Genomic DNA, 55,982 nt, shown 5'->3' with positions numbered 1-55,982 from the left:
GCTGTCGGTCGCCCTGCACGACCACGCCGACCGGCAGGTCCGCCTGCTCGGCGCCGACCTCGTCTACCAGATCCCCCTGCTCGGGCACCTGTCCCGCAAGGCCGGCCACACGCTCGCCTGCCAGGCCGACGCCGCCCGCCTGCTCGGCAAGGGCGAGCTGGTCGGCGTCTTCCCCGAGGGCTTCAAGGGCGTCGGCAAGCCCTTCTCCGAGCGCTACAAGCTCCAGCGGTTCGGCCGCGGCGGCTTCGTCGGCACCGCGCTGCGCGCCGGCGTCCCGATCGTGCCGTGCGCCATCGTCGGCGCCGAGGAGATCTACCCCAAGATCGCCGAGCTGCGCCCGCTGGCCCGCCTCCTCGGCCTCCCCTACTTCCCGGTCACGCCGACCTTCCCGCTGCTCGGCCCCGCCGGGCTCGTCCCGCTCCCGTCCAAGTGGGTGATCCGGTTCGGCGAGCCGATGACGCTGGACGGCTACGACGCGGACGCCGCCGACGACCCCATGACGGTCTTCGAGATCACCGACCACGTGCGCGAGAACGTCCAGCACATGCTCTACGAGACGCTGCTGCGCCGGGGTCCCGCCTTTCTCTGACCGCCCGCGCGCGGCCCTAGAGTGAGCGCCATGCCGCCGCTGCGAAGCCGCATGGTCGCTCGCGACCTGGGCGAACCCCACCGCGTCTCCAGCCCCCTGGAGCTGCTGTTCGACCTGACGTTCGTCGCCGCGGTGTCCCAGGTCGCCGGGCGGCTCGCCCACGCCACCGAGAGCGGCCACGTGGGGGACTCGCTCGCGCCGTTCCTCATGACGTTCTTCGCGATCTGGTGGGCGTGGATGAACTTCACGTGGTTCGCCTCCGCCTACGACACCGACGACGTCCCGTACCGGCTCATGACGTTCGTGCAGATGGCGGGCGTCCTCGTCCTCGCGGCCGGGGTGCCCGACGCGTTCGACGGCGACTTCACCACCGTGACGATCGGCTACCTCGTCATGCGCGCCGGCCTGGTCGCCCTCTGGCTGCGCGCGGCCGCCGCGCATCCCGAGGGCCGCGCCACGGCCCTGCGGTACGCGATCGGCCTGTCGGTCGTCCAGGTGTTCTGGCTGGCGCGGCTCGCCCTGCCGGACCAGGGCCCGATGTGGGTGTTCTTCGTCTGCGCGGCGCTCGACCTGTCCGTGCCGCCGATCGCCGAGCGGCCCCGCATGACGACCTGGCACCCGCACCACATCGCCGAACGGTACGGGCTGTTCACGATCATCCTGCTGGGGGAGAGCGTGCTCGCCTCCACGAACGCGGCGCAGGACGCCGTGGAGCACGGGGGCGGCGGCGCGCTGGTCACGATCGCCCTCGCCGGGCTCGCCATCCTGTTCGCGCTCTGGTGGACCTACTTCTCCGAGCCCGCGGGCGAGGGCCTGGAACGGCGCCGCGACCGGTCCTTCCTGTGGGGGTACGGCCACTACTTCGTCTTCGCCGCGCTCGCCGCCATCGGCGCCGGACTGGAGACGGCGGTGGCCTCCTCGGGCCATCACATCGAGGCGGACGCGCGGCTGGTGGCCGCCTCCGTCACCGTGCCCGTCGCCGTCGTCCTGGTCATGCTGTGGGTGCTGCACGCCCCGATGCGGCGCATGAACGCGCATCCGGGGGTCCTGTTCGCCACGGCCGTCCTGGTCCTCCTCGCGACCTTGGCCGCCCCCGCGATCGGCATCCCGGGAACCCTCCTCCTGATAGCCGCGCTCCTGGCCCTCTTCCTCGCCACCACCCTCATCCGTCCGGCGCCGCGGGACCGGACCGCCGACATGAGATCATCGAGTTGAGCTACTACCCGGGGGCCGAGCACGCGTTCTTCCTCCCCGACCGCGGGCCCTACGACAAGTCGGCCGCGGAAGACTCCTGGTCCCGCGTCCGCGCCCTCCTCGCCTCCGAACTGCCCCCCGCCTGAGGGCGGGCCGTTCCGGCCGACTCGTGTCATCCTGGCCAACGGAACACACCCTCTGCGGGGAGGCCGCGGTGCAGGACGGGACGGAACGCAGCGAGTCAGCCGGCCCGCAGGTGGGCTTCGATCCGTTCGCCGGACCGCGGCCCGCCGGGACGGCCCATGCGCGGATGGACGAGCTGCGCGAGGCGCATCCGGCTTTCCGCAGTACCGCGGGGCCCGGTTTCTGGGTGCTGACGCGGTACGACGACATCCTCGCCGCCTTCCAGGACCCGGGGACGTTCTCCAGCCGCGCGATCGCCGTCATCGACCCCGACCCGGCGCACCAGTGGATCCCGGTCATGCTGGACCCGCCGCTGCACACCACGTGGCGGCGGTTACTCCGGCCGTTCTTCACCCCCGTGGCCGCCGCCGTGCTCCGGGACCGGATCACCCGGCACTGCGCCGCCCTGATCGACGGTCTCGCGTCCCGCGGCTCGTGCGACTTCGTCGCCGACTTCGCCCGCCTCTACCCCACCGCCATCTTCCTGGAACTGGTCGGCCTGCCCACCGGGAGGCTGGAGGAGTTCCTGGGGTGGGAGCGCGCCATCCTGCACTCGCGGCCCTCCACCGGCGGACGGGCCGAGGCCATGGCGGCGCTGACGGCCTGCCTCACCGAGCTCATCCGGGACCGCCGCGCACGCCCGCGCGAAGACCTGGTCAGCGCCGCGACCAGGTTCGCCGTCGACGGGCGGCCCGTCACCGACGACGAACTGCTCCAGCTGTGCATCCTGCTCTTCCTCGCCGGCCTCGACACCGTCGCCGCCCAGCTGTCCTACACGTTCTGGCACCTGGCGAGGGAGGGCGCCGACCGCGCCCGCCTCGTCCGCGACCCCGACGCCGTCCCGGACGCGATCGAGGAGTTCCTCCGCGTCTACGCGCCCGTCCTGCCCGCGCGCCGGCTCACCCGCGACGTCGAGCTGCGCGGCTGCCCGATGAAGGCGGGGGAGATGGTCATGCTCCCGACCGCCATGGCGACCCGCGACCCCCGGGCCGTGCCCGCCGCCTCCACCGTCGACATCGACCGCCCGCCGGCCCGCCACCTGGCCTTCGGCGCGGGACCGCACCGCTGCCTCGGCGCGCACCTGGCCCGGCTCGAACTCCAGATCGCGCTGCGCGAATGGCACGCCCGCATACCGGACTACCGCATCGCCCCCGGCACCGCGCCCCTGGAGCACGCGAGCCTCGTTCTGGGACTGGACACACTGCCCCTGACCTGGTGACCTTCAGGCGGCCAGGCGGGCTGAAGCCGGGGTGAAAGCGGCCTGAAGGCGGGGGCGCGCACGCTTCGGGGCATGAACATCGAGGCACGGCAGACGGCCATCCAGGTGTCCGGGCTGCGGAAGGCGTTCGGGGACAAGACGGTCCTCGACGGGATCGACTTCGAGGTGCCGCGCGGGACCGTCTTCTCGCTGCTCGGGCCCAACGGGGCGGGGAAGACGACGGCGGTGCGCATCCTGTCCACGCTGATCCGCGCGGACGGCGGCGAGGTCAGCGTCGCGGGGCGGGACCTGCGCAGGGACCCCGACGGGGTGCGCCGGGCGATCGGGGTGACCGGTCAGTACTCGGCGGTGGACGGGCTGCTGACGGGACGGGAGAACCTGATCCTGATGGCGGACCTGCACCGGCTCGGCAAGGCCGCCGGGCGGAGGGCCGCCGACGCGATGCTGGAGCGGTTCGACCTGGTGGAGGCGGCGGGCAGGAAGGCGGCCGCCTACTCGGGCGGGATGCGGCGGCGGCTCGACATCGCGATGACGCTGATCGGCGGCCCGCAGATCATCTTTCTGGACGAGCCGACGACCGGGCTCGACCCGCGCGGCCGCCGGACCATGTGGGAGATCATCCGCGGGCTGGTCAGGGGCGGTGTGACGATCTTCCTGACGACGCAGTACCTGGAGGAGGCCGACCATCTCGCCGACCGGATCGCGGTGCTGGACGGCGGCCGGCTGGTCGCCGAGGGGACCTCGGACGAGCTGAAGCGGCTCGTCCCGGGCGGGCACGTCCGGCTGCGGTTCGCCGACCTGGCGTCGCTCGACGCGGCGGCGCGCACCCTCGGCTCGGTGACGCGGGACGACGACGCGCTCGCCCTCCAGGTGCCCGGGGACGGCGGCGTCGCCTCCCTGCGGGCGCTGCTCGGACGGCTGGAGGCGGCGTCGGTCGAGGTCGGCGAGCTGTCCGTGCACACCCCCGATCTGGACGACGTCTTCCTCGCCCTCACCGGCACGACTCCCGAGAAGGTGACCTCGCGATGACCGCGCTTCCGCACGCGGCGGCCGACTCCGCGACGATGCTGCGCCGCAACCTGCGGCACGCGCTGCGCTACCCGTCCCTGACGATGGCCGGGATGATGACGCCGATCCTGATCATGCTGCTGTTCGTCGGCGTGTTCGGCAACGCGCTCGGCGACGGCGTCGGCGGCGCGGCCAAGGGCGACTACATCCAGTACGTGGCGCCGGGGATCATCCTGATGGCCGTCGCGTCCGGCTGCATGGCGACGTCGGTCTCGGTCTGCGTGGACATGACCGAGGGCATCGTCGACCGGTTCCGGACGATGGCGATCTCCCGGTCGTCGCTGCTCACCGGGCACGTCGCGGGCAGCATGATCCAGACGCTGCTGAGCACGGCCGCCGTCGTCGCCGTCGCGGTCGCGATGGGCTTCCGGCCGAGCGGCGGCGCGGCGGACTGGCTCGCGGCCGCCGGCCTGCTGGTGCTGCTCACGTTCGCACTGACCTGGCTCGCCGTCATGCTCGGGCTGCTGGCCAAGAACCCGGAGGGTGCGAGCAACACGCCGATGATCATTCAGTTCCTGCCGTTCGTCGGCAGCACGATCGTCCCGCCGGAGCAGATGCCGGCCGGGGTCCGGTGGTTCGCCGAGTACCAGCCGTTCACCCCGATGATCGAGACGCTGCGGGGGCTGCTGACCGGCACGCCGAGCGGGCGGGACGCGGCGCTGTCCGTCGCCTGGTGCGTCGGCCTCGCCGTCGCCGGCTACGTGTACTCCAAGGTGCTGTTCAACCGGAAGGCGCCCCGCTAGCCCCGCCCGAACTCGCGCGCGAGCCCGCGGGCGGCGGCCCGCAGCTCCGCGCGGCCCAGGCCGGCGTACTCCGACACCGCGTCGGCGTACGCCGGCCCGTCGGCGTCCTCGGCGGCGCGGCTGATCGCCGCCGTGGACATGGTCGCCTTGAACGAGCGGATGTGGTGGAGGCGCTGCGCCAGTGCGATCGCCCGGGCCGCCCGCGTCCGGACGTTCGGCGGGGTGCCGGGACGGGCGAGGTCGACCATGGCGAGCGCGAGCAGCAGCCCGCCGGTGACCGGCAGGTCCATGTAGAAGGCGGGCATCGGGAACGGCGGGTCTTCGACCAGCGCCGCCAGCTTGGCGGGGAGGCCGGCGACGATGTCCTCGACGAGGGCGGCGCGCCCGTGCCGGGCGTGCGCGACGGCGGTGACGCAGTGGGCCTCCAGCGTCCACGGGTCGAGGCCGGTGAGCGGCATCGGGCCGTCCTCGGCGGCGAGCCGCCGCACCGCCTCCCGCCAGAGGCGCAGACCGGTGTCGGCGTCACCGCGGACGAGGGCGATCTCCGCGCGCGCCCCGAGGTGGAAGGCGGCCGTGCCGAAGGACTCGTCGGGCCCGTGGACCAGCGAACGGTCGAGCCACCGCTCGGCCTCGTCGTACTCGCCGAGCGCCAGATGGCCTGACGCGAGCGCCCACATCAGCCCGAACATGTCGGGCCACTCGTACCGCTCCAGCAGGCCGAGCGATATCCGCAGATGGTGCAGGGCCCGGTCGGCCTGGTCGAGTTGCATCAGCAGTTCGCTGAGGCGCGAGTGGACGAGCAGCCGGCACCACGGGATGTCCGGCGCACCGGTCAACCCGATCATCGACTCGGTCGCCGCGAGCGCCCCCGGCAGGTCGCCGTCGCGTTCGCGCAGGTATCCGGCGGCGCAGTTGGCGACGGCGGCGGTGAGCGGCTCGTCCCGGGCGCACATCTCGTCCAGGGCGGAGCCGCCGGGGGCGAGGATCTCGGGCAGGGCCGCCAGCACCGTCGCCATCGAGGGCACGAGCCCGGCCGCGGGCGCGGGCGGGAGACGGCGCAGCGCGACGAGCGCGCGGGTCGCCTGCGGCCCCTGGAACAGGACCGTCGCGAGCACGCTGAGGGCCAGTGCCGCCCGCGTGATCTCGACGTCCCCGGGACCGGGGCGGTAGCGGCTCAGGAGCCCGGCGGTCTCCTCCGCGAGGACGAGCAGCCGGCTGTAGCCCGCCTCCAGCGCCCACACCCCGCCGAGGACGGCGGTCACCGCCGCGACGGCCGGGCCGTCGCCGCGGGCGAGGCCGTGGCGGAGCGCCTGCTGGAGGTTGTCCTGCTCGATCCGCACGCGCTCCACGGGTGCGAACGGCTCGGCGCCGAACAGCGCCTCGTGGTGCGCCGCGCCGAACTCCCGCGCCCACGCGAGCAGGCCGCCCACCGCGCGGTCCGTCTCGCCTTCGGCCTCCCGGTGGGCCGCGCTGAACTCGCGGACGCTCTCCAGCATCCGGAAGCGGGTCCCGGGGCCGCCCTCCGCGGGTTCCAGGAGGGACTGGCCGACGAGGTCCTCCAAAGTCTCCAGCGCGTCGCCGCCGGGAACGTCGCCGCCCAGGACGTGGCGTGCCGAGTCCGCGGTGAAACCCGCCGGGAAGACCGACAGCGACCGCATCGCCGCCCGGCCGGACGGGGAGAGCAGGTTCCAGCTCCAGTCCACGACCGCGCGCATGGTCCGGTGCCGGGACGGCGCGTCGCGCGCGTTCCCCCGCAGCAGGGCGAACCGGTCGTCCAGGCCGCGGGCGATCTCGGGCACGGACATGACGCGGACGCGCGCAGCCGCCAGCTCGATCGCGAGCGGCAGCCCGTCCAGGTGGCGGCACAGCTCCGCCACCGCGTCGGAGGGCACGCCGGCGCCGGGACGCGCCGCGTGCGCCCGCTGGCGGAACAGCTCGGCCGACGTCGGCGGGTCCAGCGCGGGCAGCGGGTACACCGACTCCGACGACAGCCCGAGCGGCGCGCGGCTCGTGGTGAGGATCCGCAGGTCCCGGGTCATCGACACCAGCGCGCCGGCGAGTGCGGCGGCGCCCTCGACGACGTGCTCGCAGTTGTCCAGGACGAGCAGGACGGAGCCGGTCCCGAGCACCTCGGCGATCGCCGAGACGAGGTCGGCGGGCCCGGCGGCGCGTCCGCGGCCCCGCGGCGACTCGCCGACCCCGAGGACGGACGCGACCTCGCCCGCCACGTCCTCGTCCCGCGCGATGCCGGCGAGGGGGACGTAGTGCACCGCCCGCTGCGGCGCCTCCCGCGCGGCGGCGTTCGCCAGCCGCGTCTTGCCCAGCCCGCCCGCCCCGACGATCGAGGTGACGCGGGACGCGCGCACGAGGTCGAGGACGGCGGCGAGGTCCCCGGCCCGGCCGACCAGCGGGTTCGGCTCGTGCGCCACGCCGCGCCGGACGGCGGGCGCCTCGTCCTGGAGCAGCTGCCGCTGGACGCGCTGGAGCGCGCCTCCCGGGTCGGTGCCCAGCTCGTCGCGCAGCGATCGCCGGTAGGACTCGTACCGGGCCAGCGCCGCCGACGGCCCGGCCGTCGCGGCCTCGCACCGCAGGAGTTCCGCGAGCACCTCCTCGTCGCGCCGGTACTCCCGGGCGGCGCGGGCGAGCGCCTCGAAGCCCTCCGTGTGCCGACCGAGCCGCGCGAGGGCCAGGGCGCGGGCTCGCGCCAGCGTCCAGTAGGTCGAGATCCGGTCCGCGCGCAGGACGGCCACCGGATCGTCCGCACCGTCCGGTTCGGGTGGCCCGTCCCAGAGCGCCATTCCCGCCTCGGCGTGCGAGAGCGCGCCCGCGTGGTCGCCGTCGCGGGAGCGGCGCGCGCTCGCGGAGGCGGCGAGCAGCACCGCGGAGGCGTCCACCGCGGACTCGTCCAGGCCGATGCGGTACCCGGTCGGCGTGCTGGCGACGACGTCCGCGCCCAGCTGCGACCTCGCCCGGGACACGACGACCTGGAGCGCCTTGGCCGGGTTCTCCGGGCGCTCCTGCGGCCAGAGCCCCTCCACCAGCCGGACGACGGACAGGCCCGCCCGCGGCTCGCCCGCGAGGAGCGCGAGCAGCCCGCGCAGGCGCGGACTCGTCACGTCCCGCCCACGGCAGGTGACCCCGGACAGCACCCTCAGCTCCACGCTCACGGGGACAGGGTAGGACGTGTTCGGCAAGACGCGATAGGTCGCGTTTTCCGGTCGGCGGTCCGGAGCGGCGGCGGTCAGTTCGTGCGGTAGTGGCGGCGGAGGGCGATGCCCGCCGCGACGCTGCCCGCGATGGCCCCGGCGCCCGCGGCGGCGGGCAGCGCGACCATCGTGACCTTGCGGCCCGTGCGGAAGTCGTGGATCGGCCAGCCGTGGTCCCGGGCGTGGGCGCGCAGCTCGGCGTCCGGGTTCACGGCGTGCGGGTGGCCGACGACCGTCAGCATCGGCAGGTCGTTGATCGAGTCGCTGTAGGCCGAGCAGCGCGCGAGGTCGAGCCCCTCGCGCTGGGCCAGGGCCCGCACGGCCTCGGCCTTCGCCGGCCCGTGCAGCAGGTTCCCGACGAGCCGGCCGGTGTAGACGCCCTCGCGGGTCTCGGCGACCGTGCCGAGCGCGCCGGTGAGGCCGAGCCGGTGCGCGATCGTCCGGGCGACCTCGACGGGCGTGGCGGTGACGAGCCACACCTGCTGCCCGGAGTCGAGGTGCTGGAGGGCGAGGGTGCGGGTGCCGTGCCAGATGCGGTCGGCCATCACCTCGTCGTAGATCTCCTCGCTCAGCTTGACGATCGCGTTGACCCGCTGCCCGGCGACGAACGCGAGCGCGGCCTCCTTGGCGCTGCCGATGTGCTCGGAGTTCTCGCTGCCGCGCAGCCGGAACGCGGCCTGCCCCCAGGCGAACATGGCGAGGTCGCGCATGGTGAACAGCTTGCGGGCGGCGAGGCCGCGCGCGAAGTAGTAGATGGACGCGCCGCGCATCATCGTGTTGTCGACGTCGAAGAACGCCGCCGCGGCGGGGTCGGGGGTCGGGAGCGGGGCGAACTCCGCCGCCGCGGCGGCGGCCACCTGACCCGCGCTCTTGTGGTCCTCGTCCCTGCCGCGGCCCCAGAACTCGGGCTGCCAGAATCGCCGCATGAGGCGAAGCCTAGTCAACCGCCTCCCCGCGGCCGTCCCCGCGGCCGTGATTGCGACAGTCCTCACTCCGGTCGCTCGCGGCCGCCATCAGCCGCTCGCGCAGGTCGGCGCGGAAGCGCGGGTCCGGCCCCGCGGCGCTCTCCCGCAGCCGGGCCAGCGCGTTCCCCCGCTCTGCGATCTTCTCTCGCCTCGTCAACACCGGGTTCTCACTGGCCGCTCCCTTGCGGACTCGTGGCGCCAACGTGCTCCTGCCCGCTTGAACGATCGGAAGGTGGGCCGGGTTACGGCCCGAAAGTTCATCAATAAACTATCCGGAGGCCTCGCGGTTCCGCGGGCCGGCGCGGTGACCCGGTCAGCCGCGCAGGTCGTCGGGGAGCATACGGGCCAGCGAGCGGACCGCGCGATACTGCAGCGCCTTGATCGCGCCCGGCTTCTTGTCCATGACCAGCGCGGTCTCGGCGACCGACAGCCCGTGCAGGAAGCGCAGCACGACGCATTCCTGCTGCTCGGAGTTCAGCCGCCGGACGGCCCGCAGCAGGGTCCGGTTGGTCATCGCGTCCAGGACGGCCCGCTCCGGCCCCTCCTGCGGGCGGTCCGGCTCGATCAGCTCGGCGGTGCAGACCTCCAGCCGGTAGCGGCCGGACTTGAAGTGGTCGGTGACCAGGTTGCGGGCGATCGTCACCAGCCAGGCCCCGAAGTCCTTGCCCTGCCAGTGGAAGTCGCACATGCGGCGGAGCGCCCGCAGGAACGTCTCGCTGGTGAGGTCCTCGGCGAGCGGGTGCGTCCCGACCCGGTAGTAGACGTACCGGTAGACGAGCTCGACGTAGTGGTCGTAGAGGGATCCGAACGCCTCGGCGTCACCGTCCCGCGCCCGCAGCACCAGCGCCTTGAGCATCTCGGCCCGCTCGGACGCCTGGTCGGCGGTGCGGTCGGCCGGACGCGCGAGAGGACCTCGGGAATGGCGAGGAAGCGGGATTACCCCGGCATCGAGGGTCAAGCTGCTCATGCAGTTCTCCTCGGGGCGTACGCGACCTCCGGCGTGAAGTGCCACCTTAGATACCGAAAGGTACGCGAGGCAATGGTGCGTTTCCTGACCGCGGTTACCCGTCGACCCCCCGGATCGGGCACCATGGGTGCGCGATGGTCGATGCTCTTCTCGCGTTGCTGGCGACCCTTGGTGCCTTGGCGGCCACCGGGTTGCTGGTTCAGCGCGCCTACAAGGACCGGCTGCTCTACCTGATCGCCTGGTCGTTCACGCAGGTCGGACTCACGCTCGCGCTGCTGTGCATGAGCCTCGGCTTCATGATGGGCTTCAACGGCGCGTTCTTTCGCGTCATGGAACTCGGTGCCGCGCTGGTCGGGCCGGTGTGGCTCGCGCTCGGCATGATCGAACTGATCGCGCGGTACGTGCAGGTCCGGTTCGCCGCCTGGCTGTTCACGATCTCCTACACGGTCGTCGCGATCGTGATCCTGATCCTGGACCCGCTGAAGGGCTCGCTCGGCAAGAGCCTGCCGAAGCCGAGCGCCACCTACGACGCGCTGCCGCTGCTGCTGGTCGACGGCGCGCACGTCGTCGCCGTGCTCGCGCTGGCGGGGTGCACCGGTGTGACCGCGTGGCTGTCCAGCAAGCGCGACCAGGAGGCCGCCGAGCTGCTCATCCCGGTGGCGCTGGTCGCCCTCGCGGGCGTCCTGGTGGTGAGCGGGACCCGCGGGTTCCTGCCCGCCCCGCTCGCGGTGATCGCGCTCGGCGCCGCCGCCGGCCTCGTCTGGTACGGCTCGATGCGCACGATCCCCGTGTACGACGAGGACGGCGAGGGCTACGACGAGTACGGGGACGAGCCCGCGACGGGGTACGAGGAGCAGGGCTACGCGCAGGCCGCCAAGGCCGAGCCCGTCCCGGCCCCGACCCCGCCCCCGGACTCCCGGCGCGGCGAGCTGCGCTTCCCGGAGCCGGCCTCCGAGGAACTGCGCTACCCCGAGAACACCAGCATTCCGGAGCGGCCCGCCTACCACGCGCCGGCCGACCCGGCCGGGCCCACGACGGTGGACGGCCCGCTCGGCGGACCGCTCGACCGGTCTCCGCTCGATCGTTCCCCGCTCGATCGTGCCCCGCTCGACCGTGCCCCGCTCGAACGGTCCCCGCTCGCGGGCCTCGCCAAGCCGGGCGCGCTCGGCGGCGAACTGGCGAACGCGTGCGGCCAGATCACCGTCTACACGCTGCTGGACGGCCGTGAGGACGCCTTCGACCGGCTCGTCGCCGACCTGGTGAAGGCCGCGCTGGTGACCGAGCCCGAGACGCTGGTCTTCGCCTGCCACGAGGTGGTCGGCGGCCCCACGCAGCGGATCTTCTACCAGCTGTTCCGGGACGAGGCCGCGTTCGCCGCGCACCGCCGCCAGCCGCACCTGCAGCGCTTCCTGGCCGAGTCGCGCACCCACGTGATCGCCACGAACGTGATCGAGCTGAAGCTCGGGCCCGCCAAGGTGCCGCTCCCGGCGCCGGAGTTCCCCGGGAGGTGACATGGCGCCCGACATCATGATCACGCTGCTCGGCAAGCCCGGCTGCCACCTGTGCGAGGACGCCCGCGCGGTGATCGAGCGCGTCGCCCGCGACCTCGACGTGCCGTGGGAGGAGCGCGACATCACGCGGTCCGAGCAGGACACCGAGCAGTACTGGGAGCAGATCCCCGTCACACTGATCAACGGCGTCCAGCACGACTTCTGGCGCGTCGACGAGGACCGCCTGCGCGCGGCCATCGCGGACCTGCGCTAGCCGCCCGCACCGGACCGTCCCTCCGCCACCGGCCATGCCGCCTGCCAGGGCATGTCCGGTTGGTCACACCCGGCTGCTTCCCAGCGCTTCGCCCGTATGCTGAAAAGCCCCTGATGGACGCCTTTCCGGGGCATCATCCGGAGCGCGGGCGGTCCGCCGAACCGGGGGGCGACTTTGTGCGCGTATTCACAAGGGCTTAGCCTGGGGGACACACCGTCGAGCCGAAGAGCAGGCCGTGACACCTCGACAGAACCGCCACCGCGACCGCGCGGGCCGCGGCATCCCCGAAGCCACCGTGGCGCGGCTCCCGGTCTACCTGCGGGCCCTCACCGGGCTCCAGGAGCGCGGCGTCGCGACCGTCTCCTCCGAGGAGCTCGCGGCCGCGGCCGGCGTCAACTCGGCCAAGCTCCGCAAGGACCTGTCCCACCTCGGCTCCTACGGGACCCGAGGCGTCGGCTACGAGGTGGAGTACCTCGTCTACCAGATCTCCCGCGAGCTCGGCCTCACCCAGGACTGGGTCGTCGCCATCATCGGCGTCGGCAACCTCGGCCGGGCCCTGGCCGGGTACGGCGGTTTCGCGTCCCGCGGCTTCCGCGTGGCGGGCCTGCTCGACGCCGACGAGTCCATCGTCGGCCAGGAGATCTCCGGCATGACGGTGGAGCACACCGACCGCCTGGAGGACATGATCGCCGGGCACGGGGTGTCCATCGCCGTGATCGCGACCCCGGCCGGCGCCGCCCAGGGGGTGTGCGACCGCGTGGTGGCCGCCGGCGTGACGAGCGTTCTGAACTTCGCCCCCGTGGTGCTGTCGGTGCCCGACGGAGTGGACGTGCGCAAGGTCGATCTGTCCATCGAGCTGCAGATTCTCGCGTTCCACGAGCAGCGCAAGGCGGGCGGGCCGGACGGCTCGGCCCCGCTGGCGTCCGCCGAGGCGCCGGCCGGCGCTGCGCAGTACGTGGAAACGGTGGAAGCATGAGGGGGACAAACCGGAGGGCGTGGAGGATCGCCCCCTTTCGAACGACGGCCATGAGTGGAGCGGACCAGGGGGCAGTGGACGGCCCCTTCTCGGCAGGAGCTCGCACGGCGCGGGTGGGCGGAGACTCGGAAGATGCTGGAGACGGCAAATGAGCATTCTGGTCGTAGGCCTCAGCCACCGGAGCGCGCCCGTGGCGGTGCTGGAGCGGGCCGCGGTCGCCGGTGACGATCTCGTCAAGTTGCTGCACGCCGTGCACGCCTCCCCGAACGTCGCCGAGGCGGCCATCGTCTCGACCTGCAACCGGGTCGAGATCTACGCGGTCGTCGGCAAGTTCCACGGCGGCGTCTCGGCGATCTCGGAGCTGCTGGCCCTGCACTCCGGCGTCCCGATGGACGACCTGTCGCGGCACCTGTACGTCCACTACGAGGAGCGGGCCGTCCAGCACGTGTTCGCGGTGGCGTGCGGGCTGGAGTCGATGGTCGTCGGCGAGGGGCAGATCCTCGGGCAGATCCGGCAGGCGTTCCGGCTGGCCCAGGAGGAGGGCACGCTCGGCCGCGACCTGCACGACGTCCTGCAGCAGTCGCTGCGGGTCGGCAAGCGCGCCCACCACGAGACGGGGATCGACAAGGCCGGCGCGTCGCTGGTCAGCGTGGGCCTGGACGTCGCCGCCCGGCACCTCGGCCCCCTCCGGGACGCCCGCGCGCTGGTGGTCGGCGCCGGTTCGATGAGCTCGCTGGCCGCCGCGACGCTGAGCCGCGCCGGGGCGCGCGAGATCGTGGTCGCCAACCGGACCCCCGCGCGGGCCGTACGCCTCGCCGAGTCGCTGGACGTCCCGTCCCGCGCGATCGAGCTGGCCGAGCTGGACGCGGCCCTCGCCGAGGCGGACCTCGTGGTGTCGTGCACCGGCGCCAGCGGGCTGGTGATCACTGCCGAGCAGCTGGCGGCCCAGGGGATCGGGGCGGACGGCCGGCGACGCTTCCTCCTCGACCTGGCGCTCCCGCACGACGTGGACCGCGAGGTCCGGACCCTGCCGGACGTCGAGCTGGCCGGCCTGGACGACCTGCGGACCGCGCAGGAGGCCGCGCGGGCCATCGGCCCGGAGGCGGTCGAGGCCGCGCGGCGGATCGTGTGCACGGAGGTCGAGGCGTTCCTCGGCGCCGCCCGCGCCGCCGCCGTCGCGCCCACCGTCGTCGCGCTGCGCAGCAAGGCGGCCGGGGTGGTGGAGGCCGAGCTGACCCGGCTGAGCGGGCGGCTGCCGGAGATGGACGTCCGGGCCCGCTATGAGATCGAGCAGACCGTGCGGCGCGTGGTGGACAAGCTCCTGCACGCGCCGACCGTCAAGGTCAAGGAGCTGGCGGCGGCGCCGGGCGGCGACTCCTACGCCGACGCGCTGCGCGAGCTGTTCGACCTGGACCCGAAGGCCCCCGAGGCGGTGGCCCGCGCGGACATGGGAGACGCCGACGTCCGCGACGGCGCCGCCTGGGATCCGAGCCCGGAGTGCGTGGAGGCCGACTGCGTCAGCCCCGCGTCCGGGCCGGGGCAGGACGCGTTGTCCGGCACCGCTTCCGCGGCGATGTCCGACGCCGTGTCCGAGGCGATGTCCGACGCCGTGTCCGAGGCGATGTCCGACGCCGTGTCCGCGGCGATGTCCGGCGCCGCCTCCGCGGCGATGTCCGGCGCCGCCTCCGCGGCGATGTCCGGCACCGCCTCCGCGGCGATGTCCGAGCCGCCGTCGGACGGCGTGAACGTCGAGACGGTGAACGCGCGGGCCGCGAGCGTGCGGGCGGTCAGCGCCCGCCACGCCGTCCCGGCGCACGAAGGAGACGAAGCGTGAGTACCGGGAGCAGGGGCCCGCTCCGGCTGGGCACCCGCAAGAGCCTGATGGCGACGACCCAGTCGCAGGGCGTCGCCGACGCGTTGTCGCGGCTCACGGGGCATGCGGTGGAGCTTGTCGGGGTAACGACGCAAGGTGATGTCTCCAAGGCCCTGCTCGCCCAGATCGGCGGGACGGGTGTGTTCGTCAACGCGCTCCGCGACAGGGTGCTGTCCGGCGAGGTGGACTTCGCGGTGCACTCGCTGAAGGACCTGCCGACGTCCGAGACGCCCGGGATCGTCCTCGCGGCCACCCCGGCCCGCGACGACGCGCGCGACGCCCTGTGCGGCCCCGCGAAGCTCGCCGACCTGCCGCGCGGCGCCCGGATCGGCACCGGCTCGCCGCGCCGCGTCGCGCAGCTGCGCGCGCTCCGCCCGGATCTGGAGATCATCCCCATCCGCGGCAACGCCGACACCCGGCTGCGCAAGGTCACCGACGGCGAGCTGGACGCCGTGGTCCTGGCGCACGCGGGCCTGAAGAGGATCGGCCGGCTGGACGCGGTGAGCGAGGTCTTCGACCCCGACCAGATGCTGCCCGCCCCGGGGCAGGGTTCGCTCGCGCTCGAATGTCGCGCCGACCGCGACGATCTGCGCGCCCTGCTCGGGACGATCGACGACGCCCCGACCAGGCGCGCCGTCACCGCCGAGCGGACGGTGCTGGCGGTGCTGGAGGCGGGCTGCTCCGCGCCCGTGGGAACATACGCTGCCGAAGTAGATGAAAAGCTGCATCTGACGGCGACCGTCGCGGCGTACGACGGCAGCCGGCAGGTGCGGCTGTCCGCAAGCGGCCACCCGGACGCCGCGGAGCAGCTCGGACGCGATCTCGCGGACCGGCTGCTCGCGCAGGGGGCCGACCAGTTGATGGGGGAACGCGAGTGAGCCCCGCCGCGAAGAGCGCCACGCCGAAGACGACCGCCGACCAGACTTCCGCCGACCAGACCACCGCCGACGAGACCACCGCCGACGAGACCACCGCCGAGACGACCACCGCCGACACGACAGTCCCGCCCGCGAAGACCGGCGGGCCCGCGAAGAGCGCGGCTCCGGCCGCGCCGCGCCGGACGGCCGGGCCGGGGACGGTCGCGATCGTCGGGATGGGGCCGGGCGACCCCGGCCTGCTGACCCTGCGCGCCGCCGCCGAGCTGGAGCGCGCCGACACCGTCGTCGTGAGCCGCGCCCACTGCCCGGCCGAGATCCTGACCCACTGCCGCCCGGACGCCGAGATCCTCGACACGGCGGACGGCGACCCGGTGAAGCTCGCCGCGCGGGCCGCCAAGGCGGGGCGCCGGGTCGTCCGGCTGTTCCGCGGCGACCCGGGGGTGGCCTGCAACTACGCCGCCGAGGGCGGTGCGCTGGCCAAGGCGGGCGTCCCGTTCGAGGTGGTGCCGGGCGTGTCCTCGGTGACCGCCGTGCCCGGGTACGCGGGGATCCCGCTGACCGACGCCGCGAACCGCGAGATCCGCGTCGTCGACGCCTCCGAGGGCGGCGTCGACTGGGAGCGGTTCGCCGCCCCCGACGCCACCCTGGTCGTCCTCGGCGCCGAGGGCGCGGTCGCCGAGGTCGCCAAGGGCCTGGTCGCGGCGGGACGGCCGGACTCCACCCCGGCCGCGATGACGAGCCTCGGCACCACCACCGAGCAGGAGACCGTCGTCTCCACGCTGAGCAGGCTGGCGTCCGACACCAAGGGCATGGAGGCGCCCGCCCTGATCATCGTCGGGGACGTGGTGAACTGGCGCGACAGGCTGTCCTGGTTCGAGACCAAGCCGCTGTTCGGCTGGCGGGTCCTCGTGCCGCGCACCAAGGAGCAGGCCGCCTCCCTGTCGGACCAGCTCCGCGGGTACGGGGCCGTCCCGGACGAGGTCCCGACGATCTCCGTCGAGCCGCCGCGCACGCCCCAGCAGATGGAGCGGGCCGTGAAGGGCCTGGTCACCGGCCGGTACGAGTGGGTGGTGTTCACCTCCACGAACGCGGTGAAGGCGATCCGGGAGAAGTTCACCGACTACGGCCTGGACGCCCGCGCGTTCGCCGGGCTGAAGGTCGCCGCCGTCGGCGAGCAGACCGCCGCCGCGCTGGTGGAGTTCGGCGTCCACCCGGACCTGACCCCGTCCGGCGAGCAGTCCGGCGAGGGCCTGGCCGAGGAGTGGCCGCCCTACGACGAGGACCTCGACCCCATCAACCGGGTCCTGCTGCCGCGCGCCGACATCGCCACCGACGTGCTCATCGCCCGGCTCACCGAGCTCGGCTGGGAGTGCGAGGACGTGACCGCCTACCGGACGGTCCGGGCCGCGCCGCCGCCCGCGCCGATCCGCGAGGCGATCAAGGGCGGCGGGTTCGACGCCGTGCTGTTCACCTCGTCCTCCACGGTGAAGAACCTGATCGGGATCGCGGGCAAGCCCCACAACGTGACCGTGATCGCCGTGATCGGGCCGCAGACCGCCAAGACGGCCGAGGAGTACGGGCTGCGCGTCGACGTCATGGCGGAGAAGCCGTCGGTATCGGCTCTCGCGGAGGCGCTCGCCGAGTACGGTGCCAAGCGGAGGGCGGCCCAGATCGAGGCGGGGGACCCCCTCCGCAAGCCCAGCCAGATGCGCCGGGGCGCCCGTCGCCGGAAGTAGGCCCCGGCAAGCCGAGACACAAGAGGGATCATGTCTGCACAGTTCCCCGCCGCACGCCCGCGGCGGTTGCGGCGCACGCCCGCCCTGCGGCGGCTCGTCGCCGAGACCCGGCTCAGCCCCGCAGAGCTGGTGCTGCCCGTGTTCGTCAAGGAGGGCATCTCCGAGGCGCAGCCGGTCGCGTCCATGCCGGGCGTGTTCCAGCACACCCGCGACAGCCTGCGCAAGGCCGCGCACGAGGCGGCCGAGGCCGGCGTCGGCGGCCTCATCCTGTTCGGCGTTCCGGCCGTGAAGGACGGAGCGGGCTCCGCCGCCGACGACCCGGACGGCATCGTCCAGCAGGCGCTGCGCGACCTGAGGTCAGACCTGGGCGACGCGATCGTGGTCATGACCGACCTGTGCCTGGACGAGTACACCGACCACGGGCACTGCGGCGTCCTCACCGCGTCCGGGGAGATCGACAACGACGCCACGCTGGAGCGGTACGCCTCCATCGCCCTCGCCCAGGCCGAGGCGGGCTCGGCGGTCCTCGGCCCGTCCGGGATGATGGACGGCCAGGTCGGTGCGATCCGCGAGGCCCTGGACGGTGCGGGCCACTCCGACATCGCGATCATGGGGTACTCGGTGAAGTACGCCTCCGCCTACTACGGCCCGTTCCGCGAGGCCGCCGAGTGCGCCCCGCGGTTCGGCGACCGGGCCACCCACCAGCAGGACCCGGCCAACGCCGACGAGTCGCTCCGCGAGGTCTTCCTCGACCTCGACGAGGGCGCCGACATGGTCATGGTCAAGCCCGCGGGCGCCTACCTCGACATCGTGCGCCGCGTCCGCGACGCCGTCGACGTCCCCGTGGTCGCCTACCAGGTGAGCGGCGAGTACGCGATGATCGAGGCCGCCGCCGAGAAGGGCTGGATCGACCGCGAGCGCACGATCATGGAGTCGCTGGTGTCGATCCGCCGCGCCGGCGCCGACATCGTCCTCACCTACTGGGCCACCGAGGTCGCCCGCCGACTGGCCTAGTTCACCCTTCGACCACCTCCCCTCTAGTCACTTAGGGTCGTATTACCGGGGTTGCCGTGTCCGGAGTTCGTCCCGGCGGGCATCATCGTCAACCAGGAACCCACGTGCGACCTTGGGTATTGGGGGGCGGAGATGCTGGCGGTCTCGGGGAGCAGGCGACAGCGGGCGGCGCGCGACCGGGTGGCCGCGGCGGCGCGGGAGTACGCCGATCTGGGGTGGCCCTGCTATCCCGGGGCCCACCCCCCGGCGGGCGGCGACCGGGCGTGTTCGTGCGACCGGCTCGGCTGTCCCGACCCGGGCGCGCATCCGGTGTCGGCCGCCTGGGCGCACCTGGCGAGCGTCGACGCGGCCGTGATCAAACGCTGGTGGGCCGAGCGGCCGCAGGCCAACATCATCCTGCCGACGGGCCGGGTGTTCGACGTGTTCGACGTACCGGCCGCGGCCGGGACCATCGCCCTCGACCGGATCGAACGGGACGACCTCCCCGTCGGTCCGGTCGCGTCTTTCGGGGGCGACCGGCACCTGTTCTTCGTCGCCACGCGCGGCGCGCCCGTCGACGAGGACGAGTGGTGGTCCTGCCAGCTGGACTGCTCGCCGGAGGACGTCGCCGAGACGCCGGGCATGCGGTGGCACTGCCGCGACAGCTACGTCGTCGCGCCGCCGTCCGTCCTGCCGAACGGGCGCGAGGCGGCCTGGCTGCGCCCGCCGTCCCGCGGCCCGTTGCCCGACCCGCTGCGCCTCCTGGAGGTGCTCTCGGACGCCTGCGAGGGCGCCTAGCCGCTCATGCGGATGCCTCCGGCGAGCAGGGCGCCCCTCAGCGGGGCGCCTTGATGGGGGCCTTGCGGCCCCAGCCGCTGTAGGAGCCGCGCTGCATCTGGTTGCGGCCCTTCTCGGGCCCGGCGCGCACCCAGAACTTCACGGGGCGGTAGCCGGCGTCGAGCTTGACGGCGAACGCGATCTGCTGCGCGCCCGTGGCCTGCGCCATCTGCGCGTACAGCGGTCCGACGCCGGGCGCCTGCGCCAGCTTCGCGGCGGGCGCCTCGCCCTCGTAGACCGCTCCAGATCTGCTGAGCTTCGTCGCCGACCGCAGCAGCGTCGTCAGGTTCGCGACCGAGCCGCCCTGGCGCACCTGGTCGCCGGCGGCCGGGTAGCCGCGGCCTCCGAGCGGCGACTGCCGCCACTTCTTGCCGGCGCGGACGTACAGCCGGTCCTGGACGATGACGGCCCGGACCGGCTTGCGCGCCGCGCCCGTGCCCGCCAGCGTCAGGGTGTAGGACGGCGCCGCGCCCTGCACCAGCCCGATCGTCCCCTGGCCGGTGACGGGGAAGCCGCAGCAGCCGGCCTGGCGGTAGCTGAACGCGGCGCCGGGCGTCCTGGCGACGGCCTGGTCGATGCGGGCGACGAGCGGCGCGGGGTCGACGCCGCCGACCGGCAGCGTCGGCTGCGGGCTGCTGCTCTGCGCGGGCGTCGGCTCGGGCGGCTGCTTGTCACCGCCGAGCGAGGTGCCGTCCTTGAGCAGGACCGCCGCGCCCGCCCCGGCGGCGACGAGCACGACGGCGACGGCGGCGACCACCCAGCGCGTCCGGGACCGCCCGCCGCTCTTCGGCCCGGCGACGACCGGCGTGCGGCCGCTGCTGCGGGACGGCTTCGCCTTCGGCGGCTCGGGCCGCTGCGCGGCCTGCGCGGCGAGCTCGGTGACGCGGCCGCGGCCCTGCGCCTCCCAGGACGGCCCGTAGGCGGAGACGGCGGCGTCCTCCAGCGCGCCGAGGAAGTCGGCGGCGGACTTCGGGCGCTTCTCCGGCTCCTTGGCCAGGCCCTGGTGGATCAGGTCGCGCAGCGGCCCCGGAACCTCCTCGGCGGGGATCGGCGCCTCGCGGTGCTGCCGCGCCATGTTGCGGCCCGCGTACGGGGGCCGCCCGGTGAGGCACTCGTAGAAGATCGCGGTGGCGGCGTACAGGTCGGCGGCGACGGTGGCGGGCGCGCCGTCCCACAGCTCGGGGGCCGCGTACGGCGGGCCGTGCTGCGCCTCGGTGCCCGGGGGCGCCGTCGCGAAGTCGGCGAGGCGGGCGTTGCCCTCGGCGTCGACCAGGATGTTCGCGGGGCGCATCGAGCCGTGGACGAGATCGTGCTCGTGCGCGGCGGCGAGGCCGAGGAGCGTTCCGCCCAGCATCGACAGCGCCGCGAGGGGACCGCTCGGGCCCTGCGCGGCGAGCATCCGCCGCAGGCTCACGCCCTCGACGTGCTGCATCACGATCGCGGCGCCGTCGGCGTTCTCCACGAAGTCGTAGAGGTCGACCACGTTCGGGTCTTCCAGTTGGGACAGGCCTCGTGCCGCCACGCGGTAGCGCGCGAGAAACGCCTCGTCGGCGCCGAGCGCCGTGTCGAGGTATTTGATCGCGACCCGCGTGCCGGTCATGTCGTCGACCGCCAGCACTACCCGGCCCGAGGCTCCGCCGCCCAGTTCGCGTTCGTGGGTGAACCCCGGGACCGTCCAGCCGTTGACCACGGTGAAAGCCATCCCTCCGATGTCGTACTTGGTGGAATATCGGCCCATACGCCACCGGGTCAAGGCAAGTCGCCGAACTGCAACTGAGAGACTGCAACCGTGACTGACTTCGATCGCTCCCGGCAGTTGTTCGACCGTTCCGCCGCCGTTGTTCCCGGCGGCGTCAACTCCCCGGTCCGGGCCTTCGGCGCCGTAGGCGGGACGCCCCGTTTCATGGCGTCCGGGCGTGGTCCGTACCTTACCGACGTCGACGGGACCACATACGTCGACCTCGTATGCTCGTGGGGCCCAATGATCCTCGGGCACGCGCATCCGGCCGTGGTGGAGGCGGTCCGGGACGCGGCCGGGCGCGGCACGTCCTACGGCGCGCCGACCGAGGGCGAGGTGGAGCTCGCCGAGGAGATCGTGTCCCGCACGGCGGCGGCCAAGGTCCGGCTGGTCAACTCGGGGACCGAGGCGACGATGTCGGCGATCCGGCTGGCCCGCGGGTTCACCGGCCGCACCAAGATCATGAAGTTCGCGGGCTGCTACCACGGCCACGTCGACTCGCTGCTCGCCGCGGCGGGCTCCGGCGTCGCCACGTTCGGGCTCCCCGACACGCCGGGCGTGACCGGCGCGACCACGGCCGACACGCTGATCCTCCCCTACAACGACGTCACGGCCGTGGAGACGGCCTTCCACGACCACGGCAACGACGTCGCCTGCGTGATCACCGAGGCGGTGCCGTGCAACATGGGCGTGGTCCCGCCGCTGGCCGGGTTCAACGCGCTGCTCAAGCGGCTGTGCGAGCGCTACGGGGCGCTGCTGGTGATCGACGAGGTGCTCACCGGGTTCCGGGCGTCGCGGTCCGGATGGTTCGGGATCGAGGGCGTGCCGGGCGACCTGATGACCTTCGGCAAGGTGATGGGCGGCGGGCTGCCCGCCGCCGCGTTCGGCGGGCGCGCCGACGTCATGGACCACCTCGCCCCCGCCGGGCCCGTCTACCAGGCCGGGACCCTGTCGGGGAACCCGCTGGCCACCGCCGCCGGGCTCGCCACGCTGCGCGGCGCGACGGACGAGGTGTACGCCGCGATCGACCGCTCGGCGCAGATCGTGTCCAAGGCCGCGTCCGAGGCGCTGGAGCGCGAGGGCGTCCCGCACTCGCTGCAGAACGCCGGGAACCTCTTCTCGATCTTTTTCACCGACGGCGTGGTGGGCGACTTCGCCGCGGCGCAGCGCCAGGACCCCAAGGCGTACGCCGCCTTCTTCCACGCCGCCCTGGAGCGCGGGGTGTACCTGCCGCCCTCGGCGTACGAGGTGTGGTTCCTGTCGGCCGCGCACGACGACGAGGCTCTGGAACGCGTCCTGGAGGCCCTTCCGCACGCCGCACGCGCCGCCGCCCGAGCGGCGGGGTCCTGAGGGGCGGAACGGCGCCCTAGAACGGCAGGCGGCGGAGAGACTTCAAGGCGGCGACGACCGATTCGCGGCGCGGTGCGTGCAGGGGAGCGCGCACCGCGGGGTCGTCGATCAGCCCCTCGTCGGCCAGGCATGCCTTGAGGACGGCCGGGGACGGCTCGCTGAACAGCGCCTCCGCCATCGGCAGCAGGGCGTTGTGAAACGTCAGCGCGCGCGCCGCGTTCCCCTCCCGCGTGGCTCGCGCCATGGCGGTGTAGGCGGCCGGGGCGAGGCACGCGCACGCGGCGACGCCGCCCGCCGCGCCGAGCTGGAGCATGGGGTAGATGCAGGCGTCGTCCCCGGACAGGATCGCCTTGCCGGGGTTGGCCGCCAGCATGGCGAGGGTGTCCTGGTCGATGGCGCCCGCGCAGTGCTTCAGGCCGGCGACGCAGTCGAGCGAGAGGATCGCGAGGAGGGCGTCGGCGGACAGGGGCTTCGCCGTCCGGTACGGCACGTTGTACGGGATCAGCGGGACGTCCACGGCCGCGCCGACGGCGGCGAAGTGGTCGATCACGCCCTCCTCCGACGGCCGCAGGTAGTAGGGGACGACGACGAGCAGCGCGTCGGCGAGCGGGGCGCGCTCGCGGGCCTGCCGGATCGAGTCCTCGGTGCCCATCGTCCCGGCGCCCACCGTCAGCGGCGTCCCGTGCTCGATCGAGACGGCCCGGCACACCTCCAGCACCGTCCGCTGCTCGGCGGCGCTCAGCAGCGCGGCCTCGCCGGTGGTGCCGAGCGCGACCAGGCCGTCCGCGCCGTTCTCCAGGCAGTGGCGGGCGAGGCGTTCGAGGGACTTGGCGTCCACCTCGCCGGAGCCGGTGAACGGCGTGACGAGCGACGCGTGGATTCCGTGCATGGATCTCACCTCGTTCGGGCGGCCGGCGCGGAGGGCGCGGGCGGCGCGGGTGGTGCGGGTGGTGCGGGGACGCTCCGGGTGCGGGACCGCGGCCGGACGCTGCCGGCGGCGACCCCCGCGATGATCAGGGCGGCGCCGGCGAGCCGGACCGCGTCCACGTGCTCGCCCAGCAGCAGGGCCGCCGAGACGAGCCCGAACGGCGGGACGAGCAGCGAGTACATGGCGACCGTGCCGACCTCGTAGCGGCGGATCAGCCACGCCCATCCGCCGAAGCAGAACAGCGTGGCGACGTAGGCGATGAACGCCAGCGAGGCCACCCCGGCGAACGAGAGGTGGTGCGCCGCCTCCGGCAGGGCCCCCGGCCCCTCGAAGATCAGCGACAGGGCGAGCAGGGGGAGCGGCGGCACCAGCGACATCCACACCATGAAAGCGAACGCGTCGACCGGCTCCCCGGTGGACTGGTTCATCCCCCGCATGGCGACGTTCGCCAGACCCCAGGCGGCGGCGCCGCCGAGGCAGACCAGGAACGCCCCCACCGGGCTTCCGCCCTCGCCCTGCGCGACGCCGAGCAGCGTGATGCCGGCGAACGCGACGACCATCCCGGCGATCTGGCGGCTCCCGACGCGCTCGCCCAGCAGCACGCCCGCGAACAGCGCCGTGAAGACCGCCTGCACCTGGAGCACGACCGACGCCAGGCCGGCGGGCATGCCCATGTTCATGCCGAGGAACAGCAGGCCGAACTGCCCCACGCCGAGCGGGACGCCGACCAGGACGAACCAGCGCGCGGCGACCGGCGGGCGGCGGACGAGGAAGACCGCGGGCACCGCCGCGGCGGTGAACCGCAGCGCTGCCATCAGCAGCGGCGGGAAGTCGTCCAGGGCCACCTTGATGGGCACGAAGTTGAAGCCCCACAGCGCGGCGATCAGGGTGGCCAGCAGGACGTGGCGCGATCTCATGCCTCGATCGTGAGGAAACACTTGCTTTAGGACAAGCGAGAACTTCTTGACACCTCGTTTTAGTATTGCTTCATGCTTGATCTGGAACGGCTGCGGGCCCTGCACTCGGTCGCGACGTACGGCTCGGTCAGCGCCGCCGCGGACGTCCTCCACGTCACCACGTCCGCCGTGTCCCAGCAGCTGGCGAAGCTGGAGCGGGAGACCGGGCAGAAGCTCCTGGAGCGCAACGGCCGCGGCGTCCGCCTCACCGACGCCGCCGAGCTGCTCGTCGCGCACGCCGAGCGGATCCTGTCGCTCGTCGAGCAGGCGCAGGCCGACCTGGAGGCGCACCGCGGCTCCGTCGTGGGCCAGCTCACCGTCGCCTCGTTCCCGACCGCGATCCGCGGGCTGATGCCCGCCGCGCTGCGCGCCCTGCGCGCCGACCACCCCGATCTGCGCGTCCTGCTCCGCGAGGAGGACCCCATGCGCAGCATGCCGCTCGTCCAGCGCGGAGACCTCGACATGGCCGTCGTCCAGGACTGGAACAACGAGCCGCTCCCGCTCCCCGAGGGCCTGCACAAGGGCGTCATCTGCGAGGACGTCGCGGACGCGGCGCTGCCCGCGGGCCACGAGCTGGCCGGGCGCGACACGATCGACCTCAAGGAGCTCGCCGGGGACCCGTGGATCAGTTCCTCGCCCGACAGCATCTGCTGCGACTGGCTGCTGCGCACGCTGCGCGCGATCGACAGCGAACCGAGGATCGACCACATGGCCTACGAGTTCGCCACCCAGCTCTCCCTGGTCGCCGCCGGGCTCGGCAACGTCATCCTGCCCCGCCTCGGCCGCTGCGACGTCCCGCCGGGCGTCGCGATCGTCCCGCTCTCGGCCCCGCTGTCGCGCCGCGTCTACGCTGTCTGGCGCGAGGAGGCGGCCCGCCGCCCCGCGATCCGCGCCGCCGTGACCGCCCTGCGCGCCGCCGTCCCGGCCGGTGGCGGGGAGGAGGCGGCGGCGCGGGTAATCTGACGACGCCATGACTGACACGACGATCGTTCACCTCCTGCGGCACGGCGAGGTGCACAACCCCGAGCGCATCCTCTACGGGCGGCTGCCCGGTTACCGCCTCAGCGAGGACGGCGTCCTCATGGCGAAGGCCGCCTCCCGGTGGTTCGCCGACAGGGACGTCACCGCGCTGTTCTCCTCGCCCATGCAGCGGGCGCTGGAGACGGCCGCGCCGCTGGCCGACGCGCTCGGCCTGCCCGTCACGGTGGACGACCGCCTGATCGAGGCCGGCAACCACTTCGAGGGGCTCACGTTCGGGGTGGGGACCGGCTCGCTGCGCCGCCCCGAGCACTGGCGCCACCTCGTCAACCCGTTCCGGCCGTCCTGGGGCGAGCCGTACAAGCTGCTCGTCGCCCGGATGCGCGGCGCCGTCATCAGGGCCCGGGAGACGGCCCGCGGTCACGAGGCCGTCTGCGTCAGCCACCAGTTGCCGATCTGGATCCTGCGGCTGCACGCCGAGCACCGCCGGCTCTGGCACCATCCGGCCCGCCGGGAGTGCTCGCTCGCCAGCCTCACGAGCCTGACCTTCGAGGGCAGCCGGCTGGTGGAGGTCGCCTACCACGAGCCCGCCGCCGGGATCGCGACGGGCCCCGATGTCGCGGGCGCCTGACCGCACCGCTAAGTTTGTACTACATCCTGTAGTACTCCGCGTCCTGTACTGAACGCCCTGTCGCACCGAGGAGGGGCACGTGTACCCCCGCCGCATCTCACCCTCGCGCGCTCCCTTCCGCGCGGGCGCCGCCGTCGCGCTCTGCGGCCTGCTCGCGGGCTGCGCCGGCACCGGCGCAGCGGACGGCGGGCCCGACGGCGGCGACAACCGCTTCATCTCCGGCGACGGCAACGTCACCGAGTACAAGGCGGCGCAGCGCAAGAGCCTCGCGAACGTCACCGGGGAACGGCTCGACGGCGCGTCCTTCAAGCTGGCCGACCTCAGGGGCAAGGTCGTCGTCGTCAACTTCTGGGCGTCGTGGTGCGCGCCCTGCCGGGGCGAGGCGCCGTCCCTCCAGCACGTCTACGACGGGAAGAAGGCGCAGGGGGTGGAGTTCCTCGGCGTCAACTTCAAGGACTCCAAGCCCAACGCGCAGGCGTTCGAGCGCAAGTTCAAGGTCACCTACCCGAGCCTCTTCGACACCGACGGCCGCGTCACGCTGGCCTTTCGGGAGGTCCCGCCGAGCGCGATCCCGAGCACGCTCGTCCTGGACCGGCAGGGCCGCGTCGCCGCCCGCATCATCGGCGCGACGACGTTCACCAAGCTGGACCCCCTGGTCGGCAAGGTCCTCGCGGAGAAGTGAGCTCCCTGGACGAGACGGTCGTGAGCGGGTCGCTGGTGGCGGCGGCGCCGCTCGCGGCCCTCGCCGGTCTCGTCTCGTTCGCCTCGCCGTGCGTCCTGCCGCTCGTGCCGGGCTACCTGTCGTACGTGACGGGCATGACCGGCGCCGATCTCGCCGAGCAGCGGCGGGGGCGGCTCCTCGCCGGGGTCCTGCTGTTCGTCGCCGGGTTCAGCGTCGTCTTCGTCAGCTACGGCGCGGTCTTCGGCGGGCTCGGACGGTGGCTGCTGGAGTACCAGGACACCATCACCCGCGTCCTCGGCGTCATCACGATCGTGTTCGGCCTGGCGTTCATGGGCTTCGTCCCCGGGCTCCAGCGGACGGTGAGGTCCGGGCGCCTCCCGGCGGCCGGGCTCGCCGGGGCGCCGCTCCTCGGCGTCCTGTTCGGGCTGGGCTGGACGCCGTGCATCGGCCCGACGCTCGGCGCGGTGCAGGGGCTGGCGATCAGCGAGGCCAGCGCCGGGCGGGGCGCGCTGCTGTCGCTGGCGTACTGCGCGGGCCTCGGGCTGCCGTTCGTGGCCACCGCGATCGCCTACCGTAGGGCACTCGGCGCGTTCGGCGCCGTGAAGCGCCACTACCCCCTGGTCATGCGGATCGGCGGGGGGATGCTCGTCCTCATAGGGGTGCTGCTCGTGAGCGGCCTGTGGGGTGACCTGACCATCGAGCTGAGGTCGTGGATCAGCGGCTTCGAACCGGTGATGTGAGATGACTGACACCAACACCGACCACACCGGCACCGACCACACCGGCACCGACCACACCGGCACCGACCACACCGGCACCGACCACACCGGCACCGACCACACCGTGGACGACGCGGCGGAGACCGGCACCGAGGCGCCCGCCGCGCGGCAGGCGCCGCAGGAGGTGCCGCGCCCCTCCGGCATCGGCCCGCTCGGCTGGCTGCGGTGGGGCTGGCGGCAGCTCACCACCATGCGGACCGCGCTGATCCTGCTGTTCCTGGTGGCGCTCGGCGCGGTGCCGGGCTCGATCCTGCCGCAGCGGGGCCAGGCGCCCGAGAAGGTCGCCGCCTACCTGGAGAAGCACGAGACGCTCGGGCCCTGGCTCGACAGGGCCTCCATGTTCGACGTGTTCGCGGCCCCCTGGTTCGCGGCCATCTACATCCTGCTGTTCGTCTCGCTCGCCGGCTGCGTCGTCCCGCGCGCCGTCAAGCACTACAGGTCGATGCGGGCGCGCCCGCCGGCGGCCCCCCGCAACCTGGCGAGACTGCCGCAGTCGGCGACGTACGAGACCGGCGCCTCCCCGGAGGACGTCCTCGCCGAGGCCCGCACGGCGCTGCGCGCCCGCCGCTTCCGCGTGGACGTGTCCGGCGGCGCCGCCTCCGCCGAGAAGGGCTACCTGGGCGAGACGGGCAACCTGCTCTTCCACCTCGCGCTGCTGGCGCTGCTGTTCGCGCTCGGCCTCGGCAACCTGTTCGGCTACCGGGGCAACGTCCTGCTGACCGAGGGCAAGACGTTCGCCAACTCGCTCGGCCTCTACGACCAGTTCCAGCCCGGCCGCGCGTTCAGCGGCGGCGAGCTCGCCCCCTTCACGATCACGCTGGACGACTTCAGGGCCGAGTACGAGGCCAGGGGCGCCAAGCGGGGCCAGGCCACCGCGTTCAACGCCAAGATCCATTACCGGTCGAGCCCGGACGCCCCGAACAAGCCCTACGACCTGCAGATCAACCATCCGCTCAAGGTCGGCGGCGCGAAGGTGTACCTGCTCGGCCACGGGTACGCGCCGGTGTTCACCGTCCGGGACGCCAAGGGGAACGTCGCCTTCCAGGACTCGGTGCCGTTCCTGGAGATGGAGCCGCGGAACCTGACGTCCGAGGGCGTCATCAAGGCCCCCGACGCCGAACCCGACCAGCTCGCCTTCTACGCCATCCTGTGGCCGACCGCGGTGGCGAGCGAGGACGGCAAGCAGATCGTCTCGGCGTTCCCCGGGCCGCTGCGCCCGGTCGTCACGATCACCGCCTTCAAGGGCGACCTCGGCCTGGACTCCGGCAGCCCGCAGTCGGTCTACAAGCTGGAGGGCATCGGCAGGACGCTCCAGCCGGTCAAGGGCGGCCAGAAGCTGCTGGAGCCGGGGGAGTCCTTCGAACTGCCCGGCGACGCCGGCACGGTGACCTTCGACGGGCTCAAGGAGTGGACGAGCCTGTCGGTCAACCGCGACCCGGGCCGCATCCCCGCGCTGATCGCCGCCGTCCTCGCGGTGCTCGGCGTGGCGACCTCCTTCATGGTCCGCCGGCGCAGGGTGTGGGTCCGTGCGAGCGCCGCGGAGGGCGGGCGTACGGTTGTGGAGGTCGGCGGTCTCACGCTGGGGAACCCGACCTCGGAGTTCGACGACATCGTGACCGCGCTGCGCGGTCCGCAGGACGGGCCCGCTTCCGAGCCCGGCGAGACCCCCTCCGCCGACGGCCCCTCGGGTGCGGCGACCGAACCGAAGGAGTGACGAGGTGAGCAACGCCGACCTCGCGAACCTGAGCGACAAGCTCATGCTGACCACCGTGGTGATGTACATCATCGCGCTGGTCGCCTACGCCGCCGACATGGGCTTCGGCCGCCGCCGCGCGGTGGAGGCGGTCCCGGCGGAGAGCGGGGCGAAGGTGCTGGTGGGCGCCGCCGGGGCCGGCACCTCGGACACGGCCGGGGCCGGCACCTCGGACACGGCCGGTGACGACGCCTCCGCCGGGGCCGCGGGTGGGGGGGCCGAGCGCTCCCGGGTCGACTGGATCCGGCTCGCCGTCCTGCTGAACGTGCTCGGCTGGGGCGCGCAGCTCGGCGTCCTCGTGACCCGCGGGCTCGCCGCGAACCGGTGGCCGTGGGGGAACATGTACGAGTTCCTCACCGCCATCTCGTTCGCCGCGGTCACCGCGTTCCTGGTCGTGATGTTCCGCTACAAGGCGCGGTTCCTCGGCGCGTTCGTCATGGCCGCCGCGGTCGTCGCCCTCGGCGTCGCCAACATCTGGCTGTACGACTCGGTGGGCCCGGTCAGCCCGGCGCTGAACTCCTACTGGATCGCCATCCACGTGACCGCCGCGATCGTCGCGACCGGCGCGTTCACCGTCGCGGGCGCCGCGACGATCCTGTACCTGCTGAAGGAGCGGGCCGAGTCGCGCGGCGGGGTCGCGGCGGGCGGCGCGCTGTCGCGCGTCCCGTCGGTGGAGGCCCTGGACCGCCTGTCGATGCGGGTCACGATGTTCGCGTTCCCGATCTGGACGGCCGCGATCATCATGGGCGCCATCTGGGCCGACCAGGCGTGGGGCCGCTACTGGGGCTGGGACCCCAAGGAGATCTGGTCCTTCGTCACCTGGATCATCTACGCGGCCTACCTGCACGCCCGCGCCACCGCCGGCTGGAAGGGCCGCAAGGCCGCGATCCTGTCGCTCCTCGCGTTCGCCGCGCTGCTGTTCAACTTCTTCGGCGTGAACTACATGTTCTCCGGCCTGCACTCCTACGCCTGACGCGCGGCGCCGCGCCGCGGCCGCGTGACTCCACGGGATGACGGAGAGTCGGGTTCCGGCTTACCCTTCCTCAGGGACCCGGTCCAGCGGCGGTCGCCGCTCGATACCCCCGCGGGTCCGGCTGACAGAGGAGCCCGATGCGCTTCAAAGGCGTGCACCGCAAGCCCCGGGAGACGTTCCGCGGCGGACGGTTCCGCACGGACGCGGCCGGCGAAGAGGTCCCCTACGCGCCGTCCCCGCCCGACTCGGGGCAGGTGCGGCCGCGCAGCAACCAGCCGCGCGACCGGTTCGGCCGGTTCCGCAAGGCGGGCCGCGACGACGACTACGCGCTCGGGCCCGAACGCCCGGAGGCGGGCCCCGTCGACACGGCGGGCGGCCTGCGCGGGATGACCGGCCGGCTCGGGCGGCGCGGGCACGGCCGGCCGCGTTCGGGCGACTACTCCTGGAGCGACTTCGAACTGGAGGACGACCGGCCGCGCGTGGAGCCCCACCCGCCGGGCATGCCGCACGCCGCGGACGGCCGCCGCGACTGCGGCGTGCTGGAGGGGGTCCTGCACCGGCAGTGGGACGTCCTGGAGGGGCCGCCGCCGCCCGAGGTGATCGGGGCCGTGGAGAGCCTGGCGTCGCTCCCGGAGCCGCTGAAGGAGAAGCTGGCCGGCGGCCTCGACGGCATCTACGTCGGCCCCGGCGGCGTCCCCCAGCTCGACGACATGGGCCACCTGCGCGACCGGCCGCTGCCGTCGGGCCGCGCCACCTGGGACATCTGCGCCGGCGCCTACGGCGACCGCAAGATCGTCGTGGGGGACCGGCCGTCCCCGACGCCGGACGTGATGCTGCACGAGGTCGGGCACGCGCTCGACGACATCGACGGCGACGACGGCGAGTGGACCTCCGACAGCCCCGCCTTCCGGCAGCTGTACGAGGAGTGCCTGCCGTATCTGGCGAGCGAGTTCCACAAGCAGCCCGACGCGCTCGGCCGCCGCGAGTTCTTCGCCGACGCGTTCGCCGCGATCTCCTCCCGGCAGCGCCCCGCCCTGGTGGATATGCTCGCCGGCAACATCCGCACGGCCCTTGAGGTCATGCTCTTCTTCAACCGCAGGTACGGGATCTAGGACACCGAGATGACAGGCCGCGCGACGACAGACGGCGAAGGTGATCGACGATGTACGTGATCCGGCTTCCCGACGGCACGCTCCGGGTCCCCCACAGCGTTCTCGCCGACGGCGGCGAGCCCGGGCCCGAGGCGAGCGAGGGACGGATCATCGCCGACGCCTACGTCGAGATCGGCCCGGACGATCCCGACTACGACCGGTTGCTGAGCGAGTCGCTCACCGAGGAGGAACTGGCGGAACGGCGGCGCCGCTGGCGGGACGAGGACGCGGACCTGCTCCGCCGCTTCGAGGAATGGAAGGCGGGCGGCGCCGAAGAGTGAACACGGGGGAAACGAGCACCGGGGAGTGGGCGCGAATCGGTGGGCGTGGGTCCGAGCCCTGAGGGGCTGGTCTTGAAGAGTGAGCGGGGGCGGGGCGGGGAGCGCCCCGGCCGCCCGGCGAGGACTGCCTTCGGCCAAGGACTGCTTCGGCGGGCGGTCCGGGCGGCCCAGGACCGGGGTCCGGGCGATGGGCCCAGGTCAGTGGGCCGAATGCTCGGGGACGGGCTCCTCGCCGCGCAGCAGCGCGTGCACCTCGGACTCGCGGAAGCGCCGGTGGCCCCCCGGAGTGCGGATGCTGCTGATCCGGCCCGCGGCGGCCCACCGGGTGACCGTCTTCGGGTCGACCCGGAAGAGGGCGGCGACCTCTCCTGGAGTCAGCAGGCGCTCGCTCGTGCTTTCCACGTCTTCTCTCCCCCTTTGTCCCGCTCTCGGCGCGGGTGGACTGTTTAACAGTGTGGCGGGTCAAGACCGATTTCTCCCTTGTTTTCGGAAAAGATCACCGACCGTAGTCCGCCCAACAGCGGCGATGACGGACCGTGATTCCGGCATGGGTCACAGTGATCACCCTGACCCCCGCTGACCTGCCATGTCACGCCGCCGAGGCCCCGCGACCACCCGGGAGAAGTAGTCTCCGGGCATGTCCGACCTCGTATCGCCGCCGGAGATCGAACGGGCCGCCGAGCGCATCGCGGGCGTCGCCGTCCGGACGCCGCTCGTCCCGTTCTCCCGCGACCCCGCCCCGTCCGCCGCCGGCGCGCCCGCGCTGCTGGTGAAGGCCGAGTCGCTGCAGCCGATCGGCGCCTTCAAGCTGCGCGGCGCCTACTCCGCCGTCTCCTCCCTCGACCCGGCGGAGCGCGGGCGCGGCGTCGTCACGCACTCCAGCGGCAACCACGCGCAGGCCGTCGCCTACGCGGCCCGCGCGCTCGGGACCAGGGCCGTCCTGGTCATGCCGCACACCGCCCCGGGCGTGAAGGTCGACGCGTGCATCGCGCTCGGCGCCGAGGTCGTCTACGTGGAACCGACATCCCAGGCCCGCGCCGAGACCGCGGCCAAGCTCGCCGCCGCGCACGGCTTCGCCCTGGTCCCGCCCTACGACGACGCCCGGATCATCGCAGGCCAGGGCACCGCCGGGCTGGAGATCGTCCAGGACCGCCCGGACGTGGACGTCGTGCTCGTGCCGGTCGGCGGCGGCGGCCTGATCGCCGGTGTGTCCGCCGCGGTCAAGGCGCTGCGCCCGCAGGCCAAGGTCGTCGGCGTCGAGCCGGAGCTCGCCGCGGACGCCCGCGACTCGATGGCGGCGGGGCGCCCCGTCGAGTGGGCGGCGGAGGAGACCGGCCGCACCATCGCCGACGCGCTGCGCGTCCAGCGGGTCGGCGACCTGCCGTACGCGCACATGCGGGCCCACGTGGACGGCGTGGTCACGGTCACCGAGGACGAGATCCGGCAGGCGATGCGCCGCCTCGCCCGCGAGACCCGCCTCATCGCCGAGCCGGCGGGCGCCGTCGCCACCGCCGCCTACCTCTACCACCGCGCGGAGCTTCCCGAGGGACGCACGTACGTCTCGATCCTGTCCGGCGGCAACGTCGACCCGGCCCTCTTCCTGGACGTGTTGAGCCGACCCCGGGGAGAAGGCGGCCAGGACCGGGGATAACCTCGAAGGGCCATGCGTTCCGTCATCCTCTACACCCTGGCCCGGGCCGTGATCTTCGCGGTCACCGCGGGGGTGCTCGCCCTCTTCGGGGCCCGCGGTTTCCTGCTCCTGCTGCTGGCGCTGCTGATCAGCGGCGTCGTCAGCTACGTCCTGCTGTCCGCGCAGCGCGACCGCATGTCCGCCGTCGTCGTGCGGGGTGCGCGCTCGCAGCGCGAGAAGTTCGCGAGGTCGGTCGCCAAGGAGGACGCGCCCCGCGCGGAATGACGGGGAGCCCCTGCGCGGACTGACCCCCGCCCCCGCGCGCAGGGCCTCGCGCGGCCTAGGCTGGAGCCATGACCCGCGCTTCACTCGACAAGCAGCCCGCCGACGTCGCGGCGATGTTCGACGGCACCGCCGAGCGGTACGACCTGATGAACTCGCTGATGACCGGCGGCCAGGACCGGCGGTGGCGGCGGGAGGTCGTCCGGGCGCTGGAGGCGCGGCCGGGTGAGCGGGTCCTCGATCTCGCGGCGGGCACGGGGACGTCGTCGGTGCCGTTCGCCGAGGCGGGCGCCGACACGATCGCGTGCGACTTCTCGCTCGGCATGCTGCGCGTCGGGGTGCGCCGCCAGGCGGACGTCACGGGCCTGCGCTTCGTCGCGGGGGACGCGCTGCGGCTGCCCTTCGCGGACGGCTCCTTCGACGCCGTCACCATCTCCTTCGGGCTCCGCAACGTCGCCGACACCGGGCTCGCGCTGCGCGAGCTGCGCCGGGTCGCCAGACCCGGCGGACGGCTGGTGATCTGCGAGGTGAGCCACCCCCCGAACGCGCTGCTGGCGCTCGGCCACAAGGCGCACCTGCGCTGCGGGCTGCCGCTGCTGGCGCGGGTCAGCTCCAACCCCGACTCCTACCGCTACCTCGCCGAGTCGACGCTCGCCTGGCCCGACCAGGCGGGGCTGGCGCGGCTCATCCAGGACGCGGGATGGGGCGAGGTGCGCTGGCGCGACCTCACGTTCGGGGTGGTCGCCCTGCACCATGCCGTCAACCCGTCCGTCAAGCCTGCTTGACAGACGGCGGCCGGTGGTTCGGACCGGTCCAAACTTGGATCGGCCCAGAAGTACCCACCAGTCGTGATAAAGGAATAGACTCCCCACCGGATCCTTGTGAAGTACTTCACAAGCGAACGAGCGAAGAGGACCATCGTGACCGACTCCACCCGACACGCGGATGCCATCGTCGTCGGGGCGGGCCCCGCCGGATCGTCGACCGCCTATTGGCTCGCGCAGGCCGGCCTGGACGTCTTCCTGCTGGAGAAGGCCACCTTCCCGCGCGACAAGATCTGCGGCGACGGCCTCACGCCGCGGGCCGTCCGCGCCCTCATCGGCATGGGCGTCGACCTCAACGATCCCGGCTGGGGGCGCAACAAGGGCCTGCGCATCTACGGCGGCGGCGTCAAGGTCGAGCTGCCCTGGCCGGAGCTCGCGTCCTTCCCCGACTTCGGCCTCGTCCGCAAGCGCACCGACCTCGACCAGCTGCTCGCCGAGCACGCCGCCAAGGCCGGCGCGCAGCTCCTGCAGGGCTGCAACGTGACCGGCCCGATCGTCGACGAGCGCACCGACCGCATCACCGGCGTCACCGCCGAGTACGAGGGCGAGGAGATCGAGTTCCACGCGCCCCTGGTCGTCGCCGCCGACGGCAACTCGACCCGGCTGTCGCTCGCCATGGGGCTGCGGCGCCGCGAGGACCGCCCGATGGGAGTCGCGGTCCGCCGCTACTTCCAGACCCCGCGCCACGACGACGATTTCATGGAGGCGTGGCTGGAGCTGTGGGACGGCCAGCGCCTCCTTCCCGGCTACGGCTGGGTGTTCGGCGTCGGCGACGGGACGTCCAACGTCGGCCTCGGCCTGCTCAACACCAGCAAGGCGTTCCAGAACGTCGACTACCGCGGCATGCTCAAGCGCTGGTGTGCGCAGATGCCGGAGGACTGGCAGTTCGACGAGGAGCACGCGACCTCCAAGATCCGCGGCGCGGCGCTGCCGATGGGCTTCAACCGGCAGCCGCACTACACCCGCGGGATGCTGCTCGTCGGCGACGCCGGCGGCATGATCAACCCGTTCAACGGCGAGGGCATCGACTACGCCCTGGAGTCCGGCCGGCTGGCCGCCGACATCATGGTGCAGGCGCTCGCCCGCCGGACCCCCGCGCAGCGCGAGCGGACCCTGTACGAGTACCCGCGCATCCTCAAGGACGAGCACGGCGGCTACTTCACCCTCGCCCGCGTGTTCGTCCAGGCGATCGGCGACCCGCGGATCATGAAGTTCCTGACCGCGCACGGCCTGCCGCACCCGACGCTGATGCGCTTCACGCTGAAGCTCCTCGCGAACCTCACCGACCCCAAGGGCGGGGACGCGATGGACCGTGTCATCAACGCGATGCAGAAGGTGGCGCCGGCGGCATGAACGCGCGCGTGGAATTCAAGCTTCCGCAGGTGAGCGGACTAAAGTGCAGTACCCGACCCCCTGAGGGGAGCGCTATTGATCACCTTGGCTAGGGTGGCGGGTCGCAGGCGGCCCGTCCCGTACAACGTCGTACGTCCCGAGGAGAGGCTGTAGAGATATGGATCTCTATATTCCGATCATCGTGCTGGGGGTCCTCGCGTTCGCCTTCGCCGGCGGCTCGGTGGCGATGGCCGCGCTCACGGGGCCCAAGCGCTGGAACCGCGCCCGGCTGGACGCCTACGAGTGCGGCATCGAGCCGACCCCGCAACCGGTCGGCGGCGGGCGCTTCCCGATCAAGTACTACCTGACGGCGATGCTGTTCATCGTCTTCGATATTGAGATCATCTTCCTTTACCCCTGGGCGGTCGCGTTCGACCGGATGGGGCTCTTCGGCCTTGTCGAGATGGTTCTTTTCATCGTCACCGTCCTCGTGGCGTACGCCTACATCTGGCGGCGCGGCGGTCTGGAGTGGGACTGACATGGGTCTAGAGGAGAAACTCCCCAGCGGCTTCCTGCTGACCACGGTCGAGCAGGTCGCGGGGTGGGCGCGCAGCAGCTCGATGTGGCCGGCGACGTTCGGCCTGGCGTGCTGCGCGATCGAGATGATGGCGACCGGCGACCCCCGGCACGACTTCTCCCGGTGGGGGATGGAGCGCGCCTCTGCGACGCCGCGCCAGGCCGACCTGATGATCGTCGCGGGCCGGGTGAGCCAGAAGATGGCGCCGGTGCTGCGGCAGATCTACGACCAGATGACCGAGCCGAAGTGGGTCATCGCGATGGGCGTGTGCGCCTCGTCCGGCGGCATGTTCAACAACTACGCGATCGTGCAGGGCGTGGACCACATCGTCCCGGTGGACATCTACCTGCCCGGCTGCCCGCCGCGGCCGGAGATGCTGCTGGACGCGATCCTCAAGCTGCACGACAAGGTCCAGAACACCAAGCTCGGGCCGCAGCGCGCGAAGCAGATCGACGAGCTGGAAGAGGCCAAGCGCCGCAGGCTTCCGCTGCTGGGACAGGGAGCGTGACATGAGTTCCGAGAACCCTGAGCAGCGGGCCGAGCAGGGCGCCGACAAGCTCCCCGCGCAGACCGAGGAGGAGCGCCGCGAGCAGCCGGTCGTCCGCAAGGGCATGTTCGGCGCGCGGACCACCGGCGACACCTCCGGCTACGGCGGGCTCGTCATCCGGCAGAGCCCGAAGGTGTCCGCGCAGCGCCCCTACGGCGGGCCCGGCGGCGCCGCGGAGGCCGGCGAGTTCGACGAGGTCGCCGACGAGATGGAACGCGCCTACCCGCACTTCGGGGACGCCGTCGAGCGGGTCGTGGTCGACCGCGGCGAGATCACGTTCTTCGTGAAGCGCGAGCACCTCCTGGAGGTCGCGCGGACCATGCGGGACGAGCCGTCCCTGCGCTTCGAGATGTGCTCGGGCGTGTCGGGCGTGCACTACCCGAAGGACGAGGGCGCCGAGCTGCACTCGGTCGTGCACCTGCTGTCGATCACGCACAACCGGCGCGTCCGGCTGGAAGTGACCTGCCCGGACGCCGACCCGCACGTCCCGTCGCTGGTGCCGGTCTACCCGACGAGCGACTGGCACGAGCGGGAGACCTACGACTTCTTCGGGATCGTCTACGACGGCCACCCGGCGCTCACGCGCATCGAGATGCCCGACGACTGGGTCGGCCATCCGCAGCGCAAGGACTACCCCCTCGGCGGTATTCCCGTCGAGTACCGCGGAGCGGAGATCCCCCCGCCCGACGAGCGGAGGTCGTACGTATGAGTTCCACGAAGTACACCGAGTACGACGCCTACGCCGCCGAGGAGGCGGCCGAGGGCAAGGTCTTCGACGTCAACGGGCAGGACTGGGACCAGGTCGTCGCCGGCGCGGAGGACCTCGGCGACGAGCGGCTCGTCGTCAACATGGGCCCGCAGCACCCGTCCACGCACGGGGTGCTCCGGCTGATCCTGACGCTCGACGGCGAGACGGTGAACGAGGCCCGGGTGGGCATCGGCTACCTGCACACCGGCATCGAGAAGAACATGGAGTTCCGCACCTGGACGCAGGGCACCACGTTCTGCACCCGGATGGACTACCTCGCGCCGATCTTCAACGAGACGGCGTACTGCCTGAGCGTGGAGAAGCTGCTCGGCGTCACCGAGCAGGTCCCGGAGCGGGCCCAGATCATCCGCGTGATGATGATGGAGCTGAACCGGATCTCCTCGCACCTGGTCGCGATCGCCACGTTCGGCCTGGAGCTCGGCGCGACGACGGTGATGCTGAACGGCTTCGTCGAGCGCGAGTACACCCTCGACCTGTTCGAGGAGATCACCGGCCTGCGGATGAACATGGCCTACGTCCGTCCGGGCGGGGTCGCGCAGGACCTGCCGAGCGGCGCGACCAGCAAGATCCGCGACTACCTGGACCGGATGCCGAAGCGGATCCAGGCGCTGCGCAAGCTGATGGACGCCAACCCGGTCTACCTGGCGCGCACCCAGAACATCGCGTACCTGGACCTGACCGGCTGCATGGCGCTCGGCGTCACCGGCCCGGTGCTGCGCTCGACCGGCCTCCCGTGGGACCTGCGCAAGTCGCAGCCCTACTGCGGCTACGAGACCTACGACTTCGAGGTCGCGACGCAGGACACCTGCGACGTCTACGGCCGCTACCTCGTCCGGATGGACGAGATGGAGGAGTCGCTGAAGATCGTCGAGCAGTGCCTGGACCGGCTCCAGTCGGTCAAGGGCCCGGTGATGATCGAGGACAAGAAGATCGGCTGGCCGGCGCAGCTGGCGATCGGCGCGGACGGCATGGGCAACTCGCCCCGGCACATCGCGCACATCATGGGCACCTCGATGGAGGCTCTGATCCATCACTTCAAGCTGGTGACGGAGGGCTTCCGGGTGCCCGCGGGGCAGGCGTACGCGCCCATCGAGTCGCCGCGCGGCGAGCTCGGCGCCCACGTGGTCAGCGACGGCGGCACCCGGCCGTACCGCGTCCACTTCCGCGAGCCGTCCTTCGTCAACCTGCAGGCGGCCCCGGCGATGGCGGAGGGCGGCATGATCGCCGACGTCATCGCGGCGGTGGCCAGCATCGACCCGGTCATGGGGGGAGTGGACCGATGACATACGGACCTGAGGTCCGCGAACGGCTGGAGCGCGACGCCAAGGAGATCATCGGCCGGTACCCCCGGCCGCGCTCGGCGCTGCTGCCCATGCTGCACCTGGTGCAGTCGGTGGAGGGCCATGTCACCGAGGACGGGATCGAGTTCTGCGCGGAGCAGCTCGGCATCACCGCGGCCCAGGTGACGGGCGTCGCGACCTTCTACACGCAGTACAAGCACGCGCCGGTCGGCGAGTACCACGTCGGCGTCTGCATCAACACGCTGTGCGCGGTCATGGGCGGCGACCAGATCTGGAACGAGCTGAGCGAGCACGCCGGGATCGGGCACGACGAGGCCACCCCGGACGGCAAGGTCAGCCTGGAGCGGATCGAGTGCAACGCGGCCTGCGACTTCGCGCCGGTGATGATGGTCAACTGGGAGTTCTTCGACAACATGACTCCCGAGAAGGCCAAGCGGCTCGTCGACGACCTGCGCTCGGGTAAGCAAGTGCTTCCTTCGCGCGGGCCGGAGAGCCTGGCCACCTGGAAGGAGGCGTCCCGCGTGCTCGCCGGGTTCCCGGACGGGCGCGCCGGCGAGGGCGTCCAGGCCGGACCGGAGTCGCTGCGCGGGCTGAAGCTGGCGCAGGAGCGCGGCTGGGAGGCGCCCCGCACGGACGTCGACCGCGAGCGTCCCGAGGAGCCGGTGAAGGCCGAGGAGATCGCCGAGCCGCCGCAGGAGCCGGGCAAGCCCATGGGCGGCACGGCCAAGCCGGGATCGCAGGAGGGGCGGAACAAGTGACCACGCTGACCCCCATCCTCACGAAGAACTGGGACCAGGCCGACTCGTTCACCCGCGCGGGCTACGAGCGCGACGGCGGCTACGAGGCGCTGCGCGCGGCGTTCCGGATGGAGCCGGACGAGATCGTCCAGGCGGTCAAGGACTCCGGCCTGCGCGGCCGCGGCGGCGCCGGCTTCCCCACCGGGATGAAGTGGGGCTTCCTGCCCCCGACCAGCCCGAACCCGCGCTACCTCGTCGTCAACGCCGACGAGTCCGAGCCGGGCACGTGCAAGGACATCCCGCTGATGATGGCCAACCCGCACGTGCTCGTCGAGGGCGTGATCATCAGCTCGTACGCGATCAAGTCGAACCTCGCGTTCATCTACGTGCGCGGCGAGGTGCTGCACGTGATCCGCCGCCTGCACCAGGCGGTGGCGGAGGCGTACGAGGCCGGCTACCTCGGCAAGGACATCCTCGGGTCCGGCTACGACCTGGACGTGGTCGTGCACAGCGGCGCCGGGGCCTACATCTGCGGCGAGGAGACGGCGCTGCTGGACTCCCTCGAAGGGTTCCGCGGTCAGCCCAGGCTCAAGCCCCCCTTCCCTGCGGTCGCGGGCCTCTACGGCGGGCCCACCGTCATCAACAACGTCGAGTCGATCTCCTCGGTTCCCTCGATCATCGCCAACGGGCCGGAATGGTTCGCCTCGATGGGCACCGAGAAGTCCCAGGGCTTCGGGATCTTCTCGCTGTCCGGGCACGTCACGCGGCCCGGGCAGTACGAGGCGCCGCTCGGCATCACCCTGCGCGAGCTGCTCGACATGGCGGGCGGCGTCCGCGAGGGCCACCGGCTGAAGTTCTGGACGCCCGGCGGGTCGTCCACCCCGATCTTCACCGACGAGCACCTGGACGTGCCGCTGGACTTCGAGTCCGTCGGCGCCGCCGGGTCCATGCTCGGCACCCGGGCCCTGCAGATCTTCGACGAGACGACCTGCGTCGTCCGCGCCGTGCTGCGCTGGTCGGAGTTCTACGCGCACGAGTCGTGCGGCAAGTGCACGCCGTGCCGCGAGGGCACCTACTGGTACAAGCAGATGCTGAAGCGGCTGGAGGCGGGCCAGGGGTCCGAGGAGGACCTGGAGACCCTGCTGGACCTGTCCGACAACATCCTGGGCCGATCGTTCTGCGCCCTCGGCGACGGCGCCACGAGCCCGGTCGTCTCGTCCATCAAGCTGTTCCGCGACGAGTACCTCCGGCACTTCGAGCTCGGGGCCTGCCCGTTCGACCCGGCCAAGTCCACCCTCTGGGCTGATGGAGGTGCCCGATGAGTACTACTGTGAGTGGCAGCTCGGCGGCCCAGAGTGCGCCCCGCGCACGCGGGGATGTTCCGCCGGTGGAGATGGTCGCCTGCACCATCGACGGCTTCGAGATCGAGGTGCCCAAGGGCACGCTGATCATCCGGGCCGCCGAGCTGCTCGGCATCCAGATCCCCCGGTTCTGCGACCACCCGCTGCTGGACCCGGTCGGGGCCTGCCGGCAGTGCCTGGTGGAGATCCCCGACGCCGGCAACGGCCGCGGCATGCCGAAGCCGCAGGCGTCCTGCACCACCGCGGTGATGCCGGGCATGGTGGTCAAGACCCAGCTCACCTCGCCGGTGGCCGACAAGGCGCAGCACGGCGTGATGGAGCTGCTGCTGATCAACCACCCGCTGGACTGCCCGATCTGCGACAAGGGCGGCGAGTGCCCCCTGCAGAACCAGGCGATGTCCAACGGCCGCGGCGAGTCCCGGTTCGTGGAGGCCAAGCGGACCTTCCCCAAGCCGATCCCGCTGTCCAGCCAGGTGCTGCTCGACCGGGAGCGCTGCATCCAGTGCGCCCGCTGCACACGGTTCTCCGACCAGATCGCCGGCGACGCGTTCATCGACCTGTTCGAGCGCGGCGCCAAGGAGCAGGTCGGCGCGGCGGACGGCAAGCCGTTCCAGTCCTACTTCTCCGGCAACACCGTGCAGATCTGCCCGGTGGGCGCGCTGACCGGCGCCGCGTACCGGTTCCGGTCCCGCCCGTTCGACCTGGTCTCGCAGCCGAGCGTCTGCGAGCACTGCGCGTCCGGCTGCGCGCTGCGCACCGACCACCGGCGCGGGAAGATCACGCGGCGGCTGGCCGGGGACGACCCGCAGGTCAACGAGGAGTGGAACTGCGACAAGGGCCGCTGGGCGTTCACCTACGGGACGCAGCCCGAGCGGCTCGCCCAGCCGCTCGTCCGGGGCGAGGACGGCGAGCTGGAGCCGGCGTCCTGGCCCGAGGCGCTCACCATCGCGGCGCGCGGCCTCGCGGCGGCGCACGGCTCGGCCGGCGTCCTGACCGGCGGCCGCGTCACCCTTGAGGACGCCTACGCCTACGCCAAGTTCGCCCGCATCGCGCTCGGCACCAACGACGTCGACTTCCGGGCCCGGCCGCTGTCGGAGGAGGAGTCGCGGTTCCTCGCCTCGTCCGTCGCGGGCCACCCCATCGAGGTGACCTACGCCGACCTGGAGAAGGCGCCGGTCGTCCTGCTCGCCGGGTTCGAGCCCGAGGAGGAGTCGCCGATCGTCTTCCTGCGGCTCCGCAAGGCGTTCCGCAAGAACCGCCTGAAGGTGTTCGCGGCGGCCCCGTTCACGACGCGCGGGCTGGCGAAGGTCGGCGGCACGCTGCTGCCGACGCCGCCCGGCTCGGAGGCCGAGGTCCTCGGCTCCCTCATCGGGGACGACGCCGGCATCGGGGATGACGCCAGGCCAGACGTCCGCACGCTGCTGGAGACGCCCGGCGCCGTCATCCTCGTCGGCGAGCGGCTCGCCACCAGCCCGGGCGCGCTGACGTCGGCGACCCGCGTGGCGCAGGCGACCGGCGCCCGGCTGGCCTGGGTGCCGCGCCGGGCCGGGGAGCGCGGCGCGATCGAGGCCGGGGCGCTGCCCGGGCTGCTGCCGATCGGCCGCCCGGTCGCCGACCCGGGCGCGCGCGCCGAGGTCGCCCGCACGTGGGGCGTCGCCGACCTGCCCGCCGGTCCGGGTGAGGACACGGCCGGCATCATCGCGGCGGCGGCCGCGGGGCGGCGCGGCGCGCTGCTCGTCGGCGGCGTCGACCCCTACGACCTGCCCGACCCCGAGGCGATGCTGCGGGCGCTGGAGGCCACCCCGTTCGTGGTGAGCCTGGAGCAGCGGCCGAGCGCGGTCACCGACCGCGCCGACGTCGTCCTGCCGGTCGCGGCGGTCGCGGAGAAGTCCGGGACGTTCGTCGACTGGGAGGGCCGCGGCCGCCCGTTCGACATCGTGCTCAAGTCCGCCGGGCGGATGTCCGACCTGCGGGTGCTGGACGCGCTGGCCGACGAGATGGACGTCCACCTGGGCCTGCCGGGCCCGGAGGCCGCCCGCCGCGAGATGGCCGGACTCGGCGCCTACCGCGGCGAGCGCCCGGACGCGCCGAGCGTCGCGCAGGGCCTGGCGCCGCACCCCGAGCAGGGCGAGGCCCTTCTCGCCACCTGGCGGCTGCTCCTCGACCGGGGCCGCCTGCAGGACGGCGAGCCGTTCCTCGCGGGCACCGCCAAGCCCGCCGCCGCCCGGCTGTCGCCCGCGACGGCCGCGGAGATCGGCGCGACCGTCGCGGTGACGGTCTCGGCCCCGCGCGGCGAGGTCACGCTCCCGCTGGAGATCACCCCCGACCTGCCCGACCGGGTGGTGTGGCTGCCGACGAACTCGGCCGGCTGCGCCCTGCACCGGGACCTCGGCGCGGCCGCGGGAGGCGTCGTGAAGATCGCGGCCGCGGTGCCCGCGGCCGCGACCGAGAACGCTGGAGGCATCGAATGAGCTCCCTGGCCGCGGCGCCGGCGCCCGACCCGCAGCTGCAGGACTTCGGGTCGGACCCGTGGTGGCTGATCGGCGGCAAGGTCCTCGCCATCTTCGTGTTCCTCGTCGTCACCGTGCTGATGACGATGTGGATCGAGCGGCGCGTCATCGGCCGGATGCAGCTGCGCGTCGGCCCCAACCGCGCCGGGTCCTTCGGCCTGCTGCAGGGCCTCGCCGACGGCGTCAAGCTGGCGCTGAAGGAGGACATCGTCCCCCGCCAGGTCGACAAGATCGTGTTCATCCTGGCGCCGGTGATGGCGGCGGTGCCCGCGTTCATCTCCTTCATCGTCATCCCGTTCGGGCCGACGGTCTCGATCTTCGGGCACCAGACGGCGCTGCAGGGCACCGACCTTCCGGTCGCGGTGCTGCTCGTCCTCGCGATGTCCTCGATGGCGATCTACGGCATCGTGCTGGCCGGCTGGTCCTCGATGTCGCCGTACTCGCTGCTCGGCGGGCTGCGCTCGTCCGCGCAGATGATCTCTTACGAGATCGCGATGGGCCTGTCGTTCGTGGCCGTGTTCATGTTCGCGGGCTCGATGTCCACCTCGGAGATCGTCGCGGCGCAGCACGACAAGTGGTTCGTGGTGCTGCTCGCGCCGTCGTTCGTCGTGTACGTCATCACGATGATGGGCGAGTCGAACCGCATCCCGTTCGACCTCCCCGAGGGCGAGGGCGAGCTGGTCGGCGGCTTCCACACCGAGTACTCCTCGCTGAAGTTCGCGATGTTCTTCCTCGCGGAGTACATCAACCTCGCGACGCTGTCGGCCCTGGCCACCACCCTGTTCCTCGGCGGCTGGCGCGCCCCCGCTCCGATCTCCACGGTGTGGGCGGGCGCCAACTCCGGCTGGTGGCCGGTGCTGTGGTTCCTGATCAAGATCTTCCTGTTCATCTTCTTCTTCATCTGGCTGCGCGGCTCGCTGCCGCGCGTGCGCTACGACCAGCTGATGAAGCTCGGCTGGAAGGTGCTGATGCCCTTCTCGCTCGGCTGGATCCTGCTGGTCGCGACGATCCGCGCCCTGCGCAACGACGGCTACGAGATGCGGCAGCTGTTCATCGCCGCCGCCGTGGTCGCCGCGATCGTGCTGGTCGCCACGGTGATCTGGGAGATGGCCCGCGGCCGCGAGGACGACAAGGAGATCGTCCCGGGGGCGACGCCGGGGCCGCGCACCGACCCGTCGGCGGGCGGGTTCCCGGTGCCGCCGATGGACGCGCCCCACTACCACGGCCGCGCCCGCGAGCCGGTCCGGCCGGCCACGATCGAAACCCCCTCCGAGGAGGTCACCAGTGGGACTCACTGATTTCCTGAACCCGGTCAAGGGGTTCGGGGTCTCGTTCCACCAGATGTTCATGAAGAGCGAGACCGTTCAGTACCCCGAGGTGAAGAAGCCGACGGCTCCTCGCTTCCACGGGCGGCACCAGCTGAACCGGTGGCCGGACGGCCTGGAGAAGTGCGTCGGCTGCGAGCTGTGCGCGTGGGCGTGCCCCGCGGACGCGATCTTCGTCGAGGGCGCCGACAACACGGCGGAGGAGCGGTACTCGCCCGGCGAGCGCTACGGCCGCATCTACCAGATCAACTATCTGCGGTGCATCCTGTGCGGGCTGTGCATCGAGGCGTGCCCGACCCGGGCGCTCACGATGACCAACGAGTACGAGCTCGCCGACGACAGCCGCGAGAGCCTCATCTACACCAAGGAGATGCTGCTGGCGCCGCTGCGCGAGGGCATGGAGGCGCCCCCGCACGAGATGCGGCTCGGCGACACCGAGGAGGACTACTACCGCCTCGGTCTCCAGGAGAGCGAGCAGTCGCCGTCCTCAGGAACGCCTTCGGCACCGAAGATCCCTTCCGAGGGCGGCGGGCGCGCGAGCGCCGACCAGGCCGTCGAGCGCGAGAAGGACGTCGAGCGCGAGAAGGCGCGCAAGGGCGGTGAGGGCAAGTGACCGGTTCCGTCGCGGGCGCGCAGGTGCTTGCCGCCGAGGTCGCCGACAAGCAGTCCGGAGAGCCGTTCTTCTTCTGGCTGCTGGCGATCGTCTCGGTGCTCGCCGCGCTCGGCATGATCTTCATGCGGAAGGCGGTGCACTCGGCGCTGCTGCTGGCGACCGTGATGCTCTGCCTGGCCGCGCTGTACGCGATCCAGAACGCGCCCTTCCTGGCGTTCGTGCAGGTGATCGTCTACACCGGCGCGGTACTGATGCTGTTCCTGTTCGTGCTGATGCTCGTCGGGGTCAGTTCCACCGACTCGCTGGTGGAGACGATCCGGGGCCAGCGGTTCTGGGCGGTGATCGCCGCGATCGGCTTCATCGTCCTGCTGGCCGTCGGGCTCGGCAACGCCGCGCTCGGTGGCTCGGCCGGGCTGACCCAGGCCAACTCCGAGGGCAACGTCGTCGGGCTGGCCCGGCTGCTGTTCTCCAAGTACGTGTTCGCGTTCGAGGCGACCAGCGCCCTGCTGATCACCGCGGCGCTGGGCGCGATGGTGCTGGCGCACCGGGAGCGCACCGAGCCGAAGCCGACGCAGAAGGACCTGTCGCGGCAGCGGTTCCTGTCCGGCTCCCATCCGGGCCCGCTGCCGGGCCCCGGCACCTACGCCCGGCACAACGCCGTCGACATGCCGGCGCTGCTGCCCGACGGGACGCCCTCGGAGCTGTCGGTCAACCCGGTCATCGCGGCCCGTACCGATACCGCGGAGCGGCACGCCGACCTGTACGGCGGCTCCGAGGAGGAGGCCCTCGAACGGGACGTGGCCGCGGTCAAGGCGGTCACCGAGGACGTCCGCGACTCGGGCGCCGAGGGGCGCTCGGTCAAGTCGGGGACGCCGGCCGCCGGCGGCGGCGCGAGTGAAGGCGAGGCAGGAGAATGAGTCCGGGGCACTACCTGGCGCTCTCGGCGATCCTGTTCACCATCGGAGCGCTCGGCGTCCTCGTGCGCCGCAACGCCATCGTGGTGTTCATGTGCGTCGAGCTGATGCTGAACGCGACGAACCTGGCGTTCGTCTCGTTCTCCCGCATGCACGGCAACCTGGACGGCCAGATCATCGCCTTCTTCGTGATGGTGGTGGCCGCGGCGGAGGTCGTGGTGGGTCTGGCGATCATCATGACCATCTTCCGGACCCGCAGGTCCTCGTCGGTCGACGACGCGAACCTGCTGAAGTACTGAGAGGCCAGGGATGAAAGCGGAAGGCATCCAGGCCGCGTCCTGGCTCCTCGTCGCGCTCCCGCTCGCGGGCGCCGCGATCCTCCTGCTGGGAGGGCGGCGGACCGACAGGTGGGGCCACCTGCTCGGCGCCGCGATGTCGGTGGCGTCGTTCGCGGTGGGCGCCGCGATGTTCGCCCAGATGATCGGGTACGACGCCGAGGTCCGGCGCCGCACCCTGCACCTGTGGGACTTCATCGACGTCGGCACGTTCAAGGTCGGCATGGACCTGCTGGTGGACCCGCTGTCCATCACCTTCGTCCTGCTGATCACCGGGGTGGGCTCGCTCATCCACATCTACTCCATCGGCTACATGGCCGAGGACCCCGACCGGCGCCGGTTCTTCGCCTACCTGAACCTGTTCCTGGCGGCGATGCTGCTGCTGGTGCTGGGAGGCAACTTCCTGATCCTGTTCCTCGGCTGGGAGGGCGTCGGACTCGCCTCCTACCTGCTGATCGGGTTCTGGCAGCACAAGCCGACGGCCGCGACCGCCGCGAAGAAGGCGTTCGTCGTCAACCGCGTCGGCGACATGGGGCTGATCATCGCGATCGCGCTGGTCTTCGCCTCGTTCGGCAGCATCGACTTCGGCTCGGTCCTCGGCACCGGCGCCGAGCACGTGGGGCTCGCCTCCAAGCTCGGCACCGGCACCGCGACGGCCATCGGGCTGCTGCTCCTGGTCGGCGCGTGCGGCAAGTCGGCGCAGCTCCCGCTGCAGTCCTGGCTGCTGGACGCGATGGAGGGCCCGACCCCGGTCTCGGCCCTCATCCACGCCGCCACGATGGTGACCGCGGGCGTCTACCTGATCGTCCGGTCCGGCCCGATCTTCGAGATGTCCGAGACCGCGCAGCTGGTGGTGACGATCGTCGGCGCGGCCACGCTGCTCGCCGGTGCGATCATCGGTTGCGGCAAGGACGACATCAAGAAGGCCCTCGCCGGATCGACGATGTCGCAGATCGGCTACATGGTGCTGGCCGCCGGGCTCGGCCCGGCGGGCTACGTGTTCGCCATCGCGCACCTCGTCGCGCACGGCTTCTTCAAGGCGGGCCTGTTCCTCGGCGCCGGCTCCGTCATGCACGGCATGAAGGACGACGTGAACATGCGCCACTACGGCGCGCTGCGCACGGTGATGGTGATCACCTACGCGACGTTCGGGCTCGGGTACCTCGCCATCATCGGGTTCCCCGGCCTGTCCGGCTGGTTCACCAAGGACGGCATCATCGAGGCCGCCTACGACAAGGGCGGCACGTCCGGAATGATCCTCGGCTCCTGCGCGCTGCTCGGCGCCGGGATCACCGCGTACTACATGTCGCGGGTCATGTTCATGACGTTCTTCGGTGAGAAGCGCTGGGAGGACGACGTCCACCCGCACGAGTCGCCGGCCGTCATGACCTGGCCCCTGATGCTGCTCGCGGTCGGCTCCGTCTTCGCGGGCGGGTTCCTGGTCCTCGGAGGCTTCCCCGACTTCCTCGAACCGGTCGTCGGGGCGCCCGAGCACGAGCACGAGTTCAAGTGGCTCACCGCGCCGGGTGCCGCCACCTTCGTCCTGATGATCGTCGGCGCCGGGATCGCCTGGATGCAGTACGGCGCCCGCAAGGTGCCGCGCGAGGCGCCCAAGGGCTCGTTCGTCACCGTCGCGGCCCGCAAGGACCTCTACGGCGACGCGCTCAACGAGTCGCTGCTGATGCGTCCCGGCCAGTGGCTGACCCGGCTCGCGGTCTGGTTCGACGGACGCGGCGTCGACGGCGCCGTCAACGGAACGGCCGCCGGCGTCGGCGGCAGTTCCGGCCGGCTCCGGCGCGTCCAGACCGGCTTCGCCCGCTCCTACGCCCTCTCGATGCTGGGCGGTGCGGCCCTCGTGGTCGCGGCGCTCCTGGTGGTGAACGTGTCATGAGCGACTTTCCCTGGCTGAGCGTCCTCATCGCGCTGCCACTGGTGGGCGCGGTGCTGCTCAGCGCCATCCCGCGCGAGCGGGAGGCACTGGTCAAGCAGTTCTCGCTCGGCGTCTCCCTCCTCGTCGCGGTCCTCGCCGGTGTCATGGCGGCGGGCTTCGACGCGGGCGGTGCGCGGTTCCAGTTCACCGAGAAGTACTGGTGGATCAAGGAGTTCGGGGTCCACTGGGCGGTGGGCGTCGACGGCGTCGCGCTGGTGCTGATCCTGCTGTCGGTGGTCCTCGTCCCGCTGGTCATGCTCGCCTCGTGGAACGAGGCCGACCGGTCCGGCGGCGTGGACGTCCCGGCGAAGCGGTCGGTGAAGACCTACTTCGCGCTGCTGCTGACGATGGAAGCGGCCATGATCGGCGTCTTCGCCGCGACGGACGTGTTCCTGTTCTACGTCTTCTTCGAGGCGATGCTCATCCCGGTGTACTTCATCATCGGGTACTACGGCGGCGCGCAGCGCTCCTACGCCGCGGTGAAGTTCCTGCTGTACTCGCTGTTCGGCGGGCTGCTGATGCTCGTCGCCGTCATCTGGCTGTACCCGCTGTCGAGCCGGTCGGTCGACGAGGGCGGCCTCGGGCACGGCACGTTCATGTTCGACGAGCTGTCGAAGATGAACATCGACCCGACGACGGCCAAGTGGCTGTTCCTCGGCTTCTTCGTCGCGTTCGCGATCAAGGCGCCGATGGTGCCGGTGCACACCTGGCTGCCGGACGCGGCGCAGCAGTCCCCGGCGGGCGCGCTGGTGCTGATCGTCGGCGTCCTGGACAAGGTCGGCACCTACGGCATGCTCCGGTTCTGCCTGGAGCTGTTCCCCGGCGCCGCCAAGTGGGCGACCCCGGTCGTGCTGGCCTTCGCGGTGCTCAGCATCATCTACGGCGCGGTCCTCGCGATCGGCCAGGTCGACATGAAGCGCCTCATCGCCTACACGTCGGTGTCGCACTTCGGGTTCATCGTCCTCGGCATCTTCGCGATGACGTCGCAGGGGCAGTCCGGCGCCGCGCTCTACATGGTTAACCACGGGTTCTCCACCGGCGCGCTGTTCCTCGTCGTCGGCTTCATGATCGTCCGGCGGCGGTCGGCGCGGATCTCCGACTTCGGCGGGGTGCAGAAGGTCGCGCCCGTCCTCGCCGGGATGTTCCTGGTCGCCGGCCTGTCCGCGCTGTCGCTGCCCGGGCTGTCCACGTTCGTGTCGGAGTTCCTCGTCATCGTCGGGACGTTCAGCCGGTACGAGTGGGCGGGCGCGCTCGCGGTGAGCGGCGTCGTGCTCGCCGCCGTCTACGTCCTGTGGATGTACCAGCGGACCATGGGCGGCCCGAAGACGCCCGCGGTCGAGGGCATGAAGGACCTGTCCGCCCGGGAGAAGTGGGCCCTCGCCCCGATCATCGCGATCATCGTGGCGATGGGCTTCTTCCCGCAGCCGGTGCTGCACGTGATCAACCCGTCGGTGGGCCACACGCTGGCCCGGGTCGGCCAGCACGACCCGGCGCCGGACATCACCGGTAACGTCGCCGAGAACGGAGCCCGTCCATGAGCACCACCAGTCAGGTGAGCGCGGTCCTCGCGCAGGGGGGTGACATCCCCGCACCGCACATCGAGTACGGGCAGATCGGCCCGCTGCTCCTGGTCCTCGGCGTCGCCGTCGTGGGCGTGCTCGTCGAGGCGTTCGTCGGCCGGAACGCGCGCTACTGGGTGCAGGTGCCGCTCGCGTTCCTCGGCCTCGCGGGCGGGTTCGGCTGGACGATCGCGCTGGCGTGGCGCGACAACCCGCACCACGTCGCCGCCGAGGGCGCCCTGGGCGTGGACGGCCCCACCCTGTTCATCCAGGGCACCATCCTGGTGCTGGCCCTGGTCAGCCTCCTGCTCATCGCCGAGCGGGGCGACGGCAGGGCCGGCGGCCACTTCGCCGCGCAGGCGTCCGCCCTGCCCGGCAGCGAGGCCGAGCAGCGCACCGCCCAGGCGGGGTTCACCCAGACCGAGGTGTTCCCGCTGATGATGTTCGCCGTCGGCGGCATGGTGATGTTCCCGGCGGCCAACGACCTGCTCACCATGTTCGTGGCGCTGGAGGTCATGTCGCTGCCGCTGTACCTGCTGTGCGGGCTCGCCCGCCGGCGGCGCCTCCTCTCGCAGGAGGCGGCGGTCAAGTACTTCCTGCTCGGCGCGTTCTCCTCGGCGTTCTTCCTGTACGGGGCGGCGCTGCTGTACGGGTACGCCGGGTCCGTCCGGCTGTCGGACATCTCCGCACAGATCGGCAAGGACGCGGGCAGCGAGACCCTGCTCCTCGCGGGCGTCGCGCTGCTGTCGGTCGGGCTGCTGTTCAAGCTCGGCGGCGTCCCGTTCCACATGTGGAAGCCGGACGTCTACCAGGGCGCCCCCACCCCGATCACGGCGCTGATGGCGTCCTGCACCGTCGTCGCCGCGTTCGGCGGGATCCTGCGCGTCTACTACGTCGCGTTCGAGACGCTGAAGTGGGACTGGCGGCCCCTCATGTGGGGTGTGGCCATTCTCACCATGGTCGCCGGGTCGATCATCGCGATCACGCAGACCGACATCAAGCGGATGCTGGCCTACTCCTCGATCGCGCACGCGGGCTTCCTGCTCATGGGCGTGATCGCCAGCTCGGCGGACGGCCTGTCCAGCACGATGTTCTACCTGGTCGCCTACGGCTTCACCTCGATCGGCGCGTTCGCCGTCGTGACGATGGTGCGGGACGCGGGCGGCGAGGCCGGCCACCTGTCGCGGTGGGCGGGCCTCGGCAAGCGGTCCCCGGTGGTCGCGGGCGTCTTCGCCTTCTTCCTTCTGGGCTTCGCGGGCATCCCGCTGACCAGCGGATTCACCGGGAAGTTCGCGGTGTTCAAGGCGGCCGTCGAGGGCGGCGCGACGCCCCTGGTGATCGTCGCCGTGATCTCCTCCGCGGTCGCCGCGTTCTTCTACGTCCGTGTGATCGTCGTCATGTTCTTCAGCGAGCCTGAAGCCGAGGGCCCCGTCGTGGTGGCCGGCCCGGCGACCGCGGTCGCGGTCGCGGTCGGAGTGACGGCTACTGTGGTACTCGGCGTGATCCCGCAGCCCGTTCTGGACCTCGCGGGGCAGGCCACGACCCACATGTTCGTCCGGTAGGGAGTCTTGGGTGAGCAACCCATTCGCTGAGAAGTCCGGCGGGCCGGCCATCCAGGAGACCGGCCCGTTCGGGCTTCCCGTCGACGCCGCGCTCGCGTCCGACGCCAAGGAGCGCCTCGCCGCCGTCGAGTCCCTGCTGCTCGACTGCGTCCGGGGCGAGGACCCGCTGCTCACCGAGGCCTCGCAGCACCTCGTCGAGGCGGGCGGCAAGCGGTTCCGGCCGATGCTGGTGCTGCTGGCCTCCCACTTCGGCGACCCGGCGGCGCCCGGCGTCGTCCCCGCCGCCGTCGTCGTCGAGCTCACCCACCTCGGCACCCTCTACCACGACGACGTCATGGACGAGGCCACCGTCCGCCGCGGCCAGGAGTCGGCCAACTCCCGCTGGACGAACACCGTCGCCATCCTCACCGGCGACTACCTGTTCGCCCGCGCGTCCGACCTGCTCGCCGACCTTGGCCCCGAGGCCGTCCGCATCCAGGCCCGCGCGTTCGCCCGCCTGGTCCGCGGCCAGATCCAGGAGACCGTCGGCCCCGGCGAGGACGCCGACCCCCTCAAGCACTACCTCCAGGTCGTCGCCGACAAGACCGCGTCCCTGATCGCCGTCTCCGGCCAGTTCGGCGCCCTGCTCTCGGGCGCCCCCGCCCACGTCGTCGACACGGTCACCTCCGCCTGCGAGAAGATCGGCATCGCCTTCCAGCTGTCCGACGACATCCTCGACATCGCCTCCGAGACCGAGGAGTCCGGCAAGACCCCCGGCACCGACCTTCGCGAGGGCATCCGCACCCTCCCCATGCACCACGTCCTCGCCGGCATCGGCTCCGGCCCCGACGACGCCCGCCTCCGCGAACTCCTCACCCAGGACCTCACGGACGACGCCCTCCACGCCGAGACCCTCACCCTCCTGCGCGCCCACCCCGCCATGGACCGCGCCCGCACCGACCTCCGCCGCTGGGCCGAGGACGCCCGCACCGAACTCCTCACCCTCCCCGAGATCCCCGCCCGCGAGGCCCTCACCAACCTCTGCGACTACGTGATCACTCGTACTGGATAGCTTTTCTCTCCTCCTTCGGGCCTGGCGGCCCTCCATCGTCGAGAAAAGCGGGCGATCGCTGGCATCGCTTCGACTCGCCTTGCGGCTCGCTGCGCGATCAGATTCTTGCTTCGCTCGAATCTGCCTTCGGACGCGATCGCGGGCCTTCGGGTCGCTGCGTGGTTGCGGTGCGGGTGGGGGGAGTTGCAGTGGTGGGTGCGAGGGGTGCTTCGGGTTTTCAGGTTCTTGCTGCGCTTGAATCTCTTCTCGGGCGTGAGATTGAGGGGTCTGGTCGTCGAATGGTTGCGGCGGCTAGGGCTAGGGCTAGGGCGGTTAGGGTTCCGCCCAGCCACATGACGCCCGTCTCACCGGCGGTGTCGGCTACCTGGCCGCCTGACAGCGCCCCGATGGAGATGGCGATGTTGAACGTGGCGACGAACAGGGCCGACGCCGGCTCGGCGGTGTGCGGTGGCACCGCCTGTAGCAGCCAGTTCTGCAACGTGACCGATACGCCGCCGTAGGCGGCGCCCCACAGGACCAGCAGCACGACCGCCGGAAGCGCTGACCGGCCGACGACCGGGAACAGCAGGACGGCCGGCGCGAGCAGAAGGGCGATCCGCACCAGGGTGCGGCGCGGGGCGCGGGCGGCGGCCGTTCCCGCGGCGAAGTTGCCGGCGATGCCCGCCGCGCCGTACAGCAGCAGCAGGGTGCTGATCAGGGTCGGGTCCACGCCGGACACCCGCTCCAGCACCGGACGCACATAGGTGTACGCCGCGAAATGCCCGGTGACCAGGAGCAGTGTCACCAGCAGACCGGTTCGCACGCGGGGTGAGCGCAGCACCCGCGGCATGTCCTGGAAGCCCGCCGGGCCGGTTCCGGGCAGGGCCGGCAGGAGGACGGCGAGCGCGGCGCAGGCGGCCAGCGACAGCGCTCCGGCCACGGCGAACGCGGCCCGCCAGCCCGCGACGTCACCGATCAGCGTGCCGGCCGGGACTCCCGCCACCGACGCCACCGCGATCCCGCCGAAGATCACCGAAGTGGCGGTGCCGGCGGAGCGCTCCGGCACCAGCCGTGCCGCCAGCCCGCCGGCGATCGCCCACACCCCGCCGATCGCCACGCCGACCAGGACCCGCGACACCAGCAGCGCCGGCAGTCCGGGCGCCGCGGCCGAGCCGAGGTCGGCCGCGGCCAGCAGGCCCGCGAGCACGACCAGCACCGCCCGGCGGTCCAGCCGGGCGGTGGCCGCGGAGATCGCCGGCGCGGACAGCGCGGCGACGAGGCCGGGAATGGTCATCGCCAGCCCCGCCGTGCCCGCGGACACCCCGAGCTCCGGGCCGATCGAGGTCAGCAGCCCGACCGGGAGCATCTCGCTGGTGACGACGAGGAACGTGGCCGCGGCGACCGCGAGCACCGCCGGCCACCCCCGGCGCGGCGAGGGAGCAGAAGGAACCGTCATGGCTCCGACCCTTGCGCGCCGCCTCCCCAGGGAACAACGGCGAAGACCGCATCCTTGTATGAGCGAGACTCATCGATCGCGGACCCGGGGAGCGACGTGCCGGAACTGGAGGCCCGGGAGCTGGAGTGCTTCCTCGTCCTCAGCGAGGAACTGCACTTCGGGCGGACGGCGGAGCGCCTCTACCTCTCCCAGAGCCGCGTCAGCCAACTGCTGCGCGCCCTGGAGTCGCGGATCGGGGCCCGGCTGGTCGAGCGCACCAGCCGCCGCGTCCGGCTGACCCCGCTCGGCGCGACCCTGCGCGAGGAGCTGCGCCCGGCCTACGCAGCCCTCCTCGACGTCGTCGAAGGGGCCAGGGCCAGGGCACGCGGTGTCGACGGGGTGCTGCGGATCGGCTTTCTCGGTTCGCTGGACGAGACGCTGACGGGTCTCGTCCGCGCGTTCCAGCGCGACCATCCCGGCTGCGAGGTCCACTCGGTGGAGATGCGGCTGGCCGACCCGTTCGGGCCGGTCCTGGGCGGGGACGTGGACGCCGCGATCGTCCTGACCCCCGTGCGGGAGCCCGGCCTGGTCGTCGGCCCGGTCTTCTCCGAAGCGCCGCTGAGTTTGGCCGTCCCGGCGCACCATCCGCTCGCGGCCCGCCCGTCGGTCCGCGCCGAGGATCTGGCCGGGCACACGCTGGTCGGGATCGCCGGCCCGGCACCGCGGTACTGGCGCGAGGCGCAGTCGCCGCGGCTCACGCCCGGCGGCCGCGAGATCCCGCCCGGACCGGCCGTCGGCACGATCCAGGAGGGCCTCGCGATGGTCGCCGCCGGGCGCGGCGCGATGCCGCTCTGCGTCCCGACCGCCCGCCGCCACAGGCGGGACGACGTCGTCTTCGTCCCGCTCACCGGGCTGCCGGACTCGGCGCTCACGCTCGTCTGGCACCGGGACCGCGCCACGGCCGGCCTCCGCGCCTTCGCCGAGGCCGTCGCCGGCGGCACCCCCTGCTAGGCGTTCTGGGGTTCTGGTTCTTCGTTCAGGCCCCGGGTCTTCATGGCGTGCAGGACCAGGTCGATGAGGACCTCCTTGCAGGAGCCGAGGCTGCGGGCGTCGCAGAGCATGACGGGGACCTTGGGCCCCAGGTTGAGGGCCATCTGGATCTCCGTGAGGTCGTAGCGCTGGGCGCCCTCGAAGCAGTTCACGGCGACGATGAACGGGGTGCCGCGGCGCTCGAAGTAGTCGACGGACGGGAAGCAGTCCGACAGGCGGCGCGTGTCGGCGAGGACGACGGCGCCGAGCGCGCCGAGCGAGACCTCGTCCCACATGAACCAGAAGCGCTCCTGGCCGGGGGTGCCGAACAGGTAGAGGACGTACTCGTTGCGCATCGTGATGCGGCCGAAGTCCATCGCGACCGTGGTGGTCTGCTTGCGTTCCACCCCGGAGATGTCGTCGATGCCGACGCTCTCGTCGGTCAGCAACTCCTCGGTGCGCAGGGGGCGGGTCTCCGAGACCGTGCCCACCATCGTGGTCTTGCCGACCCCGAAGCCACCCGCGATCACGATCTTGACCGCCGTGGGGAGCCGGCGGGCGCGGACGTCGCGCCTAGAGGGCCCGGAGACCATCGATCACCGCCTTGTAGAGCCTGATGTCGTGCATGTCCGCTTCCGGTTCGGGTTCCTGCAGGGAGACGAACCCCTTGTCGAGCAGGTCGCCGAGCATCACCCGCACGGTCGCCACGGGAAGGTCGAGATGGCCGGTGATCTCGGCCACCGACATCACCGACTGGCAGAGCCGGATGATGGACAGGTGCTCGGGTCCGAGGCCGATCGCGCCCTCCGGCTCGGCTCCGGCCGCCACCACCAGGGTGATGAGGTCGAACTTGCCGCGGGTCGGCTCGATGCGGCCGCTGGTCATCACGTACGGCCGCACCATCGGGCCCGCGTGCTCGTCCAGGAACCGGTCGCCGGAGAGCGGGCGCGGCGCCGCGGCCTCGTCCGCCCAGGGCTCCTGGGAGGGAT

The 55,982-nt window shown here is 72.4% G+C and carries 54 protein-coding genes (2 of these 54 only partly in view); 43 read left to right on the top strand and 11 right to left on the bottom strand.

The genetic code is table 11. From position 1 onward, the window contains the following. From CHC11_RS31750 to CHC11_RS31725, 6 genes are all read left to right on the top strand, one after another. Nucleotides 1–589, top strand: partial view of a lysophospholipid acyltransferase family protein gene (locus tag CHC11_RS31750; RefSeq protein ID WP_218826327.1) — the 3' portion only. It extends 359 nt beyond the left edge of the window; the window shows 589 of its 948 coding nt (coding positions 360–948); the start codon falls outside the window, past its left edge; the stop codon is at nt 587–589. Between the two features lie 30 nt (nt 590–619). After that, nucleotides 620–1,804: a low temperature requirement protein A gene (locus CHC11_RS31745; RefSeq protein ID WP_218826326.1), complete on the top strand. Its 1,185-nt coding sequence runs from the start codon at nt 620–622 to the stop codon at nt 1,802–1,804. Then, on the top strand, nt 1,801–1,929 hold the full coding sequence (locus CHC11_RS41730; protein WP_179279102.1) for a dienelactone hydrolase family protein: 129 nt from the start codon (nt 1,801–1,803) through the stop codon (nt 1,927–1,929). Before CHC11_RS31745 ends, CHC11_RS41730 begins: the two co-directional genes overlap by 4 nt. 68 nt (nt 1,930–1,997) lie before the next feature. Beyond that, nucleotides 1,998–3,185 carry a cytochrome P450 gene (locus CHC11_RS31735; RefSeq protein ID WP_245920003.1) on the top strand — a complete coding sequence of 396 codons (1,188 nt, stop codon included), beginning with the start codon at nt 1,998–2,000 and terminating at the stop codon, nt 3,183–3,185. A 72-nt stretch (nt 3,186–3,257) separates the two neighbouring features. Then, complete coding sequence (locus CHC11_RS31730; RefSeq protein ID WP_089315535.1) at nt 3,258–4,214, top strand: ATP-binding cassette domain-containing protein; 957 nt, start codon at nt 3,258–3,260, stop codon at nt 4,212–4,214. Then, nucleotides 4,211–4,996 (top strand): ABC transporter permease, encoded by a 786-nt coding sequence (locus tag CHC11_RS31725; RefSeq protein WP_089315534.1) that lies wholly within the window; start codon nt 4,211–4,213, stop codon nt 4,994–4,996. The genes CHC11_RS31730 and CHC11_RS31725 overlap by 4 nt, the downstream gene beginning before the upstream one ends. On the opposite strand, the gene CHC11_RS31720 is transcribed toward CHC11_RS31725, so the two are convergent. The 4 genes from CHC11_RS31720 to CHC11_RS31705 all read right to left on the bottom strand — a co-directional run bounded on the left by CHC11_RS31720 (nt 4,993) and on the right by CHC11_RS31705 (nt 10,134). Then, complete coding sequence (locus CHC11_RS31720) at nt 4,993–8,163, bottom strand: ATP-binding protein (protein WP_089315533.1); 3,171 nt, start codon at nt 8,161–8,163, stop codon at nt 4,993–4,995. The genes CHC11_RS31725 and CHC11_RS31720 overlap by 4 nt on opposite strands. Before the next feature lie 74 nt (nt 8,164–8,237). Then, a complete protein-coding gene (locus CHC11_RS31715; RefSeq protein ID WP_089315532.1) occupies nt 8,238–9,128 on the bottom strand; it encodes an HAD family hydrolase in 891 nt (296 codons plus the stop codon). A gap of 10 nt (nt 9,129–9,138) precedes the next feature. Continuing rightward, the gene (locus CHC11_RS31710; RefSeq protein ID WP_089315531.1) at nt 9,139–9,327 is read right to left on the bottom strand and encodes a hypothetical protein; all 189 of its coding nucleotides are present in this window, start codon (nt 9,325–9,327) and stop codon (nt 9,139–9,141) included. Nucleotides 9,328–9,480: 153 nt separating this feature from the next. Continuing rightward, on the bottom strand, nt 9,481–10,134 hold the full coding sequence (locus tag CHC11_RS31705; RefSeq protein ID WP_089315530.1) for a sigma-70 family RNA polymerase sigma factor: 654 nt from the start codon (nt 10,132–10,134) through the stop codon (nt 9,481–9,483). Between the two features lie 134 nt (nt 10,135–10,268). On the opposite strand from CHC11_RS31705, the gene CHC11_RS31700 reads away from it, so the two are divergent. The 8 genes from CHC11_RS31700 to CHC11_RS31665 all read left to right on the top strand — a co-directional run bounded on the left by CHC11_RS31700 (nt 10,269) and on the right by CHC11_RS31665 (nt 19,152). After that, the gene (locus tag CHC11_RS31700) at nt 10,269–11,645 is read left to right on the top strand and encodes a putative quinol monooxygenase (RefSeq protein WP_089315529.1); all 1,377 of its coding nucleotides are present in this window, start codon (nt 10,269–10,271) and stop codon (nt 11,643–11,645) included. A 1-nt stretch (nt 11,646) separates the two neighbouring features. Continuing rightward, the gene (locus CHC11_RS31695; protein WP_089315528.1) at nt 11,647–11,898 is read left to right on the top strand and encodes a glutaredoxin family protein; all 252 of its coding nucleotides are present in this window, start codon (nt 11,647–11,649) and stop codon (nt 11,896–11,898) included. A 235-nt stretch (nt 11,899–12,133) separates the two neighbouring features. Then, a complete protein-coding gene (locus CHC11_RS31690; protein WP_089315527.1) occupies nt 12,134–12,874 on the top strand; it encodes a redox-sensing transcriptional repressor Rex in 741 nt (246 codons plus the stop codon). Nucleotides 12,875–13,022: 148 nt separating this feature from the next. Then, nucleotides 13,023–14,708, top strand: coding sequence for a glutamyl-tRNA reductase (locus CHC11_RS31685; protein ID WP_342750022.1), 1,686 nt, complete (start codon nt 13,023–13,025; stop codon nt 14,706–14,708). Continuing rightward, nucleotides 14,705–15,625, top strand: a complete 921-nt coding sequence (gene hemC, locus CHC11_RS31680) for a hydroxymethylbilane synthase (RefSeq protein ID WP_089315526.1) — start codon at nt 14,705–14,707, stop codon at nt 15,623–15,625. The genes CHC11_RS31685 and hemC overlap by 4 nt, the downstream gene beginning before the upstream one ends. Before the next feature lie 206 nt (nt 15,626–15,831). After that, on the top strand, nt 15,832–17,361 hold the full coding sequence (locus CHC11_RS31675; protein WP_281258396.1) for a bifunctional uroporphyrinogen-III C-methyltransferase/uroporphyrinogen-III synthase: 1,530 nt from the start codon (nt 15,832–15,834) through the stop codon (nt 17,359–17,361). Nucleotides 17,362–17,391: 30 nt separating this feature from the next. Continuing rightward, the gene (gene hemB / locus CHC11_RS31670; RefSeq protein ID WP_089315524.1) at nt 17,392–18,375 is read left to right on the top strand and encodes a porphobilinogen synthase; all 984 of its coding nucleotides are present in this window, start codon (nt 17,392–17,394) and stop codon (nt 18,373–18,375) included. Nucleotides 18,376–18,507: 132 nt separating this feature from the next. Further along, nucleotides 18,508–19,152, top strand: a complete 645-nt coding sequence (locus tag CHC11_RS31665; RefSeq protein WP_089315523.1) for a bifunctional DNA primase/polymerase — start codon at nt 18,508–18,510, stop codon at nt 19,150–19,152. Nucleotides 19,153–19,189: 37 nt separating this feature from the next. Here CHC11_RS31665 and CHC11_RS31660 read toward each other — a convergent pair whose 3' ends face one another. Continuing rightward, on the bottom strand, nt 19,190–20,893 hold the full coding sequence (locus CHC11_RS31660) for a serine/threonine-protein kinase (protein ID WP_179279101.1): 1,704 nt from the start codon (nt 20,891–20,893) through the stop codon (nt 19,190–19,192). A gap of 87 nt (nt 20,894–20,980) precedes the next feature. Between CHC11_RS31660 and hemL the strand changes: the two genes are divergently transcribed. After that, a complete protein-coding gene (hemL, locus tag CHC11_RS31655) occupies nt 20,981–22,279 on the top strand; it encodes a glutamate-1-semialdehyde 2,1-aminomutase (protein WP_089315521.1) in 1,299 nt (432 codons plus the stop codon). Nucleotides 22,280–22,295: 16 nt separating this feature from the next. Here hemL and CHC11_RS31650 read toward each other — a convergent pair whose 3' ends face one another. Continuing rightward, a complete protein-coding gene (locus CHC11_RS31650; RefSeq protein ID WP_089315520.1) occupies nt 22,296–23,168 on the bottom strand; it encodes a dihydrodipicolinate synthase family protein in 873 nt (290 codons plus the stop codon). 5 nt (nt 23,169–23,173) lie between these two features. After that, complete coding sequence (locus tag CHC11_RS31645; RefSeq protein WP_089315519.1) at nt 23,174–24,124, bottom strand: EamA family transporter; 951 nt, start codon at nt 24,122–24,124, stop codon at nt 23,174–23,176. Nucleotides 24,125–24,196: 72 nt separating this feature from the next. Here CHC11_RS31645 and CHC11_RS31640 point away from each other — a divergent pair, with 72 nt between their 5' ends. The 8 genes from CHC11_RS31640 (at nt 24,197) to CHC11_RS31605 (ending at nt 31,391) form a co-directional block, all read left to right on the top strand. Next, nucleotides 24,197–25,126, top strand: coding sequence for a LysR family transcriptional regulator (locus CHC11_RS31640; RefSeq protein ID WP_089315518.1), 930 nt, complete (start codon nt 24,197–24,199; stop codon nt 25,124–25,126). Between the two features lie 7 nt (nt 25,127–25,133). Further along, nucleotides 25,134–25,772, top strand: a complete 639-nt coding sequence (locus CHC11_RS31635; RefSeq protein WP_089315517.1) for a histidine phosphatase family protein — start codon at nt 25,134–25,136, stop codon at nt 25,770–25,772. A 79-nt stretch (nt 25,773–25,851) separates the two neighbouring features. Continuing rightward, nucleotides 25,852–26,454 (top strand): TlpA family protein disulfide reductase, encoded by a 603-nt coding sequence (locus CHC11_RS31630; protein WP_245920001.1) that lies wholly within the window; start codon nt 25,852–25,854, stop codon nt 26,452–26,454. Continuing rightward, nucleotides 26,451–27,194: a cytochrome c biogenesis CcdA family protein gene (locus CHC11_RS31625; protein ID WP_089315516.1), complete on the top strand. Its 744-nt coding sequence runs from the start codon at nt 26,451–26,453 to the stop codon at nt 27,192–27,194. The genes CHC11_RS31630 and CHC11_RS31625 overlap by 4 nt, the downstream gene beginning before the upstream one ends. A gap of 1 nt (nt 27,195) precedes the next feature. After that, nucleotides 27,196–28,947: a cytochrome c biogenesis protein ResB gene (gene resB / locus CHC11_RS31620; RefSeq protein ID WP_089315515.1), complete on the top strand. Its 1,752-nt coding sequence runs from the start codon at nt 27,196–27,198 to the stop codon at nt 28,945–28,947. Nucleotides 28,948–28,951: 4 nt separating this feature from the next. After that, complete coding sequence (ccsB, locus tag CHC11_RS31615) at nt 28,952–29,959, top strand: c-type cytochrome biogenesis protein CcsB (RefSeq protein WP_089315514.1); 1,008 nt, start codon at nt 28,952–28,954, stop codon at nt 29,957–29,959. A 137-nt stretch (nt 29,960–30,096) separates the two neighbouring features. After that, nucleotides 30,097–31,071: a hypothetical protein gene (locus CHC11_RS31610; RefSeq protein WP_089315513.1), complete on the top strand. Its 975-nt coding sequence runs from the start codon at nt 30,097–30,099 to the stop codon at nt 31,069–31,071. 50 nt (nt 31,072–31,121) lie between these two features. Continuing rightward, a complete protein-coding gene (locus CHC11_RS31605) occupies nt 31,122–31,391 on the top strand; it encodes a hypothetical protein (protein WP_089315512.1) in 270 nt (89 codons plus the stop codon). 198 nt (nt 31,392–31,589) lie between these two features. Here the strand turns inward: CHC11_RS31605 and CHC11_RS31600 are convergent, their stop codons facing one another. After that, on the bottom strand, nt 31,590–31,793 hold the full coding sequence (locus CHC11_RS31600) for a BldC family transcriptional regulator (RefSeq protein ID WP_089315511.1): 204 nt from the start codon (nt 31,791–31,793) through the stop codon (nt 31,590–31,592). 235 nt (nt 31,794–32,028) lie between these two features. On the opposite strand from CHC11_RS31600, the gene CHC11_RS31595 reads away from it, so the two are divergent. From CHC11_RS31595 to CHC11_RS31505, 19 genes are all read left to right on the top strand, one after another. Further along, complete coding sequence (locus CHC11_RS31595) at nt 32,029–33,042, top strand: threonine ammonia-lyase (RefSeq protein WP_089315510.1); 1,014 nt, start codon at nt 32,029–32,031, stop codon at nt 33,040–33,042. Nucleotides 33,043–33,054: 12 nt separating this feature from the next. Next, nucleotides 33,055–33,306, top strand: a complete 252-nt coding sequence (locus CHC11_RS31590) for a DUF4229 domain-containing protein (RefSeq protein ID WP_089315509.1) — start codon at nt 33,055–33,057, stop codon at nt 33,304–33,306. Nucleotides 33,307–33,374: 68 nt separating this feature from the next. After that, nucleotides 33,375–34,088, top strand: a complete 714-nt coding sequence (locus CHC11_RS31585) for a demethylmenaquinone methyltransferase (protein WP_089315508.1) — start codon at nt 33,375–33,377, stop codon at nt 34,086–34,088. Between the two features lie 135 nt (nt 34,089–34,223). After that, a complete protein-coding gene (locus CHC11_RS31580; protein ID WP_089315507.1) occupies nt 34,224–35,480 on the top strand; it encodes a geranylgeranyl reductase family protein in 1,257 nt (418 codons plus the stop codon). Between the two features lie 157 nt (nt 35,481–35,637). Further along, nucleotides 35,638–35,997: an NADH-quinone oxidoreductase subunit A gene (locus tag CHC11_RS31575; RefSeq protein ID WP_089315506.1), complete on the top strand. Its 360-nt coding sequence runs from the start codon at nt 35,638–35,640 to the stop codon at nt 35,995–35,997. A gap of 1 nt (nt 35,998) precedes the next feature. Continuing rightward, entirely contained in the window at nt 35,999–36,544 is a 546-nt protein-coding gene (locus CHC11_RS31570) for a NuoB/complex I 20 kDa subunit family protein (RefSeq protein ID WP_089315505.1), read from the top strand. A gap of 1 nt (nt 36,545) precedes the next feature. Further along, nucleotides 36,546–37,292, top strand: coding sequence for an NADH-quinone oxidoreductase subunit C (locus CHC11_RS31565; protein ID WP_089315504.1), 747 nt, complete (start codon nt 36,546–36,548; stop codon nt 37,290–37,292). Continuing rightward, a complete protein-coding gene (locus CHC11_RS31560; RefSeq protein ID WP_089315503.1) occupies nt 37,289–38,635 on the top strand; it encodes an NADH-quinone oxidoreductase subunit D in 1,347 nt (448 codons plus the stop codon). The genes CHC11_RS31565 and CHC11_RS31560 overlap by 4 nt, the downstream gene beginning before the upstream one ends. Beyond that, nucleotides 38,632–39,411: an NADH-quinone oxidoreductase subunit NuoE gene (gene nuoE, locus CHC11_RS31555; RefSeq protein WP_089315502.1), complete on the top strand. Its 780-nt coding sequence runs from the start codon at nt 38,632–38,634 to the stop codon at nt 39,409–39,411. Before CHC11_RS31560 ends, nuoE begins: the two co-directional genes overlap by 4 nt. Further along, the gene (nuoF, locus tag CHC11_RS31550; protein ID WP_089315501.1) at nt 39,408–40,712 is read left to right on the top strand and encodes an NADH-quinone oxidoreductase subunit NuoF; all 1,305 of its coding nucleotides are present in this window, start codon (nt 39,408–39,410) and stop codon (nt 40,710–40,712) included. Before nuoE ends, nuoF begins: the two co-directional genes overlap by 4 nt. Next, nucleotides 40,709–43,222 (top strand): NADH-quinone oxidoreductase subunit G, encoded by a 2,514-nt coding sequence (locus CHC11_RS31545; RefSeq protein ID WP_089315500.1) that lies wholly within the window; start codon nt 40,709–40,711, stop codon nt 43,220–43,222. The genes nuoF and CHC11_RS31545 overlap by 4 nt, the downstream gene beginning before the upstream one ends. Continuing rightward, nucleotides 43,219–44,559 (top strand): NADH-quinone oxidoreductase subunit NuoH, encoded by a 1,341-nt coding sequence (gene nuoH / locus CHC11_RS31540; RefSeq protein WP_089315499.1) that lies wholly within the window; start codon nt 43,219–43,221, stop codon nt 44,557–44,559. The genes CHC11_RS31545 and nuoH overlap by 4 nt, the downstream gene beginning before the upstream one ends. Then, complete coding sequence (gene nuoI, locus CHC11_RS31535; protein WP_089315498.1) at nt 44,546–45,199, top strand: NADH-quinone oxidoreductase subunit NuoI; 654 nt, start codon at nt 44,546–44,548, stop codon at nt 45,197–45,199. The genes nuoH and nuoI overlap by 14 nt, the downstream gene beginning before the upstream one ends. Then, the gene (locus CHC11_RS31530) at nt 45,196–46,116 is read left to right on the top strand and encodes an NADH-quinone oxidoreductase subunit J (RefSeq protein ID WP_089315497.1); all 921 of its coding nucleotides are present in this window, start codon (nt 45,196–45,198) and stop codon (nt 46,114–46,116) included. Before nuoI ends, CHC11_RS31530 begins: the two co-directional genes overlap by 4 nt. Next, complete coding sequence (gene nuoK, locus CHC11_RS31525) at nt 46,113–46,412, top strand: NADH-quinone oxidoreductase subunit NuoK (protein WP_021593191.1); 300 nt, start codon at nt 46,113–46,115, stop codon at nt 46,410–46,412. Before CHC11_RS31530 ends, nuoK begins: the two co-directional genes overlap by 4 nt. A gap of 10 nt (nt 46,413–46,422) precedes the next feature. Then, nucleotides 46,423–48,339, top strand: coding sequence for an NADH-quinone oxidoreductase subunit L (nuoL, locus tag CHC11_RS31520; RefSeq protein WP_089315496.1), 1,917 nt, complete (start codon nt 46,423–46,425; stop codon nt 48,337–48,339). Further along, nucleotides 48,336–49,916, top strand: a complete 1,581-nt coding sequence (locus CHC11_RS31515) for an NADH-quinone oxidoreductase subunit M (protein ID WP_089315495.1) — start codon at nt 48,336–48,338, stop codon at nt 49,914–49,916. Before nuoL ends, CHC11_RS31515 begins: the two co-directional genes overlap by 4 nt. Beyond that, complete coding sequence (nuoN, locus tag CHC11_RS31510; RefSeq protein WP_089315494.1) at nt 49,913–51,499, top strand: NADH-quinone oxidoreductase subunit NuoN; 1,587 nt, start codon at nt 49,913–49,915, stop codon at nt 51,497–51,499. The genes CHC11_RS31515 and nuoN overlap by 4 nt, the downstream gene beginning before the upstream one ends. Nucleotides 51,500–51,548: 49 nt before the next feature. Continuing rightward, nucleotides 51,549–52,550 carry a polyprenyl synthetase family protein gene (locus CHC11_RS31505; protein ID WP_089315573.1) on the top strand — a complete coding sequence of 334 codons (1,002 nt, stop codon included), beginning with the start codon at nt 51,549–51,551 and terminating at the stop codon, nt 52,548–52,550. A gap of 217 nt (nt 52,551–52,767) precedes the next feature. Here CHC11_RS31505 and CHC11_RS31500 read toward each other — a convergent pair whose 3' ends face one another. Continuing rightward, on the bottom strand, nt 52,768–53,985 hold the full coding sequence (locus tag CHC11_RS31500) for an MFS transporter (RefSeq protein ID WP_089315493.1): 1,218 nt from the start codon (nt 53,983–53,985) through the stop codon (nt 52,768–52,770). Nucleotides 53,986–54,081: 96 nt separating this feature from the next. Here CHC11_RS31500 and CHC11_RS31495 point away from each other — a divergent pair, with 96 nt between their 5' ends. Continuing rightward, nucleotides 54,082–54,975 carry a LysR family transcriptional regulator gene (locus tag CHC11_RS31495; protein ID WP_089315492.1) on the top strand — a complete coding sequence of 298 codons (894 nt, stop codon included), beginning with the start codon at nt 54,082–54,084 and terminating at the stop codon, nt 54,973–54,975. Here the strand turns inward: CHC11_RS31495 and CHC11_RS31490 are convergent. Beyond that, nucleotides 54,972–55,586, bottom strand: coding sequence for a GTP-binding protein (locus tag CHC11_RS31490; RefSeq protein WP_089315491.1), 615 nt, complete (start codon nt 55,584–55,586; stop codon nt 54,972–54,974). The genes CHC11_RS31495 and CHC11_RS31490 overlap by 4 nt on opposite strands. Next, nucleotides 55,567–55,982 carry the 3' portion of a DUF742 domain-containing protein gene (locus CHC11_RS31485; protein ID WP_089315490.1) on the bottom strand. 16 nt of this gene lie beyond the right edge of the window, so 416 of the gene's 432 nt are visible here — the last part of the coding sequence; its start codon lies beyond the right edge, outside the window — the gene reads right to left on this strand; it ends in the stop codon at nt 55,567–55,569. Before CHC11_RS31485 ends, CHC11_RS31490 begins: the two co-directional genes overlap by 20 nt.

Origin of the sequence: Actinomadura mexicana (assembly GCF_900188105.1) — a bacterium.
In the GTDB taxonomy this organism is placed as follows: domain Bacteria; phylum Actinomycetota; class Actinomycetes; order Streptosporangiales; family Streptosporangiaceae; genus Spirillospora; species Spirillospora mexicana.
Note: the sequence above shows the minus strand (reverse complement) of the source record. Positions and strands in the feature narration are given on the sequence as shown.

What these genes read in the sequence shown, in the direction of transcription:
- CHC11_RS31745 (WP_218826326.1), top strand. Translation starts at nt 620, where the DNA reads ATGCCGCCGCTGCGAAGCCGCATGGTCGCTCGCGACCTGGGCGAACCC.
- CHC11_RS31730 (WP_089315535.1), top strand. Translation starts at nt 3,258, where the DNA reads ATGAACATCGAGGCACGGCAGACGGCCATCCAGGTGTCCGGGCTGCGG.
- CHC11_RS31725 (WP_089315534.1), top strand. Translation starts at nt 4,211, where the DNA reads ATGACCGCGCTTCCGCACGCGGCGGCCGACTCCGCGACGATGCTGCGC.
- CHC11_RS31715 (WP_089315532.1), bottom strand. Translation starts at nt 9,128, where the DNA reads ATGCGGCGATTCTGGCAGCCCGAGTTCTGGGGCCGCGGCAGGGACGAG.
- CHC11_RS31705 (WP_089315530.1), bottom strand. Translation starts at nt 10,134, where the DNA reads ATGAGCAGCTTGACCCTCGATGCCGGGGTAATCCCGCTTCCTCGCCAT.
- CHC11_RS31700 (WP_089315529.1), top strand. Translation starts at nt 10,269, where the DNA reads ATGGTCGATGCTCTTCTCGCGTTGCTGGCGACCCTTGGTGCCTTGGCG.
- CHC11_RS31695 (WP_089315528.1), top strand. Translation starts at nt 11,647, where the DNA reads ATGGCGCCCGACATCATGATCACGCTGCTCGGCAAGCCCGGCTGCCAC.
- CHC11_RS31685 (WP_342750022.1), top strand. Translation starts at nt 13,023, where the DNA reads ATGAGCATTCTGGTCGTAGGCCTCAGCCACCGGAGCGCGCCCGTGGCG.
- hemB (WP_089315524.1), top strand. Translation starts at nt 17,392, where the DNA reads ATGTCTGCACAGTTCCCCGCCGCACGCCCGCGGCGGTTGCGGCGCACG.
- CHC11_RS31665 (WP_089315523.1), top strand. Translation starts at nt 18,508, where the DNA reads ATGCTGGCGGTCTCGGGGAGCAGGCGACAGCGGGCGGCGCGCGACCGG.
- CHC11_RS31660 (WP_179279101.1), bottom strand. Translation starts at nt 20,893, where the DNA reads ATGGCTTTCACCGTGGTCAACGGCTGGACGGTCCCGGGGTTCACCCAC.
- CHC11_RS31650 (WP_089315520.1), bottom strand. Translation starts at nt 23,168, where the DNA reads ATGCACGGAATCCACGCGTCGCTCGTCACGCCGTTCACCGGCTCCGGC.
- CHC11_RS31645 (WP_089315519.1), bottom strand. Translation starts at nt 24,124, where the DNA reads ATGAGATCGCGCCACGTCCTGCTGGCCACCCTGATCGCCGCGCTGTGG.
- CHC11_RS31640 (WP_089315518.1), top strand. Translation starts at nt 24,197, where the DNA reads ATGCTTGATCTGGAACGGCTGCGGGCCCTGCACTCGGTCGCGACGTAC.
- CHC11_RS31635 (WP_089315517.1), top strand. Translation starts at nt 25,134, where the DNA reads ATGACTGACACGACGATCGTTCACCTCCTGCGGCACGGCGAGGTGCAC.
- resB (WP_089315515.1), top strand. Translation starts at nt 27,196, where the DNA reads ATGACTGACACCAACACCGACCACACCGGCACCGACCACACCGGCACC.
- CHC11_RS31610 (WP_089315513.1), top strand. Translation starts at nt 30,097, where the DNA reads ATGCGCTTCAAAGGCGTGCACCGCAAGCCCCGGGAGACGTTCCGCGGC.
- CHC11_RS31605 (WP_089315512.1), top strand. Translation starts at nt 31,122, where the DNA reads ATGTACGTGATCCGGCTTCCCGACGGCACGCTCCGGGTCCCCCACAGC.
- CHC11_RS31595 (WP_089315510.1), top strand. Translation starts at nt 32,029, where the DNA reads ATGTCCGACCTCGTATCGCCGCCGGAGATCGAACGGGCCGCCGAGCGC.
- CHC11_RS31590 (WP_089315509.1), top strand. Translation starts at nt 33,055, where the DNA reads ATGCGTTCCGTCATCCTCTACACCCTGGCCCGGGCCGTGATCTTCGCG.
- CHC11_RS31585 (WP_089315508.1), top strand. Translation starts at nt 33,375, where the DNA reads ATGACCCGCGCTTCACTCGACAAGCAGCCCGCCGACGTCGCGGCGATG.
- CHC11_RS31575 (WP_089315506.1), top strand. Translation starts at nt 35,638, where the DNA reads ATGGATCTCTATATTCCGATCATCGTGCTGGGGGTCCTCGCGTTCGCC.
- CHC11_RS31570 (WP_089315505.1), top strand. Translation starts at nt 35,999, where the DNA reads ATGGGTCTAGAGGAGAAACTCCCCAGCGGCTTCCTGCTGACCACGGTC.
- CHC11_RS31565 (WP_089315504.1), top strand. Translation starts at nt 36,546, where the DNA reads ATGAGTTCCGAGAACCCTGAGCAGCGGGCCGAGCAGGGCGCCGACAAG.
- CHC11_RS31560 (WP_089315503.1), top strand. Translation starts at nt 37,289, where the DNA reads ATGAGTTCCACGAAGTACACCGAGTACGACGCCTACGCCGCCGAGGAG.
- nuoE (WP_089315502.1), top strand. Translation starts at nt 38,632, where the DNA reads ATGACATACGGACCTGAGGTCCGCGAACGGCTGGAGCGCGACGCCAAG.
- CHC11_RS31545 (WP_089315500.1), top strand. Translation starts at nt 40,709, where the DNA reads ATGAGTACTACTGTGAGTGGCAGCTCGGCGGCCCAGAGTGCGCCCCGC.
- nuoH (WP_089315499.1), top strand. Translation starts at nt 43,219, where the DNA reads ATGAGCTCCCTGGCCGCGGCGCCGGCGCCCGACCCGCAGCTGCAGGAC.
- nuoK (WP_021593191.1), top strand. Translation starts at nt 46,113, where the DNA reads ATGAGTCCGGGGCACTACCTGGCGCTCTCGGCGATCCTGTTCACCATC.
- nuoL (WP_089315496.1), top strand. Translation starts at nt 46,423, where the DNA reads ATGAAAGCGGAAGGCATCCAGGCCGCGTCCTGGCTCCTCGTCGCGCTC.
- CHC11_RS31515 (WP_089315495.1), top strand. Translation starts at nt 48,336, where the DNA reads ATGAGCGACTTTCCCTGGCTGAGCGTCCTCATCGCGCTGCCACTGGTG.
- nuoN (WP_089315494.1), top strand. Translation starts at nt 49,913, where the DNA reads ATGAGCACCACCAGTCAGGTGAGCGCGGTCCTCGCGCAGGGGGGTGAC.
- CHC11_RS31500 (WP_089315493.1), bottom strand. Translation starts at nt 53,985, where the DNA reads ATGACGGTTCCTTCTGCTCCCTCGCCGCGCCGGGGGTGGCCGGCGGTG.
- CHC11_RS31490 (WP_089315491.1), bottom strand. Translation starts at nt 55,586, where the DNA reads ATGGTCTCCGGGCCCTCTAGGCGCGACGTCCGCGCCCGCCGGCTCCCC.